We start from the raw sequence: 55,442 nt of genomic DNA on the forward strand, positions 1-55,442 counted from the left end.
CTGGATCGCTCACCGGCCTGCCGGTGAACCACCGCGACTTCGACCTGCCGATCATTCCGGTGAAGCACCTCACCTGCCCGCACTACTGGCGCAACGGCCAGGAGGGCGAGAGCGAGGAGGCCTTTGCCCAGCGCCTCGCCGACGAGCTCGAGCAGACCATCCTCGACGCCGGGCCGGAGACGATCGCAGCCTTCATCGGCGAGCCGCTGATGGGCGCGGGCGGCGTCCTGCCGCCGCCGGCCGGCTACTGGCAGAAGGTGCAGGCCATCTGTCGCAAATACGACGTCCTCCTCGTCGCCGACGAGGTGATCAACGGGTTCGGGCGCCTCGGCACGATGTTCGCTTGCGAGCATTACGGCATCGACCCGGACATCATGGTCCTGTCGAAGCAGATCACGTCCTCCTACCAGCCGCTGGCGGCAATCCTGTTCTCCGACGAGATCTACCAGGGCATCGCCGACAATTCGGCGAAGATCGGCACCTTCGCCCACGGCTACACGGCCTCTGCCCATCCCGTGGCCTGCGCGGTGGCTTTGGAGAACCTGCGCATCATCGAAGATGAAGGGCTGGTGGAGAACGCGGCGCGTTCGGGCGCCGTCCTGCATCGCGAGCTCAAGTGCTTCGAGGAACATCCGCTGGTCGGCGAAGTGCGCGGCGTCGCCCTGATCGCCGCCATCGAGCTCGTGGCCGACAAGGCCACGAAGGCTCGCTTCGACCCCGTCGGTAAGGCGGGCGCCTATCTCTTCGCCAAGGGCCACGAGCACGGCGTGATCCTGCGCGCGATGGGCGACCAGATCGGCTTCTGCCCGCCGATGATCATCACGGAGGACGAGACGGTGGAGCTGGTCCGCCGCTTCGAGATGACGCTGGCGGACACCTATACCTGGCTGAAGAACGAAGGCGTGATCGCGGCCTGACCGCGGTTTCAGCGCTCTCGCTTGCGCGGGAACAAGCGTGCGACCGCACGTCGGAGGCGCCACCGCGCCTGCTGCAGTTCGCGCGTTCGCCGCAAGCCGGTCGCCGCACGCTCCATTTCGCGCTTGGCACCCGGCCGCAGCCCGATAACCATCGTGCCGATCTCGACGCGCTCGCGCCAGAGATGGCTCATCAGCGAGTGGTCTGGCACCGCACAGGAGTCGACCGAGACGATGTCGTGGTCGGCGACGAGCGCCTGCGTCACCCGCGCCATGAGCTGGAAACCGGGCGAAGCGTCGGCGTGCCGCTCGTCATAGGCCGTCTTCCACAGGACCGCATCGCCGCCGCTCGACAGGACGACGACGCTCGCGACGGGCAGGGTGTCGAGGCGCAGGGTATAGATGCGGGCGCGGCCCTTCTCGGCGCATGCGTTCACGGCTTCGCGGGCAAAGGCAGCGCGGTAGCGATCGGTCAGCATCGCCGAGCGCGCCCTGCCCTTCCAGCCGCTCGCCTCCAGCGCGAGGAAATCGTCGAGCGCGCTGCGCACCGCAGCCGGCTCTCGCGCGCACTCGAAGGTCAGCGCGCCCCGCGCTTCGAGCAGCCGACGCTGGCGGCCGAGTTCGCGCCGGCGCTTGGGCGACAGAAGCTCGCCCAGGACATCGACGCGGCCGACCCTCGCGTCGAGCGCGGCGCGCGAGCGCGTGTCGACGATCTTGGCCAGAAGCCCGCGCCGTTCGACCTCGCGTTGGAGATGGGCCACCACCGGCCCGCCGAGCCACAGGTCCGGCACCACGAGGACGGGCGGCAGATCGAGTGTGGGATCGCGCAGCGCGTCGAAGAGGTTCGACAGCATGCGCGCGGGGTCGTCATGGTCGAGAGGCAGCGTGCCGCGCGGGCCGAACGGATGCGTCCAGGTGCGCACGACCTTCTGCCCGCCGCCCAGGGCCCCCGCGTTCTCGACCGAGAACGGCAGGAGCATCCGCAAGCGGTCGCGCCCCGGCTCACCATCCCGCGCCACCAGAAGGCGCAGCGAGCGATCGTCGAGCCGCGGCATGGCCGGCACGAGAAATTGCGGGGTGAAGAACACGTTGCGCTCGATGGCACGGCCAGTGAGGAAGTCGAGTTCCTCGACCAGATCGAACGCCGCCAGGGGCTCATAGACCGAAAAGCGCACCCGTTCGCCGAGCTCGCCGACGAGGGCGCTCGCCTGCGCGCGCGTTGCATTTTCGCTTCCAGGCACCAACGAGAGCACGCCGCCGTTTCCTGTCGTCTTCGACGCCGATTTCGGTCTGCGCATCGAGATGTCCACCGGCTCCTTGCGGGCCGCGGCGGGCCGCGGGATCGAGAGTCAGCCTAGGCGCGCGAACTTAACATTCCCTTGGATATACCGCCGGCCTTTTTGTCATCCCGCGAAGCCGCCCCCGGCCAGAAACGCCCGCTCCTCCTCGGTGGATGCGCGCGAGAGGAGCCTATTGCGGTGGGGGAAGCGCCCGAATTTCGCGACGATGTCACAATGCTCGATGGCGTGGGGCAGATTCTCCTCGCCGATCTCGCCCATCCAGGTGACGCACGCTTCCTGGTCGGCGAGGTCCTCCGAGTGCATCAGCGGCATGGCGAGGAACTGGTTCAGGTCGTCGCCGACATGCTCGTGGTCGCCGCGCGCCAGCGCGCGCTTGGCAACCGCCAGCGCCTTTTCGTCGCTCTCGTACATACGCGGGCTGTCACGGTGGATGTTGCGTGAAAACTGGTCCAGAAGGATGACCAGCGCCAGAGCGCCGTTCGGCTCCTCGGCCCAGTCGTCGAACTCGCCGAGACGCGCGCGCTCGTAGACGTCGCCGAAGCGCTCGCGGATCGTCGCGTCGAGCGCTTCGTCCTTGACGAACCACTTGTCGGGTCCGAGGTCGCGCCAGAAGTCGATGATGGTCTGGGGGTCGATGGAGTATTCGCTCATGCCGCGTCCGGGGGATGACAATCGATGGGTTTGCGAGGCGGGAGATAGTGCGCTGGAACGCGGGGCGGAAGAGCAAAGGCCGGAGACGCTGCGTCTCGATCTGCGCGGCCTCAAATGCCCACTCCCCGCACTGAAGACAGGAAAGCGGCTCGCCGCGCTCTCTTCAGGTGAGACGCTGGAGGTTCTGTCCGACGATCCGCTCGCCGGCATAGACATTCCCCATCTGTGCCGCGAAGGCGGCCACAAGCTGATTTCCACCGGCCGCTCGGAAGGCGCTCACCGTTTTCTCATCGAGCGCGGCTAGAGCATCGACCCAAAGCGGCTAGGGCATCGACCCGAAAACCGTGTTCGGCTTTCGCAAAGCCTGATGCGTAGGCTCACAGGACTAGAGCGACCTTTGCGCGTCCGAAAGGACGCGCGGCGCGCTAGAACGTGGCCCCCGGCACGGCCAGCGGATTTTCCAGAAGTGCGGCGCGATCGGCCGCATCGGTGCGCGGTTCCCCGATGGCGGCCGCGAAGAGATCGCGTGCCACGCGCTCGTCGAGGCTCTCGCCGATGACGACGATGCGCGTGTGCGGCACGGTCCCGCGCGGCCAGCCGCGCAGATAGGCCGGCGGGTGCAGGCGGCGCCCGGCGCCGTGGAGCACCAGCGGGCGATCGGGCCGCTCTGCGGTCCGGACCACCGCCTTCATCCGCAGGACGCGATCGCCGAGGATCGAGGAGACGAGGCCGAGAAAGTCACGAACCGCCTCCTCGCGCACCGGGCTCTCATGCAGGATCGAGAAGGAACGCACGCGGCCCTCGTCCCCATGCGCGTGGTGGTGATGGTGATCGTGCCCCTGCGCATGGGCGGCCGCGCCTTCCAGCCAGCGCATCACGTCCGGTTCGCGATTCGCCGGATCGTAGAGCCCGCCGGCGAGGATCGTCGCGGGATCGAAGCTTGCCTCGTTCGCCCGCTCCACGATGGCGCGCGGGTTGAGCCGCCGGGTCAGGCGTTCGACCGCCGGCTCGTCTTCGGGCGCCGAAAGATCGGTCTTCGTCAGGACGATGCGGTCGGCGCAGGCGATCTGCCGCTCAGCCTCGATCCGGCCTTCCAGAGCCTGTGCATCGCTCGCGTCGACCACGGTGACGACGCCGGCCAGCGCGTAGGACTGGACGAGCGCGGGATGCGCCATCAGCGAAGCGAGGATCGGCGTCGGGTCGGCAAGGCCCGTCGTCTCCACGACAACGCGCGAAAGCGGGCGGAGCCGCCCGGTCTGCACACGGTCGACGAGGTCGGCCAGCGTGTCGACGAGTTCGCCGCGAACCGTGCAGCAGACGCAACCGTCGGCAAGCTCGATCACCTCCTCACCCGAGCGCTCGATGAGCAGGTGGTCGATCCCCACCTCGCCGAACTCGTTGACGATGATGGCGGTGTCGGCGAGCGCAGGATCGCGCATCAGCCGGTTGAGGAGCGTCGTCTTGCCCGCTCCGAGAAAGCCGGTCAGCACGGTGACGCGGATCGGGAAGACCTGCGAGGCGCTGTCATTCACTGGCGGTCGCCTCTCCCTGTTCGACCGTGCTGCCACGAAGCTCGTCAGCGTCGGTCACCGCGTCGCTGGCCGCGGCCGCCGCGACCGGGCCGTCCACCGGGCGCCAGGTCGGGATCGGAATGCCGTAAGCGGCGATCAGCGATATGCCGGCCTCGATCGTGTCCGTGCCGGCCGCACCGCCCAGCATCACCGGCACGGTCACCCGGGGCCTGTCGAGTTCCGTCATGTAGGGCGAGCCGAAGGCCTCCTCGCGCTCGGCCTCCTTCTCACGCTCGTTGGCGCGGGCAGTGCGCCCCTCGGCGGAGCAGATCTCGTCGCTGATGTCGGCAGGCTCGCCGGACGAAACCGGAAGCTGGTCGATCGTCAGCGGCTGAATCGCGGCGTCGGTGTCGAAGCCGGTCTCCAGGAGCGCGGCGGCGGTGCGCGCCCGGGTGATCGGCCCGTCCGCGCCCAGCACCACGGCGACCAGCGTGCGGCCTTCGCGCGTCGCCGACGCGACGACGTTGAAGCCGGAGGCGCAGATGTACCCGGTTTTCATGCCGTCGGCGCCGGCGAACTGGCCGATGAGGTCGTTGCCGTTGCGCATGATCGTGTCTCCGGCCGAGATCGCCTCGGTGGAGAAATAGTCGGTGAAGGCGGGGAACTCTCGGCGGATGGTCATGCCCAGTATGGCAAGATCCTTGGCGCTCGAATGCTGGCCCTCGCCGGGCAGGCCGTTGGGATTGATGAAGCGGGTGTCGCGCATGCCGAGCCTCGCGGCCTCCGCGTTCATGCGGGCCACGAAGGCGTCATGCGAGCCGGCGAGCGTCTCGCCGATCGCGACCGCGACATCGTTGGCGGACTTCACCATGATCATGCGCAGCGCGTTGTCGAGGCGCATGACAGAACCGGCCTCGTAGCCCATTTTCGACGGTGCGGCCTGCGCGGCATCGCGCGTCATCACGATCGGCGTGTCGAGCGCGGCCTCGCCTGCCTCCATCATCCGGAAGGCGATGTAGGCGGTCATCAGCTTGGTCGTGGAGGCGGGATACCAGCGATCGCTCGCCCCATTCTGCGAGAGCACCTTGCCGGTCGACACATCGACCACGACCGAGGTCTCCGCCAGAGCCGGCGCGCCGAGCGCCATCGACACGGACAGGGCCGCGAGGGCTGCCGAGCGTCTGAAGATCGCGAACATCGCAACGTCCCTTCGTGTCGGCGAATGATCGCCGCCGCAGCCGCGCCTTAGCGGCCCCCATGCCGGCGCCGTCGACGCATTGCGAACGGGCCCGTCTCGCCCTTGTGTCGCTGCCGTGGCAGGATGGCTGACGTCGAACTTAGAACACCCTCGCAACCGGAACCACAAGCCGCATGCCGCTTCATCAACGAATCGTTTCCATCGAGAGCGAGATCATCGGATGGCGCCGAAGCCTCCATGCGCGCCCCGAACTTCTCTACGAGGTGGAGGAAACGGCCGCCTTCGTGGCCGAGAAGCTGCGCGCCTTCGGCTGCGATGTGGTGGAGACGGGAATCGGGCGCACCGGCGTCGTCGGCGTCATCAGGGGCACCGGGCCGGGGCGCTCGATCACGCTTCGCTCAGACATGGACGCCCTGCCGATCGAGGAGGAGACGGGCACACCCTATGCCTCGCAGAAGCCAGGCATGATGCACGCCTGCGGCCATGACGGGCACATGGCCATGCTGCTCGGAGCCGCCAGGCATCTGTGCGAGACGCGCGACTTTTCAGGCACCGTCAACGTCGTCTTCCAGCCGGCCGAGGAAGGCGGCGCGGGGGCGCGCGCCATGATCGAGGACGGGCTGTTCGAGCGCTTCGAGACAGACGCGGTCTACGGCATGCACAATCTGCCCGGCATGCCGGTCGGCTCCTTCGGCGTGCGCCCCGGTCCCATCATGGCCTCCACGGACGAGTTCACCCTGACGGTCGACGGGCGCGGCGGCCATGCCGCCATCCCGCAATTGTCGCGAGACCCGATCCTCGCCGGCTCGGCTCTCGTCCAAGCCCTACAGCAGGTGGTCGCGCGCAACGTCGATCCGCTCGATTCGCTCGTCCTGTCGGTCACGCAGTTCCATGCCGGCTTCGTACACAACGTCATTCCGGACACCGCCGAAGTGTCGGGCACGGTGCGCAGCCTGAGCGCCAACGGTCGGGCGCTCGCCGAGACGCGCATTCGAGAGATCTGCGCCGGCATCGCCGCCGCGCATGGCGTTGCGATCGAGGTCGAATACGACCGCAATTATCCGGTGACGATGAACGATGCCGCGGAGGCCGCCCGCTGCGGTGAAATCGCGGCCGCGATCGCGGGCATCGCACAGGTGGATTTCGCAGCACAGCCGCTGATGGCAGGCGAGGATTTCTCCTATATGCTCGAGAAGCGTCCGGGGGCCTTCGTCTTCATCGGCAACGGGCCGTCGGCCTCGCTGCACAACGCGCGCTATGACTTCGACGACCGGGCGCTCGTGTACGGTGCGTCTTACTGGGTCGAACTGGCCAAAGCGGCCACACGCGCCTGAACCTGGTGCGGATACGCTCCACTTGCAGCGTTCGCCGTTTTCGGACCGAGGGCGTTCCTAGCGGTCGCGTCCCTCATCAAGGCTGACGATCAGGGCCCGAAGCTTCTCGCGCACATCCTGATCCGCGATACCGTCCAGCGAGATGGCGCCTGCGGCAACTTCGGCCCCGGGAGCGGCGCCCTCGCCCTCACCGGTCGCAAGCCCTTCGAAGAAGAAGGCCGGGGCAACGTTGAACGCGGCGGCGATACGGAACAACGTCGCTGCACTGATTCGATTGGCGCCGGTCTCGTACTTCTGGATCTGCTGATAAGTCACCCCGATCATCCGGCCGACCTCTTCTAGCGAGGCATGCCGCGACACTCGCAAACGGCGCAGACGTGCGCCGATATGGATGTCGACCGGGTCGCGTTCTGGTTTCAAAAACTTCTACTCCAAGCGCTTCCATCCGCGATCTACGACCACGCGCGCCCGACATCAATAGAGAATTTATGTTCGATAAAGTTTAAGTTTCACAACCTTCGATTATATCAAGCAGCAAATTTGCTGTACAAACAAGTAATTACCACAATCTCAAAAAACAGTATTTAATTTTTCGAATTGTGTTACTTTGACAAAATGAACTAATCTAAAGTCTTATTTGTGCAAGGGAAAAATTTATAATTTACTTTCCTGTCACATAATTTTTACATGACTTTGGCGCACCGAGCGGGCGTCCGCTCCCTTCGCTAATCCGCTCCCTTCGCTAAGGTGACAGGCTGTGACGGCCACCTTGATGCCGCTGGTCGCCCATTTACTCAACCTTTTCAAATCTCATGCGTTATGTCGGGCGAAGGCTTCGTGGCGCACAGGGTAATCGAGATGGCGGATCGCATGGCGCTCGAGGGGAAGAATGTTCTCCTCATCGAGGATGAGTTCGTCATCGCGATGGATATCGAAGCGGAACTGGAAAGCGCTGGCGCGCACGTCACCTGCGCCAGCCGAGTTCAGGAGGCTGCCAGCGCCGTCGAGGACGGAGGGTACGATGCGGCCATTCTAGACCTGAACCTCCACGGTGAGGTTTCCTTCCCAGTCGCCGATCTACTCGTCGCGAAGGGCGTGCCCTTTCTCTTCCATACCGGTCACGGCGTTCGTGAAAAGCTCGAGAATCGCTATCCCGGCGCGGTCGTCTGCAACAAGCCTTGCACCCACACCGATCTCATCCGCAGCCTCGACAGCGTGATCTCCGCGCGCTGCGCCTGAGAACGCGGGAGTGCTGCAGCACGTGCAGCTTACGCCTTTCTCCCCCGTCTCCACTCTGGACATTCCAGGCATCCTGTCATCGCATGGCGCGAGCGCCAAGGCGGCGAAACGACGCTCCCGGAGACACTTTCAGCTATGCCCTTCCTCCCTCTTTTCGTGCCCGCCGACCGTCCCGAGCGCTTCGCCAAGGCGGCGGCGTCCGGCGCGGACGCCGTCTTCATCGACCTAGAGGATGCCGTTGCGGCAGCGTCCAAAGCCAGCGCGCGCGATGCGTTGCCGCGCAGTCTCGGCGCGAGCGGCCCGGCAGGTAGCTTCTTCGTGCGCATCAACGCCGAAGGCACCCCCTTCTTCAAGGATGACCTCGACGCCGTCTGCGGCCTCGACATCGCGGGCGTCGTGGTGCCGAAGGTCGAGGCTCCCGAGACCATCATCCGCATCCGCGAGCGACTCGGCCCCGGTCGAGTGGTGATCGCGATCGTCGAGAGCGCCCATGGTCTCGTCAACGCCCGCGCCATCGCACAGGCCGCGGACAAGGTCGCCTTCGGCTCGATCGACTTTGCCGTGTCGATCGGCGCCGCACACCGTCGGGACGTTCTTTTGCCCGCCCGCTCCGAGGTCGTCCTGGCCTGCGCTCTGGCCGGCCAGCCTGCGCCGATCGACGGCGTGACGACGGCCATTTCCGACGCGGCGCTCATCACGGACGATGCGGCCTATGCTCTGGCGCTCGGCTTTGGCGGCAAGATGCTCATCCATCCCGCGCAGGTGGCGCCGAGCGTGAAGGGCTTCGCGCCGACACCGGAGGAGACGCGCGAAGCACAGCGAATTCTCGCGGCGACGGGCGGGGAAGCCGTCGAACTCGATGGGCGGATGGTGGACGTCCCGGTCGTCGAGGCGGCACGTGCGATCGTTGCGCGGGCCGAGGCGGCCGAGGAGCGCCTGTCGCGCTTCGCGGGCTGACCCTTCGACGCGAGACCTATGCTATGCCCCCGAAGGTGGAACGCTTGCGCTACCGCCAGATGACCAGGAGGAAAGGGTCAGCATGGCCGAGGCCGTCGACATCGATCATCTGAAAGGCTGGGTGGGCCGCTCCGAGGGCGTAAAGGACCGGATTGAGCCGCGTCTGGTTGAGGGATTTTGCGCAACGCTCGACCGCACGGGCGAGAAAGTCCGGCGAAACGAGGACGCGCCTTTGTGCATTCACTGGTGTCTCGCCCCGCCCATCGTGCCGAACAGCGCGACCGGCTCGGACGGGCATCCGGCGCGCGGCGGCTTCCTGCCGCCTGTGCCGCTGCCGCGGCGCATGTGGGCGGGCGGCGAGATCGAGTTCCGCGCTCCGCTGAAGGTCGGCGACCTCGTGGAGCGGCTCTCGACGATCGAGAGTATGGACATGAAGGTAGGGCGGTCGGGCCGCCTTGTGTTCGTCAGCGTGCGGCACGCCTTCTCAACGGAGCGCGGTGTCGCGGTCGAGGAACGCCAGGACATCGTCTATCGCGACATGCCGCCCCGGTCGGGCGTCAGATCTGCGCCCGGGCGGGCAGCCACGTCCTCGGCTTCGCCAAACGGCGGCGAGCCCTTCGACATCAGCACGCTGGCGCTCTTTCGCTATTCGGCGCTGACCTTCAACGGCCATCGCATCCATTACGACCGGCGTTACTGCATCGAAGAGGAGGGCTACCCCGGCCTCGTGGTCCACGGCCCGCTGCAGGCGACCCTGCTCGCCCATCGGGCGGAGCGCAGGCTCGGCGCGCCACCGTCGCGCTTTTCCTATCGCGGGGTCAAACCGCTTTTCGATGGGGACGGGCTCTTCCTGGACGCGGCCCCGGCGGAGGACGGTTCGTTGTCCCTCAGGGCAACGAACCGCGCCGGCGAAACGACGATGGAAGCCCGCGCGCTGCTCTGACCTCCAGGCGCATCTCAGAAATCCGGCTTGAGGAGAGCGAGGGTCGGCAGCGCGGCAGGAGGAAGCGGTCGCGGTCGCTCGGGTGTCTTCGCCGCATACATTCGCGCGTCTGCCCGGGCGATGAGCGTCCGCAGGGCGAGGCCGGGTAGCCAGCGCGCGGCGCCCACGCTGGCACCGAGTTCGAGCGTCAAGGACCCGAGCGTGAGCGGCTGGTTCAGATGAGCGTAGAGATGCGCGACCGCAGCGTCGAGCTCGTCGTCGCCATCGGCGCGCACGAGGGCCACGAACTCGTCGCCACCGAGGCGCGCAACGATCTCGGCATGGGGGAACGCCCCGCGCATGCGCCGCGCGATTTCGCGCAACGCCTCGTCACCGACGAGATGACCATGCCTGTCGTTGATCCGCTTGAAGTCGTCGAGATCGACGAGAACGAGGCCAAGGGCGAGGCTCTCAGCCTCCACGAGGGTCCGAGCTTCGTGCGCGCAGCGCATGAAACCGCGTCGGTTCGCAATGCCCGTCAGTTCGTCGATGATCGCCGCGCGCTCGAGTTCGCGTTCCAATTCCTTGCCTTCGGTGATGTCGACGGCCACGCCCGCCACGCGCAGCACGGCGCCGGTCCGGGAATCGAGTTCGGGGGTCAGGAACGTGCGGAACCAGCGCCGGCCGATCGGCGTGGCACGTCGCTCCTCGTATTCCATGGGTCGGCGCTCGGCCACGCAGCGGCGGTACCCGACCTCCATGTTGGCAGCCACGCGACGCGGCATGCAGCCAGAGGGCTCGAAGCCGACGATCTTGTCGCGCGTCAGTCCTGTCAGGCTTTCGAAGGCGATGTTGATCGCGACATAGCGCAGTTCGCCGCTCGCTTCGACGCCGAGGACGAAGACGGGAACCGAAAGCAGATCGATCTCAACCAAGGCCATGCGAACTCTCCCGACCGGTGCGCCTGGCAGTTTTCCTGCCAGGCCGCATCGCCCTACCCTTCTGCAGGGTGCGGACGATGAGCGATCCGACACCCTCGCGATCCGCAATCGCCGCGAATGCGGACCGTTGCAGTGTTGGAAGAATGCAGCCACACTTGGAGGGTGCGCTGGACAGACCGCCCGGCACTCGCCACATGCGTGTAATGGCAACCCTCTCTCTCATCCAGAACGACGCTACGTCAACCGAGTTTCATTTCGGGTTCGACAATAGCTATGCCCGCCTTCCGGCCGGTTTTTTCGCGCGCGTCCTGCCCGCCCGTCCAGCCGCGCCAAATATGGTGCGTCTGAATGCCGCGCTCGCGGCCGAGATCGGCCTCGACAGCGCGGAATTGGCGACCGACGAGGGCGCCGCGCTCCTGTCGGGCGGGCGCATCCCGCAAGGCGCAGATCCGATCGCGCTTGCCTATGCCGGGCACCAGTTCGGTCATTTCGTACCGCAGCTCGGCGATGGGCGGGCCATCCTTCTCGGAGAGGTGTTCGACCGCGAGGGCCGCCGGCGTGACATTCAGCTGAAGGGCTCCGGCCGCACACCCTTCTCTCGCGGAGGCGACGGGCTGGCCGCCCTGGGCCCGGTGCTTCGTGAGTATCTGGTGAGCGAGGCGATGGCCGCGCTCGGCATTCCCACCACCCGGTCGCTCGCCGCGGTCACGACGGGCGGACAGGTGGTGCGCGAGCGTTTCCTGCCGGGCGCGGTGCTGACGCGCGTCGCCGCCAGCCACATCCGGGTCGGCACCTTCCAGTTCCATGCGGCGCGCGGCGACCTTGATGCCGTGCGCACGCTCTGCGACCACGCGATCGCCCGTCACTACCCGGAAGCGGCCGAGGATCAGGTTCCCGCCCGCGCCTTCCTCGCAGCGGTCGTTGCGGCGCAGGCACGGCTTGTCGCACGGTGGATGCTCGTCGGCTTCGTCCACGGCGTGATGAACACCGACAACATGTCGATCGCCGGCGAGACCATCGACTACGGACCCTGCGCCTTCCTCGACACCTATGATTCGGGCGCCGTGTTCAGCTCGATCGATGAGTTCGGGCGGTACGCCTACGCCAATCAGCCGGGGATCGCGCAGTGGAACCTGACACGTCTTGCCGAATGTCTCCTGCCCCTCTTCGATGAGGAACAGGAAGCGCCTGTCTCGATGGCGAAGGAAATCCTCGCCGGGTTTGCCGCGCAGTACGAGGCCGCCTTCGTGGAAGGCCTTCGCAGCAAGCTGGGATTGCAGGAATCCCATGAGGGAGACCGCGCGCTCGGCGCCGACCTCCTCGAGCGGATGGCTGCGAACCGCGCCGATTTCACCGCGACCTTCCGTCGCCTGATCCTGGCCGCCGATGGTGAAGACCGGCCGGCCGCGGCCCTCTTCGACGATCCAGCGGCATTCACGGACTGGGCCGCACGCTGGCGCGAACGTCTCGGGCGGGAGGCCACCTCATCCGAGGCTCGCCGCCACATGATGCGCCTTGCCAATCCCGCCCTCATCGCGCGCAACGCGCATGTCGAGGCCGCCATCGAGGCGGCCGTCGAGAGCTCGGACTTTGCGCCCTTCCATAGGCTCTGCGACGCCCTCGCCCGGCCCTTCGACGAGCCGGGACTGGAGACCGCCGTCTATGCCGAGCCGCCGGCGCCCGGCGGCCCGGCCTACCGGACCTTTTGCGGGACCTGAAAGGGCCGGATCACCTCAGGCGCGTCAACAGCGAGGAGGTGTCCCAGCGGCTGCCGCCAGCCTTCTGGACGTCGGCGTAGAACTGGTCGACGAGGGCGGTGACGGGCAGACTGGCGCCGTTGCGCCGCGCCTCGGCGAGGCAGATCGACAGGTCCTTGCGCATCCAGTCGACCGCGAAGCCGAAGTCGAACTTGCCCTCGTTCATCGTCTTGCCGCGGTTCTCCATCTGCCAGGAGCCGGCCGCGCCCTTGGAGATGACCTCAAGCAGCGCCTCGACGTCGAGCCCGGCCTTCTGCGCGAAGGCGACGCCTTCCGCCAGGCTCTGAACCAGCCCCGCGATACAGATCTGGTTGACCATCTTCGCGAGCTGCCCCGAGCCGGCGGGACCGAGCAGGCGACAGGAGCGCGCGTAGCTCATCACCACGTCCTCGACCTTGGCGTACGTCGCCTCGTCGCCGCCGCACATGACAGTGAGGACGCCGTTCTCGGCGCCGGCCTGCCCGCCGGATACCGGCGCATCCACGAAGCCGAAGCCGCGCTCTTCGGCCTCAGCGGACAGTTCGCGCGCGACTTCGGCCGAGGCGGTGGTGTGATCGACGAAGATCGCCCCGGGCTCCATGCCGGCGAAGGCGCCGTCGTCCCCGAGCACCACCGAGCGCAGATCGTCGTCATTGCCGACGCAGGCGAAGACGACCTCGGCACCCTTGGCCGCCTCACGCGGTGTCGGCGCATGGGCGCCGCCATTGTCCGCGACCCAGTCTGCAGCCTTTTCGGCCGTGCGGTTGTAGACGGTGACGTCGTGGCCCTTGCGCGCCAGATGCCGCGCCATCGGCGCGCCCATCACGCCGAGGCCCAGAAACGCGACCTTCGCCATCGTGCAATCCCTCCGTTTGCGATGCCTTTCCCGGTTTGGCTGGCCGGAGCGGCGATGGCAAGGCCAGTGCTGCCCCGAGGCCATCACACGCGTGACATCGTCTTTTGCCCTTCACATAGATTGTCCAAGAGGGTCTGATCGGCGCAGTTTGTGGCTTCGCCCCTTCGCCTCCCCCAAGTCCAGGCAGAGCATGGCATGAACGCTTCGCGTCTCTACGACATTTTCATCATCGGCGGCGGCATCAACGGCTGTGGCATCGCGCGCGATGCGGCGGGGCGCGGGTTCCATGTCGGCCTGGCGGAGATGAACGATCTCGGCAGCGGCACCTCGTCCTGGTCCACCAAGCTCATTCACGGCGGCCTCCGCTACCTGGAACACCGCGAGTTCCGCCTCGTGCGCGAGGCCTTGATCGAACGCGAGGTGCTGTGGCGGCTCGCCCCGCATGTCGTGCGGCCGCTGCGCTTCGTGCTGCCGCACCATTCGGGCCTGCGCCCTGCATGGCTGCTGCGCCTCGGCCTCTTCCTCTACGACCATCTTGGGGGTCGCAGGGATCTTCCCGCCACGCGCAGCGTCGACCTGTCCGGCCCGCTCGGCGCGCCGCTGAGGCCCGAATTCACACGCGGCTTCGAATATTCGGACGCGCGCGTCGACGATACTCGCCTCGTCGTTCTCAATGCGCGCGATGCGAGCGCGCGCGACGCGGACATTCTCGTGCGCACGCGGGTCGTCTCCTGCCGTCCCACCCCGGAGGGATGGGCGATCGAACTGGACAACATGGAGGACGGAGCGCGCCATCGCGTGCGGGCGCGCTTCCTCGTCAACGCCGCCGGCCCCTGGGTCGACGGGCTGATCCGGGCGCGAGGCAACGGACAGGCTCACAATGTGCGCCTCGTACAGGGCTCGCACATCGTCACGCGCAAACTTTACGAGCACGACCGCGCCTACATCTTCCAGAACGGCGACGGGCGCATCGTCTTCACCATCCCCTACGAAGACGATTTCACGCTGATCGGCACCACGGACCGCGACTTCGACGGCGACCCGGCGAGCGCCGCGATCAGCGAGGAGGAAACCGACTACCTTATTGCAGCCGTCGGCGATTACCTGAAGACGCCGATCGCGCGCGAAGACATCGTCTGGAGCTTCGCGGGCGTGCGCCCGCTTTTCGACGATCATGCCTCGAAAGCACAGGAAGCGACGCGCGACTACGTCCTGAAGCTCGGGCAGGAGAGCGGCGTCGGCGTCCTCGACGTCTTCGGCGGCAAGATCACGACCTATCGGCGGCTGGCCGAGGAGGCAATGGAACAGATCGAGGAGGTCCTCGAGCGCGGCAGCGAACCCTGGACGGGCGAGGCGCCCCTGCCCGGTGGGGATTTCACCCCGGAGGAGGCCGAGGGGCTGGCCGCCCGGCTCCAGGACATCGCGCCCGAGCTTTCGCCCACAGCCGCCGCCCGCCTCGTGCGCGCCTACGGCACGGACGCGGCTTCGATCGTCTCGTCACCGGGCGGGCTCGGTCACCATTTCGGCGCCGATCTCTTCGAGGCCGAGGTCAACTGGCTGATGCGCGAGGAATGGGCGCGCAGCGCCGACGACGTTCTGTGGCGGCGCTCCAAGCTCGGCCTGCGGTTTTCGCGCGAGGAAGCCGAGGCGCTGGACAGCTGGATGAGCGAGCGGCTCGGCATGGAGCCGCCGGTCGAGGCTGCGCCCCGCCTGGCGTCCAAGATCAGAGTGCCGGGTCGAAGAGTTGCAGGCCGAGGAGCAGCATCGCCGGCAGCGTGACTACCGCCAACAGCGTCTGCAGGGCGACGATGCCCGCCATCAGCGGTGCGTCGCCGCCCATGAGCCGCGCCATCACGTAGGACGAAGAGGCCGTCGGCAGCGCCTGAAACAGCAGCACGATCATCGCCACGCGCCCGTCGAGGTCGAGTGCGAGGCAGGCGAGCACTGCTGCGAGCGGCATGACGACGAGCTTGACGATGCTCGCCGTGATGGCCGGAGCGAGCCGCGAGCCCAGAACCTTCACATCCAGAGCCGCTCCGACGCACAGGAGCCCGATTGGCAGCGAAGCCTGGCCGAGCGCGCGCGCCGCACCCTCCAGCCCGGGCGGCAGCGGCAGGCCCGCGAGCTGAAGCGCGATGCCGATGGCGCAGCCGAGGATCAGCGGATTGAGGGCGATGGCGCGAAGGATGCCCGCGAGCCCGCCTTTGCCCGATCCGTAACGGGCGAAAGCGAGGACGACGAGCACGTTGACCATCGGCACGATGGTGGCGTTCGCCACGGCCGCAAGACCGAGCGCGCCCGGCCCGAAGAGCGCGAGCGCCGCGGTCAGCCCGATGTAGTTGTTGAAGCGGATGCCGCCTTGGAACAGCGAGGTGAAGCCCGGCCCGTCGAGCCCGAAGAAGCGCTCCGTCGCGATGAGGAGCAGCGCCACCGAGACGGTCGAGCCGACGATCGCGGCGACGAGCCCGGCCACGGGAACGCCGGCGAGATCGGCGCTCGAAAGGCCGTGGATGAAGAGCGCGGGCAGCAGCACGTAGTAGCAGAGCCTCTCGGCCATCGGCCAGAACGCCTCCGCGAGGAAGCCGCGGCGGCGCATCTCGAACCCGAGAAGGATCAGGATCGCGATCGGCAGGACGGCGAGGACGATCGCGGTGCTCATGGCGCCGCCTCAAGACGTGAAGATGCCTCGCGACATGCCCTCGCGACCACTGTCAACCGCTCGCCAGGAACGGCGCCAGAATCTCGGCGAGGTTGCGGTTGCCGCTCTCGGGCGGAAAGGTCAGCGCCCGCTCGACGACGGCGTCGAGGTGATGGGCCATCGCCCGGCCCGCCGCATCGGCATCGCCCGCCTCCAGCGCGTCGACGATCGAGCGGTGCTCCGCGATGGCGCATTCGGTCGAATGCGGGCGACCGTAGGCAGAAAGCGCCAGCCCGCTGCGATAGGCGACCTCGCTGACATAGCGATGCAGAACGGGGCGGGCCGCCATCGAAGCCAGGAGCACGTGGAATTCCGTCGCCAGACGAATGCCGGAGGGCGAACCCGCCGCCTCGGCCTCGTCCTGCGCGGCCACATGCGCGCGCAGGGTTTCAATCTCGCGCGCGCCGAGCTTACCGGCGAGGTGCCGGGCGACGATCTCCTCCAGCGCCGCGCGGATCTCGAACGTGTCGCGCGTCTCTTCGGGTGTCGGCGTCGCGACCACCGCGATGCGGTTGCGGCGAAGGTCCACGAGCCCTTCGGCGGCGAGTTGGCCGAGCGCCTGACGCGCGATGGTGCGGGAGACGCTGAAGCTCTCGCCCAGTGAATCCTCCGGCAGCTTGTCGCCCGGCGAAAGCGCCCGCTCGATGATCGCCTTGCGGATCACCGCGCAGATGCGCGCCACGCGGTCCGGCAGGTCGGCCGCCGCGCTCACCGCGCGCAGGCCGGGTCGAGGATCCATTCCGCGCTGTCGTTCCACACGTCGGTCTCGAGGATCAGCCCGTCCTCCACCACGAAGCGGTCGATGTAGCGGTTGCCCTCGAACGGCTTGCCGTCCGGCCAGGCCCCGTAGAGCGTGCCGAGACTGTAGACGATCGTCCGGGAGCCGGCTTCGATCACGCCGTAGCGCTCGATGCGCTTCTTCACCCACGAATAGCGCGCAGCGTTGAAACCGGTCGGCCCGGCCGGGCTGTCATACTCGCGCCCGCCGGTGAAGCGCGCGACGAAGCCGGGCGCGACGACGGCGAGCGCCCGGTCCGGCTCGCCGGCCATCGTCGCGTCCAGATAGACCTCGACCGCGCGCAGATCGGCGCGCCCCCGCTCGCTCGACACTCCGCACACATCCGCCATGATCGGCCTCCGGTTTCCCTACCAAAGTGTATGCACTTTGAACGCTCAAGTCGATGCTCTTGGGATGCTCGATCCGCAGCAATCGTGCCCATGTCTGCGCATAAATTCGCAGCAATACGCCTGTGCATTCGGCATCCTCGCTTCGTTTCAACGAAGGCGTTCCCTGTCCGAGCGCTGGCAGCAAGCTGGCACGGTTCTTGCGTAGGACGTGTCGGACCATTGCCACGGGAAGGAAGGCCATTGCCGTCGAACGCCGCCGATCTTGAGCTTGCGGCCGCGACCAAGTTCTACGGGAACACGGTTGCGGTGGACGCCGTCTCGCTGCGCATCCCCGCCGGCACCTACTGCTGCCTCCTTGGCCCCTCGGGCTGCGGCAAGTCATCCACCCTGCGCATGATCGCCGGGCACGAATTCGTCTCCGACGGCGATATCATGATCGGCAACACGGTGGTCAACGATCTGCCGCCCGCCAGGCGCGGCACGGGGATGATGTTCCAGAGCTACGCACTGTTTCCTCATCTCGACGTGCGAAACAACGTCGCCTTCTCGCTCAAGATGGCGGGCGTCTCCAAAGCCGAGCGGCTGAAGCGCGCCGACGAGATGCTCGCCCTCGTCGACATGGGCCGCTACGCGACACGCCTGCCCGCGCAGCTTTCCGGCGGCCAGCAGCAGCGCGTCGCCCTGGCTCGCGCGCTCGTCACGAGCCCCTCCGTCCTCCTCCTCGACGAACCCCTGTCGGCGCTCGATCCGTTCCTGCGCGTGCGCATGCGCACCGAACTGAAGCGCTACCAGCGCGAGTTCGGCATTTCCTTCGTCCACGTGACGCACAGCCAGGAAGAGGCGATGGCGCTCGCCGACATGGTTGTCGTCATGAACGAGGGGCGGATCGAGCAGGTCGGCACCCCGCGCGAGGTCTTCAACGCGCCGCGCACGCCCTTCGTCGCCCGCTTCATGGGCGGCCACAACATCGTCTCGCAGGACGGGCGCACCTTTGCCGTGCGCGCCGATCATGTGCGGGTCGCCGCGCCGGGCTCGACGGCCGCGCACGAGATGGCAAGCGGCAAGGTCGAGACGGTCGAGTATCAGGGCGGCAGCGTCAATCTCGGCCTCCGCGCGAGCGACGGCAGCGAAGTGACCGCCACGCTCGCAGACCGCGATTTCGACCGCACGCCCCTCGCCTTCGGCGATCCGGTGCTCTTCGGGTGGAGCCCCGAAGACCGCCACGAACTCATCACCACCACCCACTGAAACCCCATCGATGGAGAACTGCGCGATGACGAAGACTTCCGACACCGGCCGCGGCGGGCTGACGCGGCGCAACATCCTGAAGGGCTCGGCCGCGCTCGCCGGCGCGGGGCTCGTCACCAAGGTGACGGGGTTCCCGGCGATCGCGCAGGAGCGCGTCACGCTGCGCTACCTCTCCACGGCCGTGAACCAGGCGCCCGACATAGCGGCCAAGGCCGCCGAAGACCTCGGCATCAACATCCAGTACATCACCGTCACGACCGACGACGTCGCACGCCGCGTCGTCACGCAGCCGGGCTCGTTCGACCTCGTCGACACCGAATATTTCGCGCTGCCGAACCTGATGCCGTCTGGCAATCTGATGGGCTTCGACGCCTCGCGCATCGATCGCGCGGGCTCCATCGCCTCGGTCATCCGCGACGGGACGGTGAACGGGCAGGCTGTCGGCCTCGACGGGACGGCGCCTTCGGAAGTGCTGTATCTGCCCGAAGAGAGCGCGACGAGCTTCGCCACCGAGGAGACCGGCTTCCTCACGCTCATCCCCACCACCTACAACGCCGACACTCTGGGCATCCGCCCGGACCTCATCGAAGGCGAGGTCGATTCCTGGGCCGCGCTCCTCGACCCGCAATATGCCGGGCGCGCCGCGATCCTCAACATTCCCTCGATCGGCATCATGGACGCGGCGATGGCGCTCGAGGCGCGCGGCGACATGACCTACGGCGACAAGGGCAACATGACGCGCGAGGAGATCGACGCCACGATCGAGGCGCTGATCGAGGCCAAGCGCGCCGGCCAGTTCCGCGCCTTCTGGACGGACTTCAACGAGTCCGTGAACCTGATGGCTTCGGGTGAGGTGGTGATCCAGTCCATGTGGTCGCCGGCCGTGACTGCGGTGCGCACCCAAGGCATCCAGTGCCGCTACCAGCCGCTGAAGGAGGGCTACCGCGCCTGGGCCTCCGGCTTCGGCCTGCCGACCTCGATCGGCGAGCGCGAGAAGGACGCCGCCTACGAGTTCGCCAACTGGTTCCTCTCCGGCTGGGCCGGCGCCTACCTCTCGCGCCAGGGCTACTACCCGGCGGTCCTCGAGACGACGCGCGAGGCGCTGGAGCCCTATGAGTGGGCCTATTGGTACGAGGGCGCGGCGGCCGAGCAGGACATCATGGCCCCGGACGGACGCCTTCTCGAAAGCGCCGGCGCTACACGCGACGGCGGCTCCTACGAGGAGCGCATGGGCCGCGTCGCCTGCTGGAACGCCGTCATGGACGAGAACGTCTATATGATCCGCCGCTGGAACGAATTCATTGCGGCCTGATCTCGCCACGCAAGCGGCAGGCGCCCCGGTTCAGACCGGGGCGTCCGCGCCCGCGCGGGCCAATGCCCGGCGCCGGCGCACGAGTTGGTCGCCGGCCTTCGTGCCCTATCTGCAGGCGGCGCCGCTGGCGCTCGTCTTCCTCGTCTTCTTCGTCCTGCCGCTCGGCGCGACCTTCGCGGTCTCGTTCTGGAACTACAACGGCTACTCGATGGAGCCGGCCTTTACCGGCACCAATTACTACGACGTGTTCTACGGCTGCGTCGCCAATCTGCCGCGCCTGTGCACGACCTTCTCGACCTATCTCTCGACGCTGAAATTCGTGGCGATCGTCTGGGCGACGACGCTCGCGATCGGCTTCACGGTCGCCTATTTCCTGGCCTTCCACGTGCGCACGCTGCCGATGCAGATCGCGCTCTTCATGGTCTGCACCATCCCGTTCTGGACCTCGAACGTCATCCGCACGATCTCGTGGATCCCGCTTCTGGGGCGCAACGGCCTCGTCAACCAGACGCTTCAGTCGTTGGGCATCACCAGCCAGCCGATCGACTGGCTGCTCTACTCGGATTTCTCCGTCGCGCTGGCGCTCGTCCACCTCTACACGCTGTTCATGGTGGTGCCTATCTTCAACTCGATGATGCGCATCGACCGCTCGCTGATGGAGGCCGCGCTCGACGCCGGCGCATCCGGTTGGCAGACGCTGTGGAACGTCGTCATCCCGCTCGCCAAGCCCGGCATCCTGATCGGCTCGATCTTCGTCGTCACCATCGTCACGGGCGACTACATCACCATCGGCATCATGGGCGGCCAGCAGATCGCCTCGGTCGGCAAGGTGATCCAGACGCAGATCAATTTCCTGCAGTTCCCGATCGCCGCCGCGAACGCAGTCCTGCTCCTGATCGTCGTCCTGATGACCGTCTGGGGCATGCTGCGCCTCGTCGACATCCGCAAGGAGCTTTAGAGCGATGACCCGCACCGCTCCGCGCGAAGAGAAACGCCCGCGCTCCTTCTACGCGCTGGCCGCCTTCTTCGCGCTCTTCGTCCTGTTCCTCTACGGGCCTGTGGTGACGATCCTCACCCTCTCCTTCCAGGGGCCGCAGGGCGGGCTCACCTTTCCGATGAACGGCGTCTCGACCTACTGGTTCGAACGCCTTTGGAGCGGGCGCGGCACGATCGACATCGGGGTCGCCTTCCGGCGCTCGCTGGCGCTCGGCGCCGTGGTCATGGTCTCGACGGTGGTGATCTCGGTGCTCGCGGGCCTTGCCTTCCGGCGCGGGTTCCGTGGTGCGACGCTCCTCTTCTACGTCGCCATCGCCAGCCTGATCGTGCCCTCCATCGTCGTCTCGCTCGGCATCGCGCTGGAGTTCCGCATCCTCGACGACCTCCTGCGCTCCGTGCTGACCTCTATCGGCCTTCAGCATCTGGCGGGCGGCAACTCGCTCGGCCTCTTCACGTCCGGGCTCGGCGCGCACCTCTCCTGGACGCTGCCCTTCGGCCTCCTCATCATGTTCGCCGTCCTCAACCGGCTGAACCCGGCCTACGAGGAAGCCGCGCGCGACCTCGGCGCCACCTCGTGGCAGAGTTTCCGCCACGTCCTCCTGCCGATGATCGCGCCTTCGCTCATCGGCATTTCCCTCTTCGGCTTCACGCTCTCCTTCGACGAGGTGGCGCGCTCCAGCCAAACGATGGGCTCCACCAACACGCTGCCCTTGGAACTCGCCGCCGCGACGACGACGGTGACGACGCCGGAAATCTACGCGCTCGGCACATCCGTCACGGCGGTCTCCTTCACGGTGATCTTTGGCACGCTCGGGCTCTTCGCCCTCGTCCAGCGCAGCCGGCGCGCGCGCGCCGCGATGCCCAAGGGCGAATGAACTGCGAAAACCGCATGCTCATCTCGATCGTCAATCCCAACGCCACCGCCTCGATGACGCGCACGATCGCCGAGGCCGCCGAGCGGGCGTGCGCACCCGGCACGCGCATCCTCGCCGTCACCAATAAAAGCGGGCCGCCTTCCATCGAAGGTCACGTCGACGGGGCGTGGGCGGTGCCCGGCCTTCTGGACGCCATCGCGCGGGCCGAGGCGGACGGGGCCGACGCCCATGTCATCGCCTGCTTCGACGACACGGGGCTCGACGCCGCGCGCTCGCTGGCCGAAAAGCCCGTCATCGGCATCGGCGAGGCGGCCGCGCATCTGGCGAGCCTTCTCGCGCGGCGCTTCTCGGTCGTCACGACGCTCGCCTGCTCGGTGCCGATCCTCACCGACAACCTCAAGCGCAACGGCCTGTGGGAAAGCTGCGCCTCGGTGCGCGCGAGCGACGTGCCCGTGCTGGCCATCGAGGCCGACCCGGAGGCAGCAACGCGCCGCATCTCGGAAGAGATCGAGATCGCCATCGCGCAGGATGGCGCCGAGGCGATCGTCCTCGGCTGCGCCGGCATGGCCGATTTCGCCGTCGAACTGTCGGGCCGCCATGGCCTGCCCGTCGTCGAGGGCGTCTCCGCGGCCGTGAAGCTCGCCGAGACACTGGCGACCCTCGGGCTACGCACCTCGAAGCGCGGCGGCTACGCGCCGCCCCGCCCCAAGGAGTGAGCGTGGAGACGCCCGTCATTCGCGTGATGACCGAGCGCGACCTTACGACCGTCGTGGACTGGGCGGCAGCGGAAGGCTGGAATCCGGGTCTGTCTGACGCGCAAGCCTTTCGCCTCGCCGACCCGGAGGGTTTCCTCGTCGCCGTGGAGGATGGCGAGCCGGTCGCGGCGATCTCCGTCGTCAACTACGACGAGAGCTTCGCCTTTCTTGGCCTCTACATCGCACGGCCCGACCGGCGCGGACGAGGCATCGGCCGGGCGCTCTGGCAAGCCGGTATGGCCCACGCCGGACCGCGCACCGTCGGGCTCGACGGCGTCGTCGCCCAGCAGACGAATTACGCGCGGTCGGGCTTTGCCCTCGCCCATCGCAATGTGCGTTTCTCGGGTGTCGCGAAGCGGCGGGCAACGACCGGCCCTGCTGCGAGCGCCCTGACGGACGTCGATGCGCCAGCCCTCGCGGCGCTCGACCGCCGGTGCTTCGGCGCGCCGCGCCCTGCCTTTCTCACGGCGTGGACAAGCCTGCCCGGCCACCACGCCCTTGCCGTCGATGCACCTCCTGGCCTTTCCGGCTTCGGCGTCTCGCGTCCCTGCCGGGAGGGTTTCAAGATCGGCCCGCTCTTCGCGGCTTCGGCCGAGATCGCGGAGGCACTGTTCCTCGGCCTCATACACGCGATGCCGCACGACGCGACCGTCATACTCGACGTGCCCGAGCCGAACGCGGCCGCGCTCTCGCTGGCCGAGCGCCACGGGCTCGTTCCCGTCTTCGAGACCGCCCGCATGTATCGCGGGAAGGCGCCCGATCTGCCGCTTGCCGAGATTTTCGGCCTGACCAGCTTCGAGCTCGGGTAGCGGTGATGTTCGACCGCATCCTGCGCGGCGCGAAACTGGACGGTCGCGAAGACATCGTCGACATCGGCATCGCGAGCGGGCGGATCGCCGCGATCGAGCCCGCGCTTCCGCCCGGCCCGCCGGAGGACGACGCCGGCGGACGCTTCGTCTGCCAGGGCTTCACCGACGCGCATATCCATCTCGATAAGGCGTGCATCCTTGAGCGCTGCCAGATCTGTGACGGCACGCTCGCCGAAGCCGTCGCACTCACCGCCGCCGCCAAAGCTAAGTTCACTGTCGAAGACGTGTTCGAGCGCGCATCGAGCGTCGTCGAGCGCGCGATCGGCCACGGCACGATGCGCATGCGCTCCTTCGTCGAGACCGATCCGCGAGCGGGCCTGCGCTCCTTCGAGGCGCTATTGGCAGTGAAGGCGCGCTACGCACACGCGCTCGACATCGACCTCTGCGCCTTCGCGCAGGAGGGGCTGACGCAGGAGATGGAGACGCACGCGCTGCTGGAATCGGCTTTGCGTGGCGGCGCGACGAGCGTCGGCGGCTGCCCCTATCAGGACCCCGACCCGGCGCGGCACATCGCGCTGGTCCTCGATCTCGCCGAACGTTTCGGCGTGCCGGCGGACTTCCACATCGACTTCGATCTCGATCCCGAAAGCTCAGACCTGCCCGCGCTGATTGCCGCGGTGGAGGTACGCGGCCTGGGCGGGCGCGTCAGCGTCGGCCACGCCACCAAGATCTCAGCGATTGCGCCGGATGCTGTCGAAGCGATCGCGCGCCGCCTCCGCGAGGCAGGCATTGCGGTCGTCGTCCTTCCGGCGACGGACCTGTTCCTCAACGGACGCGGGTCCGACCGGCTCGTGCCGCGCGGCGTGGCGCCGGCCGACCGGTTGGCGGAGGCGGGCATCCTGACGGCGATCGCCACCAACAACGTCCTGAACCCGTTCACGCCCTATGGCGACGCCTCGCTCCTTCGCATGGCGAACCTCTTCGCCAACGTCGCACAGCTCTCCACCCCAGACGCGCTGTCGCGCGCATTCTCGATGATCGAGGCCGATGCGGCGCGGCTGATCGGGCACGAGGCCCGCATCGAGGTGGGTGCGCCGGCGGACCTTCTCGTCCTTGACGCCGCTTCCGGCGCCGACGCGGTGCGGCGCATCGCCCAGCCGATGCTGGGCTTCAAGGCTGGGCGCAGGACGTTCGAGCACGCGCTGCCGCGCCTGTTCGAAGGCGAAACGCAGTAGAACGCGGCAACCGTCATCGAGTTGCAATGCGAATCGGGCAAACAGCGCGCATAGGGAACGGCGTCGGAGGGATCGATGACCGCGCACACTCGCATATCCTTCGCGCCACGAAGGTTTCGCACCCTGTTTCTTTCCGATATTCATCTGGGGTCGCGTGCGGCGCAAGCCGCTCAACTCGTTGACTTCCTTGCCCATCACGACGCCGACACAATCTACCTCGTCGGCGACATCGTGGACGGCTGGCGGCTTCGCCGGTCCTGGCACTGGCCACAGTCGCACAACGACGTTGTACAGGCGCTCCTGAAGAAGGCGCGCAAGGGCGCCGAGATCATCTACATCCCCGGCAATCACGACGAGTTCCTGCGCGAATTCCCCGGCGAACACTTCGGCGGCGTGGAAGTGCGGCAGAACGACGTGCATGTCGGTGCGGACGGGCGCCGCTACCTCGTCACCCACGGCGACGAATACGACGTGGTCGTGCGCCACGCGCGCATCATCGCCTATCTGGGCGACTGGTCCTACGATGCCGCGATCGCGCTGAACCTCCTCCTCAACCGCGTGCGCCGCCGCCTCGGCATGCCCTACTGGTCGCTCTCGGCCTGGGCCAAGCTGAAGGTGAAGAACGCCGTCTCCTTCATCGGCGCGTTCGAGGACGCGCTCTCGGCCGAGGCGCGCCGGCGTGAATGCGACGGGGTGATCTGCGGCCACATCCATCATGCCCGCATCGACCCGGCGGACGGGCGCGACTTCGTCTACGTCAACACCGGCGACTGGGTGGAAAGCTGCACGGCGGTGGCCGAGAACGCCGACGGCTCGCTGGAGCTCCTGACCTGGACGGACATCGTGCCCGTACGCATTCCGGGCTCGGGCGACGGCGATAAGCGTCTCAGCCTTCCGCACGTCGTGGCGGAGGCCGCCTGATGCGCATCCTGCTTGCGACCGACGCCTGGTTCCCCCAGGTGAACGGCGTCGTGCGCACGCTCTCAAGCCTCTCGGACGATCTGCGTGAGCGCGGCATCGCCGTGCGCACCGTCTCGCCAGCCGACTTCCGCACCGTCCCGTGCCCGAGCTATGCCGAAATCCGCCTCGCGGTGCCGCGGCCGGGTCGCCTGCAGGCGATCGTCGACGAATTCCAGCCGGACGCCGTCCACATCGCGACCGAAGGCCCGATCGGCCTGCAGATGCGCAGGCTCGCCCTGCGCCGCGGGCTCTCCTTCACGACGAGCTTCCACACGCGCTTCCCCGAATATCTGCGCCAGCGCGCGCCGGTGCCCGAGCGGCTGACCTATTCCGCGCTTCGCTGGTTCCACAATGCAGGCTCGGCCTGCCTCGTGCCGAACGAGACGATGCGCCGCGAATTGACGCTGCGCGGCTTCCGCAATGTCACGACATGGACGCGCGGCGTCGACCGCTCGCTCTTCCGGCCTCTCGATCCGATCCTGCTCGACCTGCCGCGGCCGATCTTCCTGACCGTCTCGCGCATCGCGCCCGAGAAGAACATCCCGGCCTTTCTTGACCTCGACCTGCCAGGCTCCAAGCTCGTGGTCGGCGACGGCCCGGACCTGAAGGCGCTGATCCGGCGCTACCCGGATGTCCACTTCGCCGGCGCGCAGACCGGTGAGGCGCTGGCGCGCTATTATTCGACGGCCGACGCCTTCGTCTTCCCCTCGCGCACCGACACGTTCGGCCTCGTGATCCTGGAGGCGCTGGCCTGCGGCACGCCCGTGGCCGCCTATCCCGAGCCGGGACCGACCGAGGTCCTGGCCGGCACGCAGGCGGGGGTCATTTCGGAGGACCTTCGCGCCGCCGCGCTCGGCGCGCTCACCCTGCCGCGTGGGGCAGCGCTCGAGCGCTCGGCCGCCTACGGCTGGGACCGCAGCGTCGATATTTTCCTGCAGACGGTCGAGTCCGTCGTCGCCGCTGCCCCGCGCACGATGCATAGCGCACGGGCTGCCTGACGAGGATCGCGAAGCGGACGGCGGGCCCGCGTCGCGCCCTTATTCGAGCCGCGCCCAGACGTTTCCGTCCTTCGACGAGCGGACGGCGGCCTCGATGAAACGCATTCCGTCGAGCCCGTCCTCCACGGTGGGGAAGATCACGCCGGCTTCAGGATCGCCGCCGTCCCGCGCGGCGAGGATCGCGGCCGCGACCTCTGTGTAGATCGTCGCAAAGCCTTCCAGGTAGCCCTCCGGATGGCCGCTCGGGATGCGGCTCACGCGCGCGGCCTGCGGCCAAGCACCGGCGCCGGCGCGCGTCAGAAGCTGCTTCGGCTCGCCGAGCCGCGTGAACCAGAGCGCGTTCGGCTCGGCCTGCAGCCATTCGAGCCCGCCCTTCTCGCCGTAGACGCGCAGCTTCAGCCCGTTCTCGTTGCCGACCGCGACCTGGCTCGCCCACAAGAGGCCCTTCGCACCGCCCTCGTAGCGCAGCATGATCTGCACATCGTCGTCGAGCTGGCGCCCCTCCACGAAGGTCGAGAGGTCGGCCAGAAGCTCGCGCGCGCGCAGCCCGGTAACGAAGGCGGCGAGGTTGTAGGCATGGGTGCCGATGTCGCCGATGCACCCGCCTGCGCCCGAGCGCGCGGGATCGGTGCGCCACTCGGCCTGTTTGGAGCCCGCCGCCTCCACCCGCTCGCTCAGCCAGTCCTGGGGGTACTCGACCTGCACGAGACGCAGCGCGCCGAGTTCGCCCGCCTCCACCATCGCACGCGCCTGCCGCACCATCGGGTAGCCCGTGTAGTTGTGGGTCACCGCGAAGATGCGGCCCGTGCGCTCCCGAAGGGCGACGAGGTCCTGCGCCTCCGCGACGTTCATCGAGAGCGGCTTGTCACAGATGACGTGGATGCCCGCCTCCAGGAAGGCTCTGGCGGCCGGTGCGTGGAGATGGTTCGGCGTGACGATCGACACCGCCTCGATCCCGTCCGGCCGCGCGGCCTCGGCCCGTGCCATCTCCTCGAAGGAGGTGTAGGCGCGTTCGGGCGCGATGCGCAGTTCGGCGGCCGAGGCACGCGCTCGTTCGGCATCGGAGGACAGCGCCCCCGCGACGAGTTCGTAATGACCGTCGAGCCGCGCGGCGATACGGTGGACAGCACCGATGAAGGCGCCCTGCCCGCCGCCCACCATGCCGAGCCGGATGCGCCCGCCACCGACCCTCACGGCGTTCTCGTTCGCTTCGATCGTCATCACGCGCCCTCCCCGAGGCCAAGCATCGTGCGATTAGCCGCATCGTCCGTGCCGGCCCCGGCGAAGTCGTCAAAGGCGCGTTCGGTCGTGCGGATGAGATGCGCCGCGATGAAGGGCGCGCCTTCCGCGGCGCCCTGCTCGGGATGCTTGATCGCGCATTCCCATTCGAGCACCGCCCAGCCGTCGAAGCCGTATTGCGTGAGCTTGGAGAAGACGGCGCCGAAATCCACCTGCCCGTCGCCGAGCGAGCGAAAGCGCCCGGCGCGGTCGACCCAGGACTGGAACCCGCCATAGACGCCCTGACGCCCGGTCGGGTTGAACTCTGCGTCCTTCACGTGGAAGGCACGGATGCGCTCGTGGTAGATGTCGATATAGGCGAGATAGTCGAGCTGCTGCAGCACGAAGTGGGAAGGATCGTAGAGAAGGTTGGCGCGCGCGTGCCCGCCGACGCGCTCCAGGAACATCTCGTAGGAAATGCCGTCGTGCAGATCCTCGCCCGGATGGATCTCGTAGGCGATGTCGACGCCCATCTCCTCGGCGTGGTCGAGGATCGGCCGCCAGCGCTTCGCGAGTTCGTCGAACGCGGCCTCGACGAGGCCGGCCGGGCGCTGCGGCCAGGGATAGACGTAGGGCCAGGCGAGCGAGCCGGAAAAGGTCGCGTGGGCCTTGAGACCGAAATGGCGCGAGGCCGTAAGGGCCCGGCGCACCTGATCGACCGCCCATTCCTGGCGCGCCTTCGGGTCGCCGCGCACCGAGGCATCGGTGAAACCGTCGAAGGCGATGTCGTAGGCCGGATGCACGGCGACGAGCTGGCCCTGCAGGTGGGTGGAAAGCTCGGTGATCGTCAGCCCATGGCCGGCGGCGATGCCGGCGATCTCGTCGCAGTAGTCCTTCGATTCGGAAGCGCGCTTCAGGTCGAACAGCCGCGCGTCCCAGGTGGGAATCTGTACGCCCTCGTAGCCGAGCGAGGCGACCCACGCGCAGATCGCGTCGAAAGAGTTGAACGGTGCCTCATCGCCGGCAAACTGCGCCAGAAAGATCCCCGGCCCCTTGATGGTCTTCACGTCGCGCGACCTCCCTTGCAACGTCTGGAGCGCCGCGCGCCCATGCGGACCTGCGAGGCGTCGCTCCCCCTCCTCCGTCCGCGCATCGCACCTGTAGGCCGATCGCGGTCGCGGCCTCCCGACCGCCCGCGGAGGATGCACGCTCATGCGCGCCATGGCTAGAGACGATCGGCCTCCAAGCTTCGAGACGCGGCCTCAGGCTCAGCACACCCGCGGAGAAGATAGGACAGCGGTTGAGCGGCCGTTCACAAAGGCTGACCGGCGCCGCGACCGGCGAAACCTGCTGCGTCCCGAAAGATATGCGGGAACCGAAAGGGTTCATGGCCCACGCGTTCCTGTCGTGTCGCGGAACGATTTCGTCGGGGGATGGATCGTTTGGCGGACGCAAACGTTAACGAACCCATACCGGTGTTGCCGAGGGGGACCGAATTGCGTCCGATCGAAAGCCGGCAGAAGTAAAGGAGACCACCATGAAACGAGTTTTTGCCACGGCTCTGGTAACCGCCATGATCGGCGCCAACGTCGCACAGGCCGCCGATATGCCTGTCTACGAGCCCGTCGAGGCTGTTCCGCTGGTTCAGGAGCGTGACGGCGTGCGCATCGGCTACATGACGTGCGATATCGGTGGGGGTGTCGGCTACGTCCTCGGTTCTGCCAAGACACTCGATTGCGTGTTCCAGTCGACGGTGGGCGCGCAGACGACGGAGGTCTACACCGGCGTCATGCGCAAGATGGGCGTCGATCTCGGCTTCACCACGCGCGGTCAGCTGGTCTGGGCTGTGCTGGCGCCGACGGCCGGCTATCATCTTGGCTCGCTCGGCGGTGTCTATCAGGGCGCGACGGTCGAGGCGACGCTCGGCGCCGGTGCAGGTGCCAACATCCTCGTCGGCGGTACGGCCGGTTCGATCCAGCTCCAGACCGTGAGCCTCAGCGGGCAGATCGGCCTGAACGCTGCGGCAACGGGCACCTCGGTGACACTGACGCCGGCCGTCTGATCGAAAGACCTTCCATAGAAACAGGGCCGCACGCAGCCATGCGTGCGGCCCTTCTCATGGGGAAACTCTGCGGACATCGCTCGCCGCTTTGCGCGCCCTCAGTCCAAGTGCCCAAGGATCGCGTGGGCCGCCTCGACACGGCTCGCGTTCGGATAGTTGCGATTGGCGAGCATGACGACCGCGACACCTCGCGCCGGCACCATCGCGACATAAGCGCCGAAACCACCGGTCGATCCTGTCTTGTTGAAGAACGCCTCGGCGGGAGCCTCGGCAGGAGCAGCGATTTCCTGCGGCTCCAAGGCCATCTCGGTGGAATTGCCTTCGAGCAGCGCGTCGAGGTCTTCCGCGTCGTCGTAGCGCTCCCAACCGAGCGCCTGTGTCATCGGACCGACGGTGTAACGCCCGCGCCGGGTCTCGCGCACAGCCGCCTGCCAGTCGGTATCGAGCCCCGTGCCCTCCATCTGCGCGGCCACGAACCGGGCGAGATCAGCCGCCGTCGTCTTGATGCCGTAGGCTTCCGAGTCCAGCGCGCCCGGCGTCACCCGGATGGCCTGACCGTCGCGCGAGGTGCCCCACGCATATTCGCCCATGCGAGCCTGCGGCACGCGCACGAAAGTATCGGCGAGACCGAAGGCTGGCATGAGCGTGCGCTCCATTGCCATGTCGAAGCGCTCGCCTAGAGCGCGGGCCGTCAGATATCCGAGAAGACCGATGCTCGGATTGGAGTAGAGCCGGTGGGAGCCGGCCTCGAAGGGCGGGTCGAAATTCCTGTAGAAGGCGACGAGACCATCCTCGCCCGTCACCTCGTCGGGAAACTGCAGCGGCAGGCCGCCGGCCGCGTAGGTGCCGAGCTGGTCGAGGCTCGCCGTGCCGATCGCGCTGCCCTCGATCTGTGGCATATGCTGAGCGGCGCTGTCGGCTAAAGCGAGACGTCCTCTCTCCTCTGCGTAGGCCGCAAGGGTGGCGGTGAAGAGCTTGCTGACCGAACCGACCTCGAAGATCGTATTCTGGCTCACCGGCTCCTCGCCCTCTGGGGCAGTGACACCGTAGTTGAAGAAGCGCACCTCGCCGCCGGACAGGACGGCGACCGCCATGCCCGGAACGTCGTGCTCAGTCATCACCGGCTCGATCGCCGCATCGACGACCGCTTCGAGATGCGGGCCGCCCTGCGCCCACGCCGGTGCGCTTGCCAGCGTCATTGCGAGTGCGAGCGAGGATGCCGCGAATTTGATTGCGGGGCTCATGATGGTTCCCTGATGTCGGGCAAGGGTCCACAAAGCGGGAGCAAACCCCTCCCGCCGGCCTTTGCTGCGCTTTCGTTTTGGCACAGCCTGTCTATAGCCAAGCGGCGCTCAAGCCGGCAAACGACCAATTCTCGCCGCTGTCGCAAGAAAAATTTGAGGCTCTACCGGGTGGTCCGTCCGCATCTTCCTTTGACAGCGCTGCGCGCCTTCGAGGCGTCGGCGCGCCATCTGAGCTTCACGAAAGCGGCGATCGAACTCTTCGTCACGCAGGCCGCCGTCAGCCATCAGGTGCGCTCACTGGAGGCTTCCCTGGGTGTCTCGCTCTTCGAACGCCTGCCTCGTGGCCTCATGCTGACGCGCGAGGGCGAAACGCTGCTGCCGGCGGTGCGCGAGGCCTTCGACCGCATCGGCACGACGCTGGAGCGCTTCGAGGGCGGACGCACGCGCGAAATTCTGCGGGTCGGCGCCGTCGGCACCTTCGCCGTCGGCTGGTTGCTGCCACGCTTGCCCGACTTCCAGGCTCGCCATCCTTTCGTCGACCTCCGGCTCTCGACCAACAACAACCGGGTGGACGTCGCGGCGGAAGGCCTCGATTTCGCGATCCGGTTCGGCGGCGGCGCCTGGCACGGAATGGAGGCGCGCCCGTTGATGGAGGCCGCGCTGTCGCCGATCTGCCTGCCGCGCATCGCGCGCCGCTTGGCTGCGCCCGAAGACCTTCTCGCCGAGACGCTGCTGCGTTCATATCGCGCGGACGAATGGGCGCGCTGGTTCGCGCAGGCCGGGGTCGAAGAGCCGCGGCGCCTCCCACGCTCGATCGTGTTCGATTCCTCGCTGGCAATGATGGAGGCCGCGATCCAGGGCGCGGGCGTCGCGCTCGCTCCGCCATCCATGTTCGCTCGCCAACTCGGCGAGGAGACGGTCGTTCAACCCTTCGCGACCACTGTGACGCTCGGCTCCTATTGGCTGGTGCGCCTGCAATCGCGGCCCGAGACGGCGGCGATGCTGGCCTTCGCGCACTGGCTTCAGGAGACCTGATCGGGGTGCCTCGCCCCGAACGGGCGTTTTGGATTTGCGCGCAAGGGCGACTTCGGCCGAAGATGTGCGGGCCGGATCACCGGCAGGGGAGGAGAGCCGGCATTACGCGGAGATGACGGCACCCGGGAGGAGGGTATAGCAATGAAAATTCGTTCGGCCGTGCTTCGGGAAATGGGCGCGGCGCACCCCTTCGCGCAGAGCCGCCCTCTCTCCATCGAGACGCTGGATCTCCAGGCGCCGGGCCCCGGAGAGGTCCTTCTGCGCATCCGCGCGGCGGGCTTGTGCCACTCGGACCTTTCGGTGATCAACGGCACGCGCCCCCGGCCGATGCCCATGGCTCTCGGCCACGAGGCGGCCGGCGAGATCACGGCGCTCGGCGAAGGCGTAACGGATTTGCAGGTGGGCGATCATGTCGTGCTCGTCTTCATGCCGAGTTGTGGCCACTGCCTGCCCTGCTCGCAGGGGCGGCCGGCGCTCTGCGAACCGGGCGCGGAGGCCAACGGCAGGGGCACGCTGCTTTCGGGGTCCATCCGTCTGCGCGAGCACGGCCGCGAAGTGCATCACCATATCGGATGCTCGGCCTTCGCCGACCACGCCGTCGTCTCCCGCCGCTCGGTGGTGAAGGTCGACAAGGACCTGCCCTTCGAGGTGGCCGCGCTGTTCGGCTGCGCGGTGCTGACAGGCGTCGGCGCCGTCGTCAACACGGCCAAGCTCCAGCTCGGTCAGTCAGCGGCGGTGATCGGGCTGGGCGGCGTCGGCCTCGCGGCCGTTCTCGGCGCCGTCGCTTCGGGGGCCTCGCGCGTGGTCGCGGTGGACTTGTCGGAGGAGAAGCTGCGAATCGCACGCGAACTCGGAGCGACCGACACGGTGCTCGCGACACGCGCAGATGCGGTCGAGGCGGTGCGCGCGATGACGGAGGGCGGCGCGGATTTCGCCTTCGAGTTCGCCGGTTCGGCCCGCGCGCTGGAGGCGGCCTATCGCATGACACGCCGCGGCGGCACCACGATCACCGCCGGCCTGCCGGCGCCCGACGCGACGCTGCCCGTGAACATCGTCAACCTCGTCGCCGAAGAGCGAACCGTGAGAGGCAGCTACATCGGCACATGCGTGCCTGTCCGCGACATTCCCCGCTACGTCGCGCTCTACAAGCAGGGGCGGTTGCCGGTCGACCGCCTCGGCTCCGGCGTGATCACGCTCGACGAGATCAATGAAGGCTTCGACCGCCTTCACGAGGGCTCTGTCGTGCGTCTGGTCGTGGGGATGGAAGACGGGCCCCGCACGACATAGCCGCGCCGAATGGCGAACCCGTCAAAGTGGACCCATCACGGCCCGCCGTGAAAACCGGTTGAGCGACGGGACCTGCCGCACTCCCGCGAGGCGTCCACGGACGGGTGCGAAGCCTCCTCGATCGCAATCAAGGTCGCCCGCCACAGCCCGGCACCATTTCGAGACTGCGCCTAGGCAGCCATGCGATGAAGGGCTTCGACGATCTTCGACGTTTCGTACGGCTTGGGGAAGAAGACGCTTCGGGAAGGCATTCTGACTTTCTCGACGCTGAAATAGCCCGATGTCAGGATGATCTGGATCGGCGGCCAACGATCGCGAATGAGAGCTGCCATCTTCATGCCGTCCATCCCGCGCGGCATATCGATATCGGAAAAGACGATGCCGACATCGCGTCGTTCTTCGAGAATCTCGATGGCCTGAATGGCATCGGCCGCCTCGACGGCCTCGAACCCGGCGTCTTCGACAAGGTCGACGGCGGCCATCCGCAAGACGGGTTCATCCTCAACGACGAGCACCACCTGGCGCTTCGGATCACCTTCCTTCATCGACATCACGCCTAATGCTGCTGGACTTGATCCAAGGGCGCAGAGAAGATCGCCTTGAACCCTTCCGGTGGGTAATGGAGCTCGCTGCCGCCTGTTCCAGTCAATCCCATGCTGATCAACCGCGAACCGAAACCACGACGATCGGGCTGCTGCGGGCTGGGTCCGCCGCTCTCCTCCCATCGAAGGATCAGCTCTCCGTTCGTGTTGATCGACCATGCCAGGGCGACGTGGCCGGTCTCGTTCGACAAAGCGCCGTATTTCAGAGCGTTGGTCGCAAGTTCGTGAAGAAGAAGGGACAGCGAAAGGGTGGCACGAGGGCCGAGCGTGATGTTCTCGCCCGAGAGGCTGAAGCGATCCCCCATCTCGAAATTTGCAAGCACAGCATCGACGACCTGTCGAAACTGCGCTGCCGACCAGTTCTGCTGCAGCAGGACGTGATGGGCCGACGCGATCGCATGCAGCCGCTTCTTGAAGGCCTCCACCGCGTCCTTCTCGGTCACACCGCGCAACGTCTGCGTCGCGACCGCCTGAACCATCGCCAGCGTATTCTTCATACGATGCGAGAGTTCCTCGTTCAGGATATGCTGCCGGGCCTCGGCGGCCTTTTCATCGCGCATGTCGCGCGAGATGTTCGCATAGGCGACAACTTCCTCACCACCATCGCGCAGACCGATGATGTCGTAGAGGACGGGGATCAACTCGCCGGTGCGGAAGTGTCGAAAGGTGAGTTCGCCCCGCCAGTGACCGTCACGATCGACCGCCGGCAGCACCGTGGCCGCAATTTCCGGCCACTGCGCCGGATCGAAGTAATCTCGAATGGATGTGCGCTCGGCACTGGATGCGTCCGTCAGGCCCACCAGATCGCGCCCTGTCTCGTTGACCCACTCCACGGACCCGTCGAGCCGAGCGACACCGATGAAATCCCCGGACTGTTCTACGATGCGCGCGAGGCGGCGCGTCTCCTTCTCGCTGACCTTGCGTGCGGTAATGTCGATGGCGGATCCGGAGAAGCGCTTCGCCTTGCCATCGCGCGTGTAGATCATCCGCCCCTTGCACTCGACCCAGCGCAACGCCTGACCGGGGATAAGAAGTCGATACTCGACCCGGAAATCCGCGCCATTCTCGAATGTGTCCCTTATCCTTTCGCGCAGGCGGCCGAGATCATCCGCAACGACGAACTCCTGATACTCTTCCATGGTCAGGCCCGCAGCAGCAAGGTCCGGGTCGAGACCGTAGAGACGGGCGAAATGAGCGTCCCCATGCAGGAGATCGGTCTCGACAATCCAGTCCCAGAGGCCAACGACGCCTGACGCGGCAAGCGCGATCTGAAGACGTTCGTCTGCATTCTCGAGACGAAGATTGGCTGCCCGGTATTTTTCTCCCGCAGCGTCGCGTTCCCGGATTGCGCGGCGCAGCTCCATCTGGGTCATGACCTGACGTGCGAGACGCTCCAGCGTGACGGCCTGATGGGTCGTCAGCCCATCGGGTCGGGGAACATTGTCCAGGACGCAGAGGGTGCCAATGGCGACACCGTCCGAGGTTTCCAGCCGTGCGCCTGCATAGAACCGGATGAAGGGATCGCCTGTGACCAGCGAGTTTAATTGGGTTCGCGGATCGAGGGTAAGATCCGGGATGATCAGAAGGCCGGTCTGCTCCAGCGCATGCGAACAGACCGACTGCTCGATCGGTGTCTGGCACGCATCGAATCCGACACGCGCCTTGAACCACTGCCGATCATCGACGACGAGGCTTATGAGCGCAGTCGAGGTATGACAGATTTCGCGTGCCAGATGAACGATATCCTCGAACGCGTCCTCCGGCGGCGTGTCCAGAATGGCGTAAGTGTCCAATGCGGCGAGCCTTAGCTCGTGCGCAGACGGAGAATTCGTGTCATGTAGCAGTGTGGCGGAAGCCATGATGGAGCCTAAGTCCGGTCTCGCTGATGACGCCCCGGGACGATGCGCTCCGGAATGGATCAGGCGCCTTCATTTACTGAAGTTTCATGGTCGTGGCCAGCGATCTTCGCTGCGCGCGATCGTTCGCCGGGCGTTGCCCTCAACGGGGAAGCCGCAGGTACGCGGCCACGACCGACGTCGCCGATCGGCAGCAGACCAACTCCACGGTCGTATCCGGGGAATCACAGCTGCCCCCCATCGCCCTGGGGAGTGGGAGCTTCGACTGACCTCTGTTCGTCGGCAACACGCGACGAAATCCCATATGACGCTGACGTTCCATATGACAGGAAGGGGGCGAGAGCCCCCTTCCATACTTCCTTGACGTCTACGGGAGACCTTACTCGGCAGACTCGAACTCAGGCGCTTCTTCGAGCTGCTCGCGCGTATAGTTGACCATGATGTGGTCGATGCCCGCGCCGTCCCAGCCCCAGCCTTCACCGCTTTCGGCCATCGTGCCGGTTCCGGTCCCGGCCGTTCCACCCATCGTGCCCGTCGTCCCGGTCGCGGGCGCGGTTTCCGTGGTCGTGCCCGAGGGTGCCGGGGCGGCGCCGGCGTCAGCCGGGGCCGTCGTCTCCGCAGCCGTGTCGTCCATCGCCGCAGCTTCCTCGGCCATCACGAACTCGAGCTGGTCGGTGGCGATCGCCACGTCCTTCGTCCCGATGCCGAGGAAGCCGCCGACACCGACCACGATCGCCTGCACCTGACCCTGATTGTCGAGGAGGAGATCGTCGACCGCTCCGATGCTCTCGCCATCGGCGCCCTGAACGTCAGCGCCCATCAGGCCGGAGCCGAGCATCTGGCTGCCTTCCTGATAGGTGATGAAGCCGCCCTCGTTCGCCATGCCACCCATCGAGCCGGCATCAGGGCCCTCGGGCATCGGCGTGGTGCCCTCGGATTCCATCGCCGGCTCGTTCGCCGGAGCCTCCGGCGCTGTGGTCTGGGCATAGGCGGTGCCCGCCATCGCGACAGAGGTAAGCATCGTTGCGATAAGAAGATTCTTCATTTTCAGTCTCCCGATTCCGGTTTCGCAAGGTCAACGGAGGCTGCCCTTCCGATGTTCCGAAAATTCGGGACGCGAACCGCGGCTCGCGCGACAGTCACAGATGCCAAGCCACCGTAAGCCGCGAGAGTTTTCAACAGGCAGTAGGGCCTACATCGCAGCCAAGGACGGCATGTAGTTTCACGTCGCAAGCGGGCGGCCAGTCGTTCTCATTCAAGGATGGCCGCTGACCCGCGACATGTTCAAATATGGGACGTTGGGCATCTAGACCTATCCTGGATAGTGCGCATGGCATCCGATATTCGAACATGTCGGCCTGGATGCGCAGGATCGTCCCGACGAGATACCGCGCAGATAGGGAACGCAACTCCTACCCTTGATCGTTCTCTGCACATCAGAACGGCAGGGATCGATATGAGACGTCAGCGGCCAACGCATTCGAACGGGACCTGGGGCAGCGCCCTGCAACTGCTCCTTATGACCGCGGCCAGCAGCGGTATCGCGCTGGTGATCGGCTATCGGGCAAATCGTGAAAGGGCGGCCGAGCTCGATCGACGCGCTGACGCGCTGGAAGGCCACAAGGAGAAGAGCACCGAGGCAACTTCCGCGACGAAGAGGGAGGGAGGCAATGGCCGAAGCGCGGAACAGCCCAGCGACATTCCTGCGCAAGGCTGGAAGGCAATCCTCTATCGCACGTATGAGGAGTTCAACAACGATCGCCTGATGCTGGTGGCTGCGGGCCTGACGTTCTACGTCCTGCTCGCGATCTTTCCTGCGCTCTCGGCAATCGTGTCGATCTATGGGCTTTTCGCCGATCCCTCCACCGTTGCCGAGCATCTGGACACGCTGGAGGGCGTCGTTCCCGCCGGCGGAATGGACATCATCAGCGAGACGTTGGCTCGGCTTGCTAGCCAAGAGGCAAGCACGCTGGGCTTTGGTCTGGTGTTCGGTCTCGGTGTTGCGCTGTGGAGTGCCAATGCCGGGATGAAGTCGTTCTTCGACGCTTTGAACATCGTCTATGAGGAAGAGGAGAAGCGCAGCTTCGTCCGTCTGACCTTGGTCACGCTCGGCTTCACCCTCGCTCTGATCGTTTTCCTGATCGCGGCTATCGGCGCGATCATCGTTCTGCCGATCGCCCTGACCTATCTTCGGCTCGGCACGCTGGAGCCATGGCTTTTGCTGCTGCGCTGGCCGGTGCTCCTCGTGGTTGTGGCGCTCGGCATCTCGGTGATCTTCCGGTACGGGCCGAGTCGCGAGAAAGCGCGTTGGCGCTGGGTGAGTTGGGGCTCGGCCATCGCAGCCATCCTATGGCTGGTCGTCTCCCTTCTGTTCTCCTGGTACGCGGAAAACTTCGGAAGCTACGATGAGACGTATGGCTCGCTCGGAGCGGCCGTCGGCTTCATGACGTGGATCTGGATCTCTTCCATGGTGATCCTTCTCGGAGCCGAGTTGAACGCCGAACTGGAACACCAGACCGCCAAGGACACCACGACCCCGCCGGAGCGACCAAGCGGCCAACGGGGCGCGCGAATGGCGGACGAGGTCGCGTGAGGCTGGCCTTCAGCGTCACACGATTGCGTAGCCGGCGAACCATTTGAGATGGAACGACCGCGCGGCTGCAACGTCTGCCTTTGACGACCCTCGATCCGAGTGAGCGAACAGAAGGACGCCGACGATGAAAGCTCTCTGCTGGCACGGCACAAACGACATCCGTTGCGATACGGTCGACGATCCGCGCATCGAGGATTCGCGCGACGTCGTGATCAAGGTCACGAGTTGCGCGATCTGTGGATCGGACCTGCATCTGATGGACGGGCTGATGCCCGAGATGCATAGCGGCGACGTGCTCGGACACGAGTTCATGGGCGAGGTCGTCGAGGTCGGCTCGCCGGACCATCCGCTGAAGAAGGGCGATCGCATCGTCGTCCCCTTCAACATCAATTGCGGTGAATGCCGCATGTGCAAGATGGGCCTCTACTCCTGCTGCCAGCGCTCGAACCGCAACGCCGACAAGGCCGCCGAGATGTTCGGCTACCCGATCGCCGGCCTCTTCGGCTATTCGCATATTCTCGGTGGCTATTCCGGCGGCCAGGCCGAGTATGTTCGCGTACCCATGGCCGACTTCGCGCCGATCAAGGTTCCGGACGGGATGAGCGACGACGACGTCCTCTTCCTCACCGATATCTTCCCGACTGGCTATCAGGGCGCCGAGCAGTGCGATCTGAAAGGCGGCGAGACCGTCGCGGTATGGGGTTGCGGACCGGTCGGTTTCTTCGCGATCCAGTCCGCAAAGCTGCTCGGCGCCGAGCGGATCATCGCCATTGAGACCGTCCCGGAACGGATCGAACTCGCCCGGCGCGCCGGCGCGACAGACATCATCGATTTCGCCAAGGAAGACGTTTTCGAGCGGATCAAAGAGATTACCAAGGGCGAAGGTGCGGACGCGGTGATCGAGTGCGTGGGCATGGAAGCCGATGCCGGCCACGGGCAAGGCGGCGTCCTGTCGGCCATCAAGAAGAAGGTCGCACCGGCTGAACGCGAGTTCGCGCTCACCCAGGCGATCCAGTCGGTGCGTCCCGGCGGTGTCGTGTCGATCCCTGGCGTCTACGGCGGCCCACTGTCGATCAACATGGGCCAGGTGGTGCAGAAGAGTCTGACGCTGCGCAGCGGGCAGACGCACGTCAAGCGCTACCTCGACCCGCTGACGAAACTGATCCGGGAGGGCAAGGTCGACATGACCTCGCTCATCAGCCATCGCAGCGCCGATCTTGCCGAAGGGCCGGACCTCTACAAAGCCTTCAAGGAGAAGCGCGACGGCTGCACAAAGGTCGTCTTCAACCTCGGCTGACAACAGGCGGCCGTCCGCCGCTCTTGATGGATAGGAGTTCACCATGGGAACGACCCTGAAGGCCCAGTTCGAAACACGACGCGACGCAGAGATGACCGTTGAACGCCTCGTGCAGGAGCATGGGATCGAGCGGACCGACATCTTCATCGCACCCGTCAGCGCGCAGAACAGCGCCGGCGTCAAATCGGCCGGCGCAGACCGCGAAGCGGGCGAGCCGAGTGTCGAAGGCCGCGCGGACACTGCGTCGAACGGGCCGATCGAGGTTTCTGTCGAGATAGCCGACGAACAGGCGGCGACGACGATCCGAGATGCCTTCTCGGAGTTCGATGCGCATGACGTGAACCAGAGCTGATCGCGCGAGCTTACCGAAATGCCGTCGGCGATCAGCCTTTGATCACCGGCGGCATTTTGTCGTCGACGTCATTTATCGGAACACCCACCCGACCGTGCCGTTGCTCTCTCTCACACGGGAGAACTCCAATGTTCATGCGCGTCGACAAACTGCAGGCGGATTTGCCTGCGCCGAAGAAAGCCGACCCAAACGCTGCCGCTGCTCTGCAGGAGCTGCTCGGCGGAAAATACGGTGAAATGTCCACCCTCGGGAACTACATGTTCCAGAGCTTCAATTTCCGTTCCAAGGACAAGTTGAGGCCCTTCTACAGCCTCGTCGCCTCGATCACCGCCGAAGAGCTTGGCCATGTCGAGCTTGTCTCCAACGGCGTTGCCATGGTCGCCAACGGTCCCGACAAGCCAAAAGGCGACACCGGCGATGGCGGCGACATCTCGGGTGCGCCGTTCGCCGACATGAAGGACATCCGATCTGCGGCCTCGTTCCTGTCCGGCGGCGGCGGCGCCATGCCGGTCGATTCCAACGGTATTTCCTGGAACAACGGCTACGTCACGACGACCGGCAACGTCGTCGTGGATCTGCTTCACAACTTCCACCTCGAGTGCGGCGCTCGGCTGCACAAGCTGCGCGTCTATGAAACGGTCTCGGACCCGACCAGCCGTGAAGTCTGCGGCTACCTCCTGGTGCGCGGCTCCGTCCACGCGCATGCCTACGCGTTGGCGCTGGAGAAGATCACCGGCGTCAAGATCAAAGATTTCCTGCCGACGCCGAACATCCCGCTCGGCAACATCCCCGAATGCCAGAAGTATCTGGACGAGGGCTCGCATCGGCGCCTCTACACCTGGAGCCCGAACGACTACAAGGAGATGTCGGGCATCTGGGGCAATGGCGAGGTGGCGCTGCCGGACGATCCTCCGGGCGAACTCGAGGTGGTCGAAGGCATGCCGGACGGCGGCAAGATCCACCAACTGACTGGTGTGCCCTCGGCTTTTACCCCGGACTACGCTCCAGAGGAGATGTTCGAGATCGCCGAGAAGCTGACCAAGGCAGCTCGCTGACCGAAACGGGCCATGGGACGTCCATCGACATCCCGTGGCCCTACTCGAGGAGTTGCGCAGATGAATCTCACGGACGAAGAGCGCGAAACGTTGCGCGCGATGCGAGCGATCACAATCGACGAAAACGGCAGCGAGATTTTTGTCGGACTGGACCCCGCGGAAAGCGACGAACTGTTGGCCTTCACACGCAGGGACGAGGCCGAAGGAGTATCGACGAGCGATCCACGGTTCCGGACGCTACGGGAAAAGCACGAGGCCGAACGCGAGGCCATAGCTCAAGGGCAGGAGCATCTGGATCGCTCTCACCGTATTTGACACGTCTCGTGCCGGATCCACCAACATGCACGGGAACGCCCCGCCGGAAAGCGAACTTAACTTCGCGCTATGACGCAGGAGAATTCAATGGTTACCACAGTCGGAACTGAAACAACGTTCGAGAAGCTGGTACAGAACCTGCTGGTTCTGGAGCACGATGCAATCGCCGCCTACGAAAAGACGATCGAAAAGCTGGACGATTCAGCCTCGAAGGCGAAGATCGCGGAGTTCAAAGCCGATCACGAAAGCCATGTCGGTGAGCTGACGCGGCTTGCCGGCACCATCGGTACGCAGGTGCCTCAAGAAGGTGACGCCAAGCAGTATCTCACCACCGGCAAGGTGGCGTTGGCTTCGATCATTGGTGACAAGACCATCCTGAAGGCGATGTCGACCAACGAGATCGAGACCAAAATGGCCTACGACCACGCTTCGAAGAACGAGGTCGCGACGCCTGATGCCCGGGCTTTCTTCCAAAAGGCGTTCGCCGATGAGAGCCGGCACAAGGACTGGATGGACGCGGCAGCCAGCGCGTAGGCCGCAAGCTGGGAAAAGGGCCGCGGGGCCCTTTTCCCTTATCCAGCGTTTTAGTTTGCGCGCGGGCGATCACCGTCGGTTCAGCAAATCGGCTTGCCGCCCTCGCAGCGCAAACCAGCGATGTCTATGTGAGAATAACCGATCTCGTAGGTTTTGAACCGTTTGGGCTTCTCGCGGTCGATCTTCGGCAGACGGGCGATGCCATGGCGTTGCAGCAGCGATGCAGTGATAACCGCGTCAGATGGGAATGACGTCTCTCAAGGTGATGAAAACGTCATCCGCGGTGGGCGGGCTGGACCTGCAGCCTCACGATCGTGGCCTCCTCAACCGCTGAAAGGACTGGCTACGTCGCTCGTGCAGCCCATCGGCTCGTTCTCGACCACCGCCTGTGATCGCCATGTCTTGACCGTCCTCTCATTGAGGCCGAACGGCCGGGCGAGTTCCGCGGACGAAGCCTGAGATCGCTTTGGCTCCGCTCGCACGGCGTGGTTTTGGCGCTCCTCATGAGAAACCTGGCCTATAGCGCATCCCTCCCCGACGGTGACAACGATAGGCCGTCATCCCCCGGGACTAAACAACCAGCGCAGGGTTTGCATAGAGCTGGACCCCATCAACGCGAATTACTGGCACGCCGTCAGATATGTCGAAGATTGCAGGCCGCTCTATTTCAAGCAACCATCCCGACCGGATCATGTACTCGAGCAGATCACCTTCGATCACCCGAGAGTGGGTTCCGATCAAAACACGTCGGACATACCGCTTGATATCGTCGAAATTGCTCTTGATGAAGTCCGCTTCGCCGCCCTGGATGTCTATATGAAGGAGATCGATTGGAAGATCTCCCACAATCTCCCTCAGCGGGAATGACTCGAGAATATAATAGTCGCCCAATCGATCAGCTTCAGCGAGCTGTTCATCAGATGCGTTGAAGATCGGAGCGCTGCCCCATGAACCACCTGGATTTGCAGACCGCGGGAAAAGCGCTTTCCCGGAACTCGGAGCTGCTACACCGTGAATGATACGGAATTCAGACGGCGAGAATCCATTCAATTTCAGCGTGGCTACCGCCGAAGATATATGAACGTCGTCGCCCTCGATGCCGATCAGATCAATCTCAAGGCCGCGTGATCGCGCCGCCGCGCCGGCGTTGTTGAGCCAGCACCCCCATCCGCAGCCCAATTCAACCATACGGAACAAGCCCTTGGCATGGTCCACTGCGCGCAAAGCCGCGCCCCATTCTGCAATATCCGCGTGCCAGTTGGCCGGGATCGGCAGCGGTTCGACCGATCCTTCGTGCCCAGCGAGAAGCCCGCCGAACGCTGCAGGATCTATGCGGACACCGAGAAAATTGGTGAGCAGACCACCCGCTGCCACTCGATCCTGTTTCTCGTATTTCTGGATCAAGGCGATGGGATCAAATGCGGCGTTGTAGTGCTCGAAAGGGCTGCTCACGACTTTGGTTCTCCTGCATGCCTGGGGAACCGTAATCCCTCACTCCCGCAGCGCAACCACCCGCTTGCCTCGATCGAGTTTTTTCCTGTCCGCATCATCGGAATTCCGCCCGCAGCGGCGCAGCTGCTCGACTACGCACGCACCACGGAGGTCGAGACTCAAGGCCTGGCGGGCTATAACGCCATCTTCGGCCGAACAAGTACCAGCTCTGCGAGCCCATACCCTAGTATGACGGTGGACGAAGTGATCGACGCACAGGCGGCTTGGTCGAGACGGTTCGGCTCGTCGCTACGGTAGGGACGAAGCCTACGATTTCCATTGCCAACAAAATTTCTTCTAATGTCTGACAGCAAGAAAAAGCATCTTTTCCGTACTGTTTTTATGTGATGGGCTGCTGACGTTAAAGGACGCGACGCAGGCGCGTCAGATCGTTTGACTGAGGCGGGAGGCTCGCGATGACGGTGAGGCACGATCAGGAGACGCATCGCTCTCAGGCATCGGCCATCTTTCAGGCGTGGGGCATGCCGTTCGAGAACGCCGAGCAGACCTCGCGTGTCCTGACATGGGCAGATCTTCATGGTGTCGAAAGCCACGGCATCGCGATGATTGTGGAATACAACGAACGCCGTTCTAACCGGCCTATCAATTTTGCCAACGTACCCTTCGTCGTCCGCGAGACGCCCGTCAGTGCGCTGATGGACGGCGACGGTGGTCTCGGGCACGTCACCGCAACGAAGGCGATGGAACTGGCCGTCGCAAAGGCCCGCGGGAGCGGGGTGGGCCTCGTCTCGGTTCGCAACTCGGGACATTTCGGAGCGCTAGGCTATTTCACATCAATGGCGGCCGAGGCGAACCTCGTCGGCATCGCCGCGACCAGCGTCTTCGGCATCCGCGTTCCTCCAACTGGCGGCTCGCAGGCCCGTTTCGGAACCGACCCCTGGTCGTTCGCCGCGCCGGGCGCCGATGGGAAGCCCTTCCTCCTTGACATGGCGACGACCACCGTCGCCTCGGGCAAGGTGCGCAACAAGATCGTCGAGGGGCAGGAGATGCCGCATGGTTGGGGTTTCGATCCTTCAGGACGGCCGACCACCGACCCCGCGCAGGTGATGAACGGGGGCTTTCTGTCGCCGCTCGGCGGGACGGCGGACAGTGGCGGCCACAAGGGATACGGCCTCGCGGTGATGGTCAACATCCTCGCCTCCTGCCTGTCCGGCTCGACGCTGATTACCGATCCGATGCACTCGCGCCAGCCGAAGGGCCTCGATGTCGGTCATTTCTTCATGGCCTTCGATCCGGGCCTTTTCCGGGAGGTCTCGGACTTCCGCACCGACGTCGCGCGGCTTTGCGACGACCTTCGCGCGACGATGCCGGTGAACCCGTCGACACCCGTGAAAGTCGCCGGAGATCCGGAGCGGGAGCACCGCATAAAGCGCGAGCGGGAGGGCATCCCGATGGGGCATGGATTGTTCGAGCGCTTACGGCGTATCGCCGAAGAAAGCGGCGCTCCCTGGCTTTTGCAGGCGACCGTGGACTCAGATCATGGTGAACGGAAGGAAGCCCCAACCGAGATGTACTCATGACAAAAATTGTCGACAATATCCTGCCGACTGAGGAGTGGAAACCATTCGGAGCCGGGGCTCGCGGGGGCGCCCGCCCGATCGCACGAGCCGAAGGGCTGTCGTCTAAGGTGTTGCGCGAGATCGAGCGGCTGATCTTGTCGGGCGAGCTTCTGCCGGGCGAGCGCGTGAACGAGTATGCCCTTGCCGAGAAGCTCGCGGTCAGCCGCGCGCCGGTACGCGAGGCAACGCGCGCGTTGGTCCAGATGGGGCTGCTGACCTCCATTCCAGCGCGCGGGGTCTTCGTGCGCGAGATGTCCGACACGGAAATCGCGGAGAACTACGACATCCGCGCCCTTGTTACCGGACTGATGTGCGAACGCGTCGCCGAGCGGCGGTCGGATGCGGAAGTCGAGGAACTGGCCGCCCTCGTGCGGGGCATGGACGAGGCGGTCCGCAGCACGGATGTGCCGCGCTACTACGAAATCAATCTGACCTTCCATCGACGCATCGGCGAGATCGCCGACCATGGTAGCGCACTGCGCCTCTACGACGATCTCATCCGTGCCACCCACGCGCTGCGGCGCTCGCTCTTCGCGCCGGGCACGACCAACAGCGAGCATGCGGAGCTCGTTGAAGCGTTCCGCGAGCGTGACGTGGGCAAGGCCAAGCGCCTTGGCGAGGAGCACGTGCTGCACGGCAAGCGACGCTGGAAGGCCGCCAAGACGGCAACCGGGCAAACCAGTTAAAGCCAAAGAAGAGGGAGTGGACCATTGAAGATCGCGAACATCAAAGCGACCCTGCACAGGCACGAGATCGACCTTCCCGGCATCGGGGAGTCGATCGAGTCCCGAATGTTCGTCTTCGTTGAGGTCGAGACGGATGATGGACTGAAGGGCATGGGGTGTACCGGGCAGTTCCTGCCCTGGTCGACCATCCCGTGCATCGAGAACCACATCTTCCCGCTGATCAAGGGGATGGACCCAGTCCACACCGAGGCGATCCACTCCAAGGTCTGGAAACAGCTCAACAATCGCGCTTACACCGGCGTCATCTCCAATGCCCTCTCGGCCATCGACATCGCCTTGTGGGACATTCGCGGCAAGGCCGAGAACCGGTCGATCTCCGAACTTCTCGGGGGTTATAGCCGCGAGGCCTATACCTACGCGACCTTCGGCTATCCGTTCTTCGACGAGGATCAGATCGCCGAGTACGCCAAGAAGTTCCTGGCCGACGGTCACACTATGCTGAAGATGGTGGTGGGTGGCGAACCGACCCGCACTTGGAAGGACGACGTACGGCGCGTGCGCGCCGCTCGTGACGCCATCGGCCCCGACGTCGACCTGATGATCGACGCCAATTGCTGGTTCAATCCGCACGACGCCTTCATGCTCGCGAAGGGGGTCGAGGAACTGAATCTGAAGTGGTTCGAGGAGCCGATCCAGCAGAACGACGCGCGCGCCCTCGCCGATCTGCGTTCACGCGTCCAGGTCCCGATCGCCGCAGGCCAGATGGAGGGCAATCGCTGGCGTTTCCGCGAGCTTGTCGTCCATCACGCGGTCGACGTGCTACAGCCGAATGTCCTCTACAACGGCGGCTATACGGAAGCTCTCAAAGCGGCCTATCTCGCTCAAGCCTTCAACCTGCCGATGGCCAATGGCGGGGGTTGGCCGATCTTCAACATGCATATTCTCGCCGGCGTCATGAACGGTGGTCCAGTGGAATTCCATTACGGAATGTGGATGACCGGCAAGCACTTCTTCGACGGAACGCCCGATCCGGTGAACGGCAAGATGACGATCCCCGACGCGCCCGGCCTCGGCTTCACCCCGAACTACGACGCCCTGAAGGACGGGCGGATCACCGATCCGTCGAAGTCCCGTTTCGAGGGCCGCGACGCGCACGGCTATCTGCTGCGCGAGACGATCGAGGGCAAACGCCAAGCGGCGGGATGACCTGGTGCGCCCCGTTCGGGAGGGCGGGGCGCACGCAACACAGCCAAGATCATCAACAGGGAGGAGACCACTATGAGCATTTTCGATCGCATGCGCATGGGCCGCATCGCCGGCCTCGGCACGCTCGCGCTGTCGGGCGCCCTCTTGGCCGGCCCCGTCGCCGCGCAGGACTATCCTCAGCGGGACATCCAGATGATCATCCCCTTCGGGGTCGGCGGCGGCAGCGACACGCTCGCGCGCACCATCGCCAACGTGATCTCCGAACTCGATCTCCTGCCTGTCTCCATCCTGCCGGAGAACCGGCCGGGTGGCAGCGGCGCGATCGGCTACGGCACCGTCGCACAGCAGAGCGGCAACCCCTACGTGATCGCGACCGTCAGCGTCAGCTTCTTCACAACGCCGCTCCTCGGCGCCTCACCGGTGAACTACGAGGATTTCACCCCGCTCGCGGCGATCGCCTATTCGCCCTACGTCCTCGCGGTTCGCTCCGATTCGCCCTATCAGACACTGGAAGACATGTCTGGTGCGGAGCGCTTGACCACATCCACCGTCGGCGTCGTGTCGGATGCAGCTCTTCTGGCGAGGATGGTGTCGAACGAGCTCGACGTGCAGATCGATGCCGTGCCCTTCGACGGAGAGGGAGAGGCGCTGGCGGCGGTCCTTGGCGGTCATGTCGATTTCGTCTTCATGAACCCGAGCGAAGTCATGGCGCAGGTGGATGCCGGAGCTATGCGGCCGCTCGCCGTCTCTGCTGCCGAGCGCATCGCTGCTCTCCCCGACACGCCGTCCTTTAGGGAACTCGGCTATGAGATCGAGCACGTCCAACTGCGTGGGCTGGTGATGCCCGGCGATGTTGAGCAGGAAGTCGTGGCCTACTGGAATGGCGTTCTTCGGCAGGTCGCCGAAAGCGATGCGTGGCGTGAGCAGTACATCGAGCGCTATAACGATGAGGCGGCCTTCCTGCCGGCCGAGGAGTTCGGCCCGCTCATCGAGCAGACCAACCAGCGCTACGAGACGATCATGCGCGATCTCGGCCTCCTCTAGCTCGCGCGTCCGGGCTTCGGCCCGGATGCCTCTCGTCAGGAAACGCATCGCGGAGGAAAGGCCATGACGACGAACCGCGCAGACCAGATTTTCGCGGTCCTCCTGATCCTTCTGGGCTGCTACGTCGTGTGGTCCGGGATCGGCTACGGCTACATGGCGGGCACGGCGCCCGGCGCAGGGTTCTTCCCGGTGATCCTCGGCATCGCTATCGCGATGCTCAGCGTCGTCAACCTACTGCGCAGCCTTTTGGGGGCCGAGCAATTGACGAAGGGGATCGAATCCAGAGATTTGGCCAAGATAGCGGGCGTAACCGTGGCCCTCGTCCTTCTGATCGTCGCAACCCCCTATGTCGGCATCACCGTCGCCTCGATCGGATTGATGCTGGCGATCGCCCTCATCATCAGGCCTTCCGCCGAACCCGCCTACTTGTCACGCATCGTCGCGTGCAGCGTCTTCGTACCGCTGTTCTGTCGGGTCGCCTTCGGCAACTGGCTGAACATCCCCCTGCCGACCGGCCCCTTCGGCCTCTGATCCGGCGAGGTCGAAGGCCGCCTGTAGTCGCGCGCGTCCGTTGGGCAGGGAAGCCCGGCGACATGCGAAAACGCGGCCCATTCGCTCTTGGGAGGAGAAAGATCGATGGACACCTTCTGGCTCATGGCCGACGGCATTGCGGCGGCCGCTGCCCCGACGACCCTTCTGGCGACGTTGTTCGGCGTAGTGATCGGCCTGCTGATTGGAGCCCTGCCTGGCCTCGGCCCGTCAGCCGGCGTCGCCATTATGCTGCCGGTCGCGGTCGGCCTCGGAGGCGTTCCGGCGCTCGCCTGCCTCGCAGGCGTCTACTACGGCTCGATGTTCGGCGGCGCGATCACTTCCATCCTTCTGGGGATTCCGGGCGATCCGCCCTCGGTGATGACCATCGTGGACGGATACCCGATGGCCAAGAAGGGGCAGGCCGGGCGGGCGCTCGGCATGAGTGTCTTCGCCTCCTTCTTCGGCGGCCTCCTCGGTCTCGTCGCGCTGGTCTACCTGTCGGCCCCCATCGCGAGCATGGCCCTTGCGATCGGGCCGACCGAGATGACCGCCATCATGGCGTTCTCGCTCTCATTGGTGAGCGTCCTAGGCGGGCGAAACGCGATCAAGGGCTTCGTTGCTCTGGCCCTCGGCTTCTGGCTCGGCACGGTCGGCCTCGACCCCATCGCTGGGCCGGTGCGTTTCACCTTCGGCTCGATGGATCTGTTCGACGGGCTGGAATTTTCGGTCGTCGCCGTCGGCCTTTTCGGCCTGACGGCGATGTTCATGAGCCTGAACGTGAATGTCGACCGGGAACTCCAATCGTTCAAGTTCTCGAGCCTGCTGCCGCGCTTTTCGGATGCAGTTAAGTCGCGCTGGGAACTGCTTCAGGGGTCGGGAACCGGCTTTCTCGTGGGCGTTCTGCCGGGCATCGGGGCAACGGCCGCGACGATGATGTCCTACGCGCTCGCCAAGCGCTTCTCCAAGAGGCCGGAACTCTTCGGCACAGGCATCGTGCAAGGCGTTGCGGCGCCGGAGGCCGCGAACAACAGTGCCTCCTACGCATCGATGATCCCGCTCTTCACCCTCGGCATTCCCGGCTCGGCGACGACGGCGGTGATGATGGGCGGGCTATTGATGCTCGGCCTCCAGCCGGGGCCCCTGCTCTTCGTCAACAATGGCGACTTCATCTGGGCCGTCTTCGGCAGTTTCTGGATCGGCAATCTGATGCTGGTCTTCTTGACGCTGCTTCTGACGCCGGCTCTCGCGGCCGTGCTCTTCGTCTCGACCGCGATCCTCTATCCGATCGTCTTCACCATCATCGTCTTCGGCGTCTATGCGATCGACTACTCGATGACCGGCCTCGTCGTGGCGCTGGCCGCCGGCGTGGTCGGGCTCGTCCTCCTCAAGCTCGACTATCCCCCCGTCCCGCTTGTTCTCGGCCTCATCCTCGGCCCAATGCTCGAGCGCAACATCCGGCGCACGATGATCCAGTCGCAGGGGGATCTGACTGTATTCGTGGAGCGGCCCATCGCCCTCGTCCTCTTCCTGATGACAATCGCGGTCCTGCTGCTCCCCCTCGCCTTGCGGCTGGCGAACCGAAAGAAGATCGCCAGCGACGACGACGACGTCTGATCGTCCGCCGCGAAACGAACGAAAGGCATGCGATGTCCGAACGGCACTACGACTACTGCGTGATTGGCGGCGGCATTGTCGGCCTCGCGTCGGCGCTCGAACTGACAGAGCGCGAGCCCGCCGCGCGTGTCGTGCTGCTGGAGAAGGAAGCTGATTTCGGCCTTCACCAGACTGGCCATAACAGCGGCGTGATCCACGCCGGCATTTACTACCAGCCGGGTTCGCTGAAGGCCCGTTTGTGTCGCGACGGCGCCGAGGCGACGAAACGCTTCTGCGGCGAAAACGCTATCCCCTTCGAGACCTGCGGCAAGCTGCTCGTCGCCACAAATCGGAAAGAGCTGGAGCGCATGGCGGCGCTAGAGACGCGCGCGACCGACAACGACATCGACCATGAACCGGTCTCGGCTTCGCGGCTGCGCGAGATTGAGCCCAACATCGCCGGCGTCGGCGCTTTGCTCATCCGCGCCACCGGCATCGTCGACTATCGCCGTATCTGTCTCGCCATGGCCGAACGCCTGCGAGAGCGCGGCGCGGCGCTTCTCCTGCGAACACGCGCCACCGCGATCCGTGAGGAGGAGACGCGAGTCGTTGTCGGCGTCGACGAGGCTGACGGCTTCACGGCAGGCCGCCTGATCGCGTGTGCCGGGCTCCAATCCGATCGCATCGCGCGGCTTGCGGGGCTCGACGTGACGCATCAGATCGTGCCGTTCCGCGGCGAATACTACACGCTACCGCCCGAGAAGTCAGGCATCGTGAAGCACCTGATCTACCCGGTTCCCGATCCCGACCTACCGTTCCTCGGCATTCATCTGACACGGATGATCGACGGCCGCGTCACGGTCGGCCCGAACGCAGTGCTCGGCTTTGCGCGAGAGGGCTACGCCAAGGGCAGCGTCAGGCCCGGCGACGTCGCGGCAATGGCCGGTTTCAAGGGCTTCTGGTCCATGGCACGCAAGAACTGGCGCTCCGGTGCCGCCGAGTTCGTCAATTCCGCATCGCGTCGGCGCTACCTGGAACAGTGCCGCAAATACTGCCCGAGCCTGACTATCAACGATCTCGGCACGCCTGGAGCAGGCATCCGTGCCCAGGCAATTCTAGCGGACGGCACGCTCGTCCACGATTTCTTGTTCCTGGAAAGCGAGCGTATGCTGCACGTGTGCAACGCCCCTTCCCCTGCCGCCACTTCGGCCATGCCGATCGCCTCGATGATCGTCGACAGGCTCACGGCGCGCTGAAAGTGCGCGCGCGGAAAAGAAGCGCCGGTCCGGCGCTCCTTTCATTCCGCTGCCTCACGCGCTGGTCAGACGGGGGCAGCCTTCCACGCTTCGTAACGTGCCTTCGTCTCCTCGTTCATTGGATAGAGGCCCGGAAGTGGAATGCCGCGGTCCACCTCAGTCATGATCCAAGCCTCCATGCGCTCCTGTTCCGGCGCTTCTGCGAGAACTTGGTCGAGATAGGCGGCCGGAATGAGGACGGCACCGTCATCGTCCACGACCACAACGTCGTCGGGGAACACGGCGACACCGCCGCAGGCGATCGGCTCCTGCCAACCGACGAAGGTCAGCCCAGCGACGGAGGGCGGGGCTGCAATGCCGTCGCACCACACGGAGAGGTTCGAGGCGAGAACGCCTTCTGCGTCGCGCATCACACCGTCGGTGACGAGCCCAGCTACACCACGCTTCTTCATCCTCGAGCAGAGAATATCGCCGAAGATGCCGGCATCGAGAACGCCCATCGCGTCGGCCACGGCCACGACGCCTTCGGGCATCGCCTCGATCGCGGCTCGCGTCGAGATCGGCGAGGCCCAGCTGGCGGGCGTCGCCAGATCCTCCCGTGCTGGCACAAATCGCAGCGTGAAGGCCGGGCCGACGACCCGGCCTTGACCGGGCTTCAGCGGCTTGGTGCCACGCATCCACACGTTGCGAAGGCCCTTCTTCAGCAGCACCGTGGTCAGCGTGGCGGTCGAAACGCCCTTCAGCGTTTCAGCGGCCTTGGAATCGAGGGGCATGCCGGTTCTCCTTCAGATACTGGGAATGAGGCCGCCGTCGATCCGCACGACGGAGCCGGTGAGATAGGATGCCTGCGTGCTCGCAAGAAAGGCGACCACGGCCCCGTATTCGTCAGGACTGCCGTAGCGACCGACGGGGATGGACGCGGTGCTCTCGGCGCTCACCTCTTCGACCGAGCGGCCCTCGCGCTTGGCTTTCTGCTCGTCGAGAAAGGTGATGCGTCCGGTGGCGATGCGCCCGGGCAGAACGATGTTGGCCGTGACGCCGTCGCGGCCGACTTCGCGGGCCAGGGTCTTCGACCATCCGACGAGCGCCAAGCGCAGGGCATTCGAGATGCCGAGGTTGGGGATCGGAGCGACGACGCCCGAAGAGGTCGAGGTAATGACGCGGCCCCATCCACGCCGGCGCATTCCAGGAAGCACCGCATCCGTAACGGCGATCACGGAGCGCACCATCTCTTCGAAATAGCGCGACCACTGGTCCGGCGCCTGTCCGGAGGCCGACGTCGGCGGCGGCCCACCGGTGTTGTTGATAAGGATGTCGACCGGGCCGAACTCCCGTTCAATCAAGGCGATGTTTTGCGTGATCAGCGACAGATCGGCGATGTTCCAAACCATCACCATCGCGCTTCCGCCTGCCTTCGACACTGCTTCCTGAGTGCGGGCGGCTGCATCTGCGTCGATGTCGGCAACGACGACGCGCGCACCTTCTGCGGCGAGTTGCCGTGCGATGGCGCCACCAAGGCCGCCACCCGCGCCGAACACGAGCGCCGTCTTACCCTTGATTCCGAAATCCATGTTGTCTCCCCACGTCGTCGGCGAGGAGACTATCGCAGGGCGACTGAGGAAAAAGTCGTTTTTGCCAGCTTCATTCGATAGAAAAGGTCGATGGATACGCGGTTCCTTCAAACCTTTCTTTTCGTCGCGGAGCATGGCTCGCTTGCGGAGGCCTCGCGCCGCCTGAACATCACACCGGCCGCCGCTGCACAACGTATACAGGCGCTGGAGGCTGAGATCGGCCAGCCCCTTCTTGTGCGAGCCGGGCGCACGGTCCGGCCAACCGAGGCTGGTCTGTCGATCCTTTCTCAAAGCCGTCGAATCGTCTCCGACGTGAGGCAGCTGCGCAATCTAGCGGCAAGCGATCAACTGGCAGGCGAGTTGCGCCTCGGGGCGATCTCTACAGCGCTCACCGGGCTTCTTCCTGCAACGCTACGCGAGCTGCGCACCACCCTACCCGAGATTGAGGTATTCCTCCTGCCGGGCACGTCCAACCAACTCTACCCACAGCTTACGGACGGTGTGATCGACGCTGCCCTTTTGGTGCGTCCGCCTTTCGAACTGCCGAAGACGCTCGAATGGCGGCTGATGCGCTCGGAACCGCTGGTGTTCTTGTGCCCGTCGGCCTGGCGCAGGGAGGACATTCCCACTCTTCTAGCAACGCGCCCCTTCATTCGCTACGACCGAAGCAACTGGGGTGCGCGATTGTCCGAGGACTATCTCCACGCTATGTCCTACAACCCGCAAGAATGGCTCGAGCTCGACTCTTTAGAGGCGATCACAGTGCTCGTTAGCAACGAACTCGGAGTGTCGATCGTCCCCGATTGGCCACGCCCTTGGCCCGAGGGCATTGATGTGGCGCGACTTCCACTGCCGGAGGCGACGCGTCCTAGGGAAATCGGTTTCATCTGGCCCCGCGCTTCGCCAGCCGCTCGGTTGATAAAATTAATTGCCGAGAGAATGAATAAAACCGGCCCATAGAATATATTTACACGGGAAACACATAATATTCTTTAAAAAATAGATAATAATTAAATATATTGATCCTGCGATAGACGAGCTGCAGACCTTCGCAGAGTGACCAGGTCGAAAAAGATTTGGTTTGAGCAAAACTCACGAGCGCCGGTCTTGCCAGGCCAGCGGCTTCTCTCTCGGCCGCCTCGACGGGCGCTGAAACGCGGCGAAAAGATCAATGAAAAGAGAATGGTGATCCCAGTTGGATTCGAACCAACGACCCCCAGATTAGGAATCTGGTGCTCTATCCTGCTGAGCTATGGGACCCTCGACGCGCACCATAAGCCCTCGTGGCATGAAGGCAAGATCGAAGAAGGGGCTGCGCATCGCCGGTCGCCATCCTCGTCGTTTTGACCAGCGCGTGCCGACGAGATCAGGTCGACGCGGCGTTTGTCTTGCAGATGGACATCGTGCGGGACACTCGGGATCGAGGACTTCGATTCGATGGCGATGAACCGTCCGGTGCCCGAATTCGATCTGCGCGACAGCCGGCGGGATAAACGCCGGAAGCGGGCGCCGTCATCGTGATTCGAAGGCCGTTTCCTGCATCATGAGAATGGCGTGGCCGCGGCGCACGCGAGCGCCAACCGGCCCGGTCGCTTCGTTGGACTGGGTCAGCGTCGAAGCGAGCGGCAGGTCCACGTCGTGAAGGGACCATCTCGCGCCCGTCACGGTGAGCCCTTCGACATCGCCGAAGCGAAGAACCGAGAAGGTCTGCCCCTCCCGCGCCGCGATGGTGCGCATCTGTGGCCCGAGAGGAACGGCGCGTTCGACGCCGTCGAAGAGCTCGACGATCAGCCCCGCATCCGCCGCGCCGAGTGTCATCACCATGTTGGAGAAGGCGTGGTCGCTGCGCCCGCCAAGGCCGCCGATGACGAGAACGTCCCGCGCGCCGCGCTCCCGCGCTTCGGCGAGCGCCAGTTCGCCGTCCGTCGCGTCCTTCTCGGCCGGCCATTCCCGGCGCGGCGTCGCCGCGATACGCGGCGGCAGTGTCTCCGGCACGGAATCGAAGTCGCCGACCCAGATCTCGGGCTCGATCTCCAGCGGCATGGCATGGGCGATGCCGCCATCGGCCGCGATCACCCGCCGACCGGCGAGCGCTGCGAAAAGCGCAGGCGTCGCCGCCATGCGGCCAGCCAGAAGGAGAGCGAAACGGTCCATGAATGGCTCCTATAGAAGCGCTGTCGCCGCCGCAATCGAGGGACCTGCGCAGCGTAGGTAGAGCGCCCGTCCCTAATTCGGTCCGATTCTCCGCGCACGCACCAGCGCGGGAACGCGAGGGCTCGAAATGATCGAAACGGCGCCTGTTGCGTCCGCGTGCTTTCGCCGGCCTCGAGCCCGGCTATAGAATAGCGTTTTCGACGCGCGGGTTCGGGAAGGGTTTCCATGGGGGCGGAGTTGAAGGGCAACGAGACTGCGGCCGCAGGTCGGGGCGCCGTGCGCCGACGCGCGGGCATCTGCCTTGCC

At 65.6% G+C, this 55,442-nt stretch carries 55 protein-coding genes, 1 tRNA gene and 1 pseudogene (2 of these 57 running past the window's edge); 35 read left to right on the forward strand and 22 right to left on the reverse strand.

All coding sequences use genetic code 11. The annotated features are described in order from the left end of the window. Positions 1 to 917: the 3' portion of an aspartate aminotransferase family protein gene (locus H1343_RS15780; protein WP_185983780.1), read on the forward strand. 472 nt of this gene lie to the left of the window's left edge; 917 of the gene's 1,389 nt are visible here — the last part of the coding sequence; the start codon falls outside the window, past its left edge; its stop codon occupies positions 915 to 917. 8 nt (positions 918 to 925) lie between these two features. On the opposite strand, the gene H1343_RS15785 is transcribed toward H1343_RS15780, so the two are convergent. After that, positions 926 to 2,212: a GNAT family N-acetyltransferase gene (locus tag H1343_RS15785; protein WP_185983781.1), complete on the reverse strand. Its 1,287-nt coding sequence runs from the start codon at positions 2,210 to 2,212 to the stop codon at positions 926 to 928. A gap of 105 nt (positions 2,213 to 2,317) precedes the next feature. Further along, on the reverse strand, positions 2,318 to 2,866 hold the full coding sequence (locus tag H1343_RS15790) for a DUF924 family protein (protein ID WP_185983782.1): 549 nt from the start codon (positions 2,864 to 2,866) through the stop codon (positions 2,318 to 2,320). On the opposite strand from H1343_RS15790, the gene H1343_RS15795 reads away from it, so the two are divergent. Next, positions 2,865 to 3,170, forward strand: a complete 306-nt coding sequence (locus H1343_RS15795) for a sulfurtransferase TusA family protein (protein WP_185983783.1) — start codon at positions 2,865 to 2,867, stop codon at positions 3,168 to 3,170. The two genes, H1343_RS15790 and H1343_RS15795, sit on opposite strands and share 2 nt — an antisense overlap. A 121-nt stretch (positions 3,171 to 3,291) precedes the next feature. Here H1343_RS15795 and H1343_RS15800 read toward each other — a convergent pair whose 3' ends face one another. Beyond that, a complete protein-coding gene (locus H1343_RS15800; RefSeq protein ID WP_246333156.1) occupies positions 3,292 to 4,398 on the reverse strand; it encodes a CobW family GTP-binding protein in 1,107 nt (368 codons plus the stop codon). Further along, positions 4,391 to 5,575, reverse strand: coding sequence for a D-alanyl-D-alanine carboxypeptidase family protein (locus H1343_RS15805; RefSeq protein WP_185983784.1), 1,185 nt, complete (start codon positions 5,573 to 5,575; stop codon positions 4,391 to 4,393). Before H1343_RS15805 ends, H1343_RS15800 begins: the two co-directional genes overlap by 8 nt. A 173-nt stretch (positions 5,576 to 5,748) precedes the next feature. Between H1343_RS15805 and H1343_RS15810 the strand changes: the two genes are divergently transcribed. Further along, positions 5,749 to 6,909: a M20 aminoacylase family protein gene (locus H1343_RS15810; RefSeq protein WP_185983785.1), complete on the forward strand. Its 1,161-nt coding sequence runs from the start codon at positions 5,749 to 5,751 to the stop codon at positions 6,907 to 6,909. Positions 6,910 to 6,966: 57 nt separating this feature from the next. On the opposite strand, the gene H1343_RS15815 is transcribed toward H1343_RS15810, so the two are convergent. Next, positions 6,967 to 7,329 carry a helix-turn-helix domain-containing protein gene (locus H1343_RS15815; protein ID WP_185983786.1) on the reverse strand — a complete coding sequence of 121 codons (363 nt, stop codon included), beginning with the start codon at positions 7,327 to 7,329 and terminating at the stop codon, positions 6,967 to 6,969. A gap of 417 nt (positions 7,330 to 7,746) precedes the next feature. Here H1343_RS15815 and H1343_RS15820 point away from each other — a divergent pair, with 417 nt between their 5' ends. From H1343_RS15820 to H1343_RS15830, 3 genes are all read left to right on the forward strand, one after another. After that, a complete protein-coding gene (locus tag H1343_RS15820) occupies positions 7,747 to 8,148 on the forward strand; it encodes a response regulator (RefSeq protein WP_185983787.1) in 402 nt (133 codons plus the stop codon). A gap of 135 nt (positions 8,149 to 8,283) precedes the next feature. Beyond that, the gene (locus H1343_RS15825; protein WP_185983788.1) at positions 8,284 to 9,105 is read left to right on the forward strand and encodes an HpcH/HpaI aldolase/citrate lyase family protein; all 822 of its coding nucleotides are present in this window, start codon (positions 8,284 to 8,286) and stop codon (positions 9,103 to 9,105) included. A gap of 82 nt (positions 9,106 to 9,187) precedes the next feature. After that, positions 9,188 to 10,048 (forward strand): HTD2 family dehydratase, encoded by an 861-nt coding sequence (locus tag H1343_RS15830; RefSeq protein WP_185983789.1) that lies wholly within the window; start codon positions 9,188 to 9,190, stop codon positions 10,046 to 10,048. Positions 10,049 to 10,062: 14 nt separating this feature from the next. Here the strand turns inward: H1343_RS15830 and H1343_RS15835 are convergent, their stop codons facing one another. Further along, a complete protein-coding gene (locus H1343_RS15835) occupies positions 10,063 to 10,968 on the reverse strand; it encodes a sensor domain-containing diguanylate cyclase (protein WP_185983790.1) in 906 nt (301 codons plus the stop codon). 203 nt (positions 10,969 to 11,171) lie between these two features. On the opposite strand from H1343_RS15835, the gene H1343_RS15840 reads away from it, so the two are divergent. After that, complete coding sequence (locus H1343_RS15840; protein WP_185983791.1) at positions 11,172 to 12,686, forward strand: protein adenylyltransferase SelO; 1,515 nt, start codon at positions 11,172 to 11,174, stop codon at positions 12,684 to 12,686. Positions 12,687 to 12,696: 10 nt separating this feature from the next. Here the strand turns inward: H1343_RS15840 and H1343_RS15845 are convergent, their stop codons facing one another. Continuing rightward, on the reverse strand, positions 12,697 to 13,560 hold the full coding sequence (locus H1343_RS15845) for an NAD(P)-dependent oxidoreductase (protein WP_246333157.1): 864 nt from the start codon (positions 13,558 to 13,560) through the stop codon (positions 12,697 to 12,699). A 195-nt stretch (positions 13,561 to 13,755) separates the two neighbouring features. On the opposite strand from H1343_RS15845, the gene glpD reads away from it, so the two are divergent. Beyond that, positions 13,756 to 15,339, forward strand: coding sequence for a glycerol-3-phosphate dehydrogenase (gene glpD / locus H1343_RS15850; protein WP_185983793.1), 1,584 nt, complete (start codon positions 13,756 to 13,758; stop codon positions 15,337 to 15,339). Here glpD and H1343_RS15855 read toward each other — a convergent pair. The 3 genes from H1343_RS15855 to H1343_RS15865 are packed head-to-tail and all read right to left on the reverse strand — an operon-like array spanning position 15,284 to position 17,308. After that, entirely contained in the window at positions 15,284 to 16,219 is a 936-nt protein-coding gene (locus tag H1343_RS15855; RefSeq protein WP_185983794.1) for an AEC family transporter, read from the reverse strand. The two genes, glpD and H1343_RS15855, sit on opposite strands and share 56 nt — an antisense overlap. Before the next feature lie 52 nt (positions 16,220 to 16,271). Further along, complete coding sequence (locus tag H1343_RS15860) at positions 16,272 to 16,997, reverse strand: GntR family transcriptional regulator (RefSeq protein ID WP_185983795.1); 726 nt, start codon at positions 16,995 to 16,997, stop codon at positions 16,272 to 16,274. Continuing rightward, complete coding sequence (locus H1343_RS15865) at positions 16,967 to 17,308, reverse strand: nuclear transport factor 2-like protein (RefSeq protein WP_246333637.1); 342 nt, start codon at positions 17,306 to 17,308, stop codon at positions 16,967 to 16,969. Before H1343_RS15865 ends, H1343_RS15860 begins: the two co-directional genes overlap by 31 nt. Before the next feature lie 318 nt (positions 17,309 to 17,626). Here H1343_RS15865 and H1343_RS15870 point away from each other — a divergent pair, with 318 nt between their 5' ends. From H1343_RS15870 to H1343_RS15910, 9 genes are all read left to right on the forward strand, one after another. Next, positions 17,627 to 18,634, forward strand: coding sequence for an ABC transporter ATP-binding protein (locus H1343_RS15870; protein ID WP_246333158.1), 1,008 nt, complete (start codon positions 17,627 to 17,629; stop codon positions 18,632 to 18,634). A 25-nt stretch (positions 18,635 to 18,659) separates the two neighbouring features. Beyond that, on the forward strand, positions 18,660 to 19,946 hold the full coding sequence (locus H1343_RS15875) for an ABC transporter substrate-binding protein (RefSeq protein ID WP_185983798.1): 1,287 nt from the start codon (positions 18,660 to 18,662) through the stop codon (positions 19,944 to 19,946). After that, positions 19,936 to 20,904 (forward strand): ABC transporter permease, encoded by a 969-nt coding sequence (locus H1343_RS15880; protein ID WP_185983799.1) that lies wholly within the window; start codon positions 19,936 to 19,938, stop codon positions 20,902 to 20,904. The genes H1343_RS15875 and H1343_RS15880 overlap by 11 nt, the downstream gene beginning before the upstream one ends. Before the next feature lie 4 nt (positions 20,905 to 20,908). After that, the gene (locus H1343_RS15885) at positions 20,909 to 21,817 is read left to right on the forward strand and encodes an ABC transporter permease (protein ID WP_185983800.1); all 909 of its coding nucleotides are present in this window, start codon (positions 20,909 to 20,911) and stop codon (positions 21,815 to 21,817) included. 14 nt (positions 21,818 to 21,831) lie between these two features. Beyond that, positions 21,832 to 22,533, forward strand: coding sequence for an aspartate/glutamate racemase family protein (locus tag H1343_RS15890; protein WP_185983801.1), 702 nt, complete (start codon positions 21,832 to 21,834; stop codon positions 22,531 to 22,533). A gap of 26 nt (positions 22,534 to 22,559) precedes the next feature. Next, positions 22,560 to 23,381, forward strand: coding sequence for a GNAT family N-acetyltransferase (locus H1343_RS15895; RefSeq protein WP_185985713.1), 822 nt, complete (start codon positions 22,560 to 22,562; stop codon positions 23,379 to 23,381). A gap of 5 nt (positions 23,382 to 23,386) precedes the next feature. Further along, positions 23,387 to 24,616, forward strand: coding sequence for an amidohydrolase family protein (locus tag H1343_RS15900; RefSeq protein WP_185983802.1), 1,230 nt, complete (start codon positions 23,387 to 23,389; stop codon positions 24,614 to 24,616). A gap of 75 nt (positions 24,617 to 24,691) precedes the next feature. After that, complete coding sequence (locus H1343_RS15905; protein ID WP_185983803.1) at positions 24,692 to 25,537, forward strand: UDP-2,3-diacylglucosamine diphosphatase; 846 nt, start codon at positions 24,692 to 24,694, stop codon at positions 25,535 to 25,537. Beyond that, the gene (locus H1343_RS15910; protein WP_185983804.1) at positions 25,537 to 26,574 is read left to right on the forward strand and encodes a glycosyltransferase family 4 protein; all 1,038 of its coding nucleotides are present in this window, start codon (positions 25,537 to 25,539) and stop codon (positions 26,572 to 26,574) included. Before H1343_RS15905 ends, H1343_RS15910 begins: the two co-directional genes overlap by 1 nt. A 39-nt stretch (positions 26,575 to 26,613) precedes the next feature. Here the strand turns inward: H1343_RS15910 and H1343_RS15915 are convergent, their stop codons facing one another. After that, a complete protein-coding gene (locus tag H1343_RS15915) occupies positions 26,614 to 27,795 on the reverse strand; it encodes a Gfo/Idh/MocA family protein (RefSeq protein ID WP_185983805.1) in 1,182 nt (393 codons plus the stop codon). Beyond that, the gene (locus H1343_RS15920; protein ID WP_185983806.1) at positions 27,795 to 28,859 is read right to left on the reverse strand and encodes a sugar phosphate isomerase/epimerase family protein; all 1,065 of its coding nucleotides are present in this window, start codon (positions 28,857 to 28,859) and stop codon (positions 27,795 to 27,797) included. The genes H1343_RS15915 and H1343_RS15920 overlap by 1 nt, the downstream gene beginning before the upstream one ends. A gap of 470 nt (positions 28,860 to 29,329) precedes the next feature. Between H1343_RS15920 and H1343_RS15925 the strand changes: the two genes are divergently transcribed. Beyond that, positions 29,330 to 29,854: a DUF992 domain-containing protein gene (locus H1343_RS15925; RefSeq protein WP_185983807.1), complete on the forward strand. Its 525-nt coding sequence runs from the start codon at positions 29,330 to 29,332 to the stop codon at positions 29,852 to 29,854. 98 nt (positions 29,855 to 29,952) lie between these two features. On the opposite strand, the gene ampC is transcribed toward H1343_RS15925, so the two are convergent. Continuing rightward, positions 29,953 to 31,098 (reverse strand): class C beta-lactamase, encoded by a 1,146-nt coding sequence (gene ampC / locus H1343_RS15930; RefSeq protein ID WP_185983808.1) that lies wholly within the window; start codon positions 31,096 to 31,098, stop codon positions 29,953 to 29,955. A 168-nt stretch (positions 31,099 to 31,266) separates the two neighbouring features. On the opposite strand from ampC, the gene H1343_RS15935 reads away from it, so the two are divergent. After that, positions 31,267 to 32,133: a LysR family transcriptional regulator gene (locus H1343_RS15935; protein ID WP_185985714.1), complete on the forward strand. Its 867-nt coding sequence runs from the start codon at positions 31,267 to 31,269 to the stop codon at positions 32,131 to 32,133. 141 nt (positions 32,134 to 32,274) lie between these two features. Next, positions 32,275 to 33,420 carry a zinc-dependent alcohol dehydrogenase family protein gene (locus H1343_RS15940; protein WP_185983809.1) on the forward strand — a complete coding sequence of 382 codons (1,146 nt, stop codon included), beginning with the start codon at positions 32,275 to 32,277 and terminating at the stop codon, positions 33,418 to 33,420. Between the two features lie 170 nt (positions 33,421 to 33,590). Here the strand turns inward: H1343_RS15940 and H1343_RS15945 are convergent, their stop codons facing one another. The 3 genes from H1343_RS15945 to H1343_RS15955 all read right to left on the reverse strand — a co-directional run bounded on the left by H1343_RS15945 (position 33,591) and on the right by H1343_RS15955 (position 36,923). Beyond that, a complete protein-coding gene (locus H1343_RS15945) occupies positions 33,591 to 33,971 on the reverse strand; it encodes a response regulator (RefSeq protein ID WP_246333160.1) in 381 nt (126 codons plus the stop codon). A 5-nt stretch (positions 33,972 to 33,976) separates the two neighbouring features. Next, on the reverse strand, positions 33,977 to 35,815 hold the full coding sequence (locus H1343_RS15950) for an HWE histidine kinase domain-containing protein (protein WP_185983810.1): 1,839 nt from the start codon (positions 35,813 to 35,815) through the stop codon (positions 33,977 to 33,979). Positions 35,816 to 36,257: 442 nt separating this feature from the next. Then, positions 36,258 to 36,923 carry a PRC-barrel domain-containing protein gene (locus H1343_RS15955; protein WP_185983811.1) on the reverse strand — a complete coding sequence of 222 codons (666 nt, stop codon included), beginning with the start codon at positions 36,921 to 36,923 and terminating at the stop codon, positions 36,258 to 36,260. A 411-nt stretch (positions 36,924 to 37,334) separates the two neighbouring features. Between H1343_RS15955 and H1343_RS15960 the strand changes: the two genes are divergently transcribed. From H1343_RS15960 to H1343_RS15985, 6 genes are all read left to right on the forward strand, one after another. Continuing rightward, positions 37,335 to 38,471 carry a YihY/virulence factor BrkB family protein gene (locus H1343_RS15960; protein WP_185983812.1) on the forward strand — a complete coding sequence of 379 codons (1,137 nt, stop codon included), beginning with the start codon at positions 37,335 to 37,337 and terminating at the stop codon, positions 38,469 to 38,471. A gap of 124 nt (positions 38,472 to 38,595) precedes the next feature. Beyond that, the gene (locus H1343_RS15965; protein WP_185983813.1) at positions 38,596 to 39,768 is read left to right on the forward strand and encodes a zinc-dependent alcohol dehydrogenase; all 1,173 of its coding nucleotides are present in this window, start codon (positions 38,596 to 38,598) and stop codon (positions 39,766 to 39,768) included. Positions 39,769 to 39,859: 91 nt separating this feature from the next. Next, the gene (locus H1343_RS15970) at positions 39,860 to 40,120 is read left to right on the forward strand and encodes a hypothetical protein (protein ID WP_210270050.1); all 261 of its coding nucleotides are present in this window, start codon (positions 39,860 to 39,862) and stop codon (positions 40,118 to 40,120) included. A gap of 128 nt (positions 40,121 to 40,248) precedes the next feature. Continuing rightward, positions 40,249 to 41,175 (forward strand): manganese catalase family protein, encoded by a 927-nt coding sequence (locus tag H1343_RS15975; RefSeq protein WP_185985716.1) that lies wholly within the window; start codon positions 40,249 to 40,251, stop codon positions 41,173 to 41,175. 60 nt (positions 41,176 to 41,235) lie between these two features. Then, positions 41,236 to 41,490, forward strand: a complete 255-nt coding sequence (locus tag H1343_RS15980; protein WP_185983815.1) for a hypothetical protein — start codon at positions 41,236 to 41,238, stop codon at positions 41,488 to 41,490. Between the two features lie 87 nt (positions 41,491 to 41,577). Beyond that, on the forward strand, positions 41,578 to 42,024 hold the full coding sequence (locus H1343_RS15985) for a DUF2383 domain-containing protein (protein WP_185983816.1): 447 nt from the start codon (positions 41,578 to 41,580) through the stop codon (positions 42,022 to 42,024). A gap of 92 nt (positions 42,025 to 42,116) precedes the next feature. Here H1343_RS15985 and H1343_RS17220 read toward each other — a convergent pair. Together H1343_RS17220 and H1343_RS15990 are read right to left on the reverse strand one after the other, a co-directional pair. Beyond that, a pseudogene (locus H1343_RS17220) lies at positions 42,117 to 42,545 on the reverse strand (transposase family protein); the annotation flags it as partial. Positions 42,546 to 42,594: 49 nt separating this feature from the next. Beyond that, on the reverse strand, positions 42,595 to 43,476 hold the full coding sequence (locus H1343_RS15990) for a class I SAM-dependent methyltransferase (protein ID WP_185983817.1): 882 nt from the start codon (positions 43,474 to 43,476) through the stop codon (positions 42,595 to 42,597). 455 nt (positions 43,477 to 43,931) lie between these two features. Here H1343_RS15990 and H1343_RS15995 point away from each other — a divergent pair, with 455 nt between their 5' ends. From H1343_RS15995 to lhgO, 7 genes are all read left to right on the forward strand, one after another. Next, positions 43,932 to 45,056 carry an Ldh family oxidoreductase gene (locus tag H1343_RS15995; protein ID WP_246333161.1) on the forward strand — a complete coding sequence of 375 codons (1,125 nt, stop codon included), beginning with the start codon at positions 43,932 to 43,934 and terminating at the stop codon, positions 45,054 to 45,056. After that, the gene (locus tag H1343_RS16000; RefSeq protein WP_185983818.1) at positions 45,053 to 45,781 is read left to right on the forward strand and encodes a GntR family transcriptional regulator; all 729 of its coding nucleotides are present in this window, start codon (positions 45,053 to 45,055) and stop codon (positions 45,779 to 45,781) included. The genes H1343_RS15995 and H1343_RS16000 overlap by 4 nt, the downstream gene beginning before the upstream one ends. 24 nt (positions 45,782 to 45,805) lie before the next feature. Then, positions 45,806 to 46,987, forward strand: a complete 1,182-nt coding sequence (locus H1343_RS16005) for a mandelate racemase/muconate lactonizing enzyme family protein (RefSeq protein WP_185983819.1) — start codon at positions 45,806 to 45,808, stop codon at positions 46,985 to 46,987. Positions 46,988 to 47,059: 72 nt separating this feature from the next. Next, entirely contained in the window at positions 47,060 to 48,031 is a 972-nt protein-coding gene (locus tag H1343_RS16010) for a Bug family tripartite tricarboxylate transporter substrate binding protein (protein ID WP_185983820.1), read from the forward strand. Between the two features lie 63 nt (positions 48,032 to 48,094). Then, a complete protein-coding gene (locus tag H1343_RS16015) occupies positions 48,095 to 48,562 on the forward strand; it encodes a tripartite tricarboxylate transporter TctB family protein (protein WP_185983821.1) in 468 nt (155 codons plus the stop codon). Between the two features lie 105 nt (positions 48,563 to 48,667). Next, positions 48,668 to 50,176, forward strand: coding sequence for a tripartite tricarboxylate transporter permease (locus H1343_RS16020; RefSeq protein ID WP_185983822.1), 1,509 nt, complete (start codon positions 48,668 to 48,670; stop codon positions 50,174 to 50,176). A gap of 32 nt (positions 50,177 to 50,208) precedes the next feature. After that, positions 50,209 to 51,411: an L-2-hydroxyglutarate oxidase gene (gene lhgO, locus H1343_RS16025; protein WP_185983823.1), complete on the forward strand. Its 1,203-nt coding sequence runs from the start codon at positions 50,209 to 50,211 to the stop codon at positions 51,409 to 51,411. 65 nt (positions 51,412 to 51,476) lie between these two features. Here the strand turns inward: lhgO and H1343_RS16030 are convergent, their stop codons facing one another. Beyond that, on the reverse strand, positions 51,477 to 52,184 hold the full coding sequence (locus H1343_RS16030; RefSeq protein WP_185983824.1) for a ribonuclease activity regulator RraA: 708 nt from the start codon (positions 52,182 to 52,184) through the stop codon (positions 51,477 to 51,479). A gap of 12 nt (positions 52,185 to 52,196) precedes the next feature. Next, a complete protein-coding gene (locus tag H1343_RS16035) occupies positions 52,197 to 52,982 on the reverse strand; it encodes an SDR family oxidoreductase (RefSeq protein ID WP_185985718.1) in 786 nt (261 codons plus the stop codon). A gap of 90 nt (positions 52,983 to 53,072) precedes the next feature. Here H1343_RS16035 and H1343_RS16040 point away from each other — a divergent pair, with 90 nt between their 5' ends. Next, positions 53,073 to 53,942 carry a LysR family transcriptional regulator gene (locus H1343_RS16040; RefSeq protein ID WP_185983825.1) on the forward strand — a complete coding sequence of 290 codons (870 nt, stop codon included), beginning with the start codon at positions 53,073 to 53,075 and terminating at the stop codon, positions 53,940 to 53,942. Positions 53,943 to 54,165: 223 nt separating this feature from the next. On the opposite strand, the gene H1343_RS16045 is transcribed toward H1343_RS16040, so the two are convergent. Together H1343_RS16045 and H1343_RS16050 are read right to left on the reverse strand one after the other, a co-directional pair. Then, positions 54,166 to 54,242 (reverse strand) — tRNA-Arg (locus tag H1343_RS16045). Positions 54,243 to 54,494: 252 nt separating this feature from the next. Then, a complete protein-coding gene (locus H1343_RS16050) occupies positions 54,495 to 55,136 on the reverse strand; it encodes a thiamine diphosphokinase (protein WP_185983826.1) in 642 nt (213 codons plus the stop codon). Between the two features lie 225 nt (positions 55,137 to 55,361). Here H1343_RS16050 and H1343_RS16055 point away from each other — a divergent pair, with 225 nt between their 5' ends. Further along, a protein-coding gene (locus tag H1343_RS16055) for a M48 family metalloprotease (RefSeq protein ID WP_185983827.1) crosses the window boundary here: on the forward strand, positions 55,362 to 55,442 show its 5' end (the start). It continues 1,464 nt past the right edge of the window; only the first 81 of its 1,545 coding nucleotides appear in the window; the start codon lies at positions 55,362 to 55,364; the stop codon falls past the right edge of the window.

It is taken from the genome of Aureimonas mangrovi (assembly GCF_014058705.1).
GTDB classification, from domain to species: domain Bacteria; phylum Pseudomonadota; class Alphaproteobacteria; order Rhizobiales; family Rhizobiaceae; genus Aureimonas; species Aureimonas mangrovi.

What these genes read in the sequence shown, in the direction of transcription:
- H1343_RS15785 (WP_185983781.1), bottom strand. Translation starts at nt 2,212, where the DNA reads ATGCGCAGACCGAAATCGGCGTCGAAGACGACAGGAAACGGCGGCGTG.
- H1343_RS15795 (WP_185983783.1), top strand. Translation starts at nt 2,865, where the DNA reads ATGCCGCGTCCGGGGGATGACAATCGATGGGTTTGCGAGGCGGGAGAT.
- H1343_RS15790 (WP_185983782.1), bottom strand. Translation starts at nt 2,866, where the DNA reads ATGAGCGAATACTCCATCGACCCCCAGACCATCATCGACTTCTGGCGC.
- H1343_RS15805 (WP_185983784.1), bottom strand. Translation starts at nt 5,575, where the DNA reads ATGTTCGCGATCTTCAGACGCTCGGCAGCCCTCGCGGCCCTGTCCGTG.
- H1343_RS15810 (WP_185983785.1), top strand. Translation starts at nt 5,749, where the DNA reads ATGCCGCTTCATCAACGAATCGTTTCCATCGAGAGCGAGATCATCGGA.
- H1343_RS15825 (WP_185983788.1), top strand. Translation starts at nt 8,284, where the DNA reads ATGCCCTTCCTCCCTCTTTTCGTGCCCGCCGACCGTCCCGAGCGCTTC.
- H1343_RS15830 (WP_185983789.1), top strand. Translation starts at nt 9,188, where the DNA reads ATGGCCGAGGCCGTCGACATCGATCATCTGAAAGGCTGGGTGGGCCGC.
- H1343_RS15835 (WP_185983790.1), bottom strand. Translation starts at nt 10,968, where the DNA reads ATGGCCTTGGTTGAGATCGATCTGCTTTCGGTTCCCGTCTTCGTCCTC.
- H1343_RS15840 (WP_185983791.1), top strand. Translation starts at nt 11,172, where the DNA reads ATGGCAACCCTCTCTCTCATCCAGAACGACGCTACGTCAACCGAGTTT.
- H1343_RS15845 (WP_246333157.1), bottom strand. Translation starts at nt 13,560, where the DNA reads ATGGCGAAGGTCGCGTTTCTGGGCCTCGGCGTGATGGGCGCGCCGATG.
- glpD (WP_185983793.1), top strand. Translation starts at nt 13,756, where the DNA reads ATGAACGCTTCGCGTCTCTACGACATTTTCATCATCGGCGGCGGCATC.
- H1343_RS15855 (WP_185983794.1), bottom strand. Translation starts at nt 16,219, where the DNA reads ATGAGCACCGCGATCGTCCTCGCCGTCCTGCCGATCGCGATCCTGATC.
- H1343_RS15860 (WP_185983795.1), bottom strand. Translation starts at nt 16,997, where the DNA reads ATGGATCCTCGACCCGGCCTGCGCGCGGTGAGCGCGGCGGCCGACCTG.
- H1343_RS15865 (WP_246333637.1), bottom strand. Translation starts at nt 17,308, where the DNA reads ATGGCCGGCGAGCCGGACCGGGCGCTCGCCGTCGTCGCGCCCGGCTTC.
- H1343_RS15875 (WP_185983798.1), top strand. Translation starts at nt 18,660, where the DNA reads ATGACGAAGACTTCCGACACCGGCCGCGGCGGGCTGACGCGGCGCAAC.
- H1343_RS15885 (WP_185983800.1), top strand. Translation starts at nt 20,909, where the DNA reads ATGACCCGCACCGCTCCGCGCGAAGAGAAACGCCCGCGCTCCTTCTAC.
- H1343_RS15890 (WP_185983801.1), top strand. Translation starts at nt 21,832, where the DNA reads ATGCTCATCTCGATCGTCAATCCCAACGCCACCGCCTCGATGACGCGC.
- H1343_RS15895 (WP_185985713.1), top strand. Translation starts at nt 22,560, where the DNA reads ATGACCGAGCGCGACCTTACGACCGTCGTGGACTGGGCGGCAGCGGAA.
- H1343_RS15900 (WP_185983802.1), top strand. Translation starts at nt 23,387, where the DNA reads ATGTTCGACCGCATCCTGCGCGGCGCGAAACTGGACGGTCGCGAAGAC.
- H1343_RS15905 (WP_185983803.1), top strand. Translation starts at nt 24,692, where the DNA reads ATGACCGCGCACACTCGCATATCCTTCGCGCCACGAAGGTTTCGCACC.
- H1343_RS15910 (WP_185983804.1), top strand. Translation starts at nt 25,537, where the DNA reads ATGCGCATCCTGCTTGCGACCGACGCCTGGTTCCCCCAGGTGAACGGC.
- H1343_RS15915 (WP_185983805.1), bottom strand. Translation starts at nt 27,795, where the DNA reads ATGACGATCGAAGCGAACGAGAACGCCGTGAGGGTCGGTGGCGGGCGC.
- H1343_RS15925 (WP_185983807.1), top strand. Translation starts at nt 29,330, where the DNA reads ATGAAACGAGTTTTTGCCACGGCTCTGGTAACCGCCATGATCGGCGCC.
- ampC (WP_185983808.1), bottom strand. Translation starts at nt 31,098, where the DNA reads ATGAGCCCCGCAATCAAATTCGCGGCATCCTCGCTCGCACTCGCAATG.
- H1343_RS15940 (WP_185983809.1), top strand. Translation starts at nt 32,275, where the DNA reads ATGAAAATTCGTTCGGCCGTGCTTCGGGAAATGGGCGCGGCGCACCCC.
- H1343_RS15945 (WP_246333160.1), bottom strand. Translation starts at nt 33,971, where the DNA reads ATGTCGATGAAGGAAGGTGATCCGAAGCGCCAGGTGGTGCTCGTCGTT.
- H1343_RS15955 (WP_185983811.1), bottom strand. Translation starts at nt 36,923, where the DNA reads ATGAAGAATCTTCTTATCGCAACGATGCTTACCTCTGTCGCGATGGCG.
- H1343_RS15960 (WP_185983812.1), top strand. Translation starts at nt 37,335, where the DNA reads ATGAGACGTCAGCGGCCAACGCATTCGAACGGGACCTGGGGCAGCGCC.
- H1343_RS15965 (WP_185983813.1), top strand. Translation starts at nt 38,596, where the DNA reads ATGAAAGCTCTCTGCTGGCACGGCACAAACGACATCCGTTGCGATACG.
- H1343_RS15970 (WP_210270050.1), top strand. Translation starts at nt 39,860, where the DNA reads ATGACCGTTGAACGCCTCGTGCAGGAGCATGGGATCGAGCGGACCGAC.
- H1343_RS15975 (WP_185985716.1), top strand. Translation starts at nt 40,249, where the DNA reads ATGTTCATGCGCGTCGACAAACTGCAGGCGGATTTGCCTGCGCCGAAG.
- H1343_RS15980 (WP_185983815.1), top strand. Translation starts at nt 41,236, where the DNA reads ATGAATCTCACGGACGAAGAGCGCGAAACGTTGCGCGCGATGCGAGCG.
- H1343_RS15985 (WP_185983816.1), top strand. Translation starts at nt 41,578, where the DNA reads ATGGTTACCACAGTCGGAACTGAAACAACGTTCGAGAAGCTGGTACAG.
- H1343_RS15995 (WP_246333161.1), top strand. Translation starts at nt 43,932, where the DNA reads ATGACGGTGAGGCACGATCAGGAGACGCATCGCTCTCAGGCATCGGCC.
- H1343_RS16000 (WP_185983818.1), top strand. Translation starts at nt 45,053, where the DNA reads ATGACAAAAATTGTCGACAATATCCTGCCGACTGAGGAGTGGAAACCA.
- H1343_RS16010 (WP_185983820.1), top strand. Translation starts at nt 47,060, where the DNA reads ATGAGCATTTTCGATCGCATGCGCATGGGCCGCATCGCCGGCCTCGGC.
- H1343_RS16015 (WP_185983821.1), top strand. Translation starts at nt 48,095, where the DNA reads ATGACGACGAACCGCGCAGACCAGATTTTCGCGGTCCTCCTGATCCTT.
- H1343_RS16020 (WP_185983822.1), top strand. Translation starts at nt 48,668, where the DNA reads ATGGACACCTTCTGGCTCATGGCCGACGGCATTGCGGCGGCCGCTGCC.
- lhgO (WP_185983823.1), top strand. Translation starts at nt 50,209, where the DNA reads ATGTCCGAACGGCACTACGACTACTGCGTGATTGGCGGCGGCATTGTC.
- H1343_RS16030 (WP_185983824.1), bottom strand. Translation starts at nt 52,184, where the DNA reads ATGCCCCTCGATTCCAAGGCCGCTGAAACGCTGAAGGGCGTTTCGACC.
- H1343_RS16035 (WP_185985718.1), bottom strand. Translation starts at nt 52,982, where the DNA reads ATGGATTTCGGAATCAAGGGTAAGACGGCGCTCGTGTTCGGCGCGGGT.
- H1343_RS16040 (WP_185983825.1), top strand. Translation starts at nt 53,073, where the DNA reads ATGGATACGCGGTTCCTTCAAACCTTTCTTTTCGTCGCGGAGCATGGC.
- H1343_RS16050 (WP_185983826.1), bottom strand. Translation starts at nt 55,136, where the DNA reads ATGGACCGTTTCGCTCTCCTTCTGGCTGGCCGCATGGCGGCGACGCCT.